The organism is Rhodococcus sp. 05-340-2, from assembly GCF_002258915.1.
Taxonomy (GTDB): Bacteria; Actinomycetota; Actinomycetes; order Mycobacteriales; family Mycobacteriaceae; genus Rhodococcoides.
The window spans coordinates 57672-114879 of sequence record NZ_NOYU01000006.1 but is presented as its reverse complement, the minus strand read 5'-3'; the positions used below and the strand labels follow the sequence as shown (position 1 = coordinate 114879).

Sequence of the window (57208 nt, the reverse complement as noted above, 5' to 3'; positions counted from 1 at the left end):
GGGCAACCGCGTCGAGAATCTGGTGCACGGCAAGACGTACTTCGCGGCGCTGGCGCAGGCACTCGAGCGGACCGAACGCGACGATCTGGTGCTCTTCACCGACTGGCGCGGCGACCCGGAACAGCTGCTCACCGACGACGGCGTGACCGTCGAGGATGCGCTCACGGCCGTGGCCCACCGCGGTGGCCTCGTGAAGGGCATGGTGTGGCGCTCGCACATGGAGACACTCGGCTTCACCGGTCCGAAGAATCGCAAGCTCGCTCTGCGGCTCGAGGAGGCCGGCGGCGAAGTCATTCTCGATCAGCGCGTACTGACCCTCGGAAGCCACCACCAGAAGTTCGTCGTCATCCGCTATCGACGGCCCGAGGTGGCCGACGTCGCGTTCGTCGGTGGCATCGATCTGGCCCGTGCCCGACGCGACGACGCCGATCATTTCGGCGATCCGGTCTCGCGTCCCTTCCCTCCCGAGTACGGCGATATCCCTGCCTGGCACGACGTGCAAGTCCAGCTGGAGGGCCCCGCAGTGCGGGACGTCGAGGATGTCTTTCGCGAGCGCTGGGAGGATCCCGCAGCCCTGTCCCGCCTCCCCTGGCACGCCGTACCCGACATGCTGCGCGGTGTGACCAGGGAACCGTCGGAGCTACCGACTGCGGCTGCGCCCCCGGATCCGCGGGGCACGTGCTCGGTTCAGCTGCTGCGCACCTACCCGCGTCGGCGTCCCGCCTACCCGTTCGCCACCAAGGGAGAGCGCAGCGCGGCACGTGCGTACGCCAAGGCTCTGCACCGAGCAACCGAGTTGATCTACATCGAGGATCAGTACCTGTGGTCGGTCGACGTCGCGCGGGTGTTCGCTGCGGCACTGCGTCGCAAGCCGAACCTGCGGTTGGTGGTGGTGGTTCCCAAGCACCTCGACGACGACAGCAATCTCACCATTCCGTCTGCGCTGCTGGGACACTCGGCCGCACTGGGCGTCATCCGCGCTGCCGGCGGTGATCGAGTACTGGTTCTGGATATCGAAAATGACCGCGGCATACCGGTGTACGTGCACTCGAAGGTGTGCGTCATCGACGACATCTGGGCAGCGGTGGGTTCGGACAACTTCAATCGCCGCTCCTGGACCCATGATTCGGAGTTGACGGCCGCCATCATCGACGAAGAACGGGACACTCGCGAACCTCTGGACCCGGCAGGCCTGGGCGACGGTGCTCGAATTCACGCCCGCAACCTACGTCTGGAACTGATTCGCGAGCACCTCGGCCGCGCCGACGGTGACGACGCCGATCTGGTGGACCCCCAAGGATTCTTCGATGTGGTCTCGGCCAGTGCGACCGCGCTCGACAACTGGCACCGCAACCCGTCCTCGGGCCCGCGCCCTGCCGGCAGACTTCGCCGACACGAGATCTCCGTGCCACCCGTGTGGCAGCAACGACTCGCTGCCTTCGCGTACCGCCTGTTCGTCGATCCCGACGGCCGCCCGATCGGAATGCGCCTGCGTCGTCGTTTCTGACGTGCTCGTCGTTTCGGACCTGACATTTCGGGCATGCACAGTCGGTGCCCTCCTCCTCTCGTGACCTCAGTGCTCTCGTCTTCGCCCCCTCCCCGCTGTTGACGGTGACCCTCGACAAAGCTCCCAACGGCAACACAGAACTGCACGTGCACGCCGGCGGCCAGGGCCACTGGATCGCTCGGATGGCCACGGTGCTCGGCCTGGACGTCACGCTGACGGGAGTGTTCGGCGGCGAGATCGGGGGCATTCTGCGCGACATCGTCGAGCGGGAGGGCATCTCCGTCGTCTCCGTCGACATCGGCCAGGAGAGCGGCTCGTACGTTCACGATCGCCGCAGCGGTGAGCGTGAAATCCTGGCCACGGTAGACCCACCACCGCTGGCCAGGCACGCCCTCGACGACCTGTTCAGCGCGGCCCTCGCCGCCGGTGCCCGCAGCGACGTCTCCATCCTCGGCGGACCGCACGAAGACGACATCGTTCCGCCCGAGGTGTACGAGAGGCTGTGCGCGGACCTGACCGCCCTGGGCAAGACGGTGGTGGCCGACCTGTCCGGACCGACCATGATCGCTGCGCTCGCCGGCGGCCTCACGGTGCTCAAGGTCAGCCACGAGGACCTCATCGCCGACGGCCGGGCCGAGTCCGAGGACCCGGCGCACCTCATCGACTCGATGCGGCAGATGCACGACGACGGCGCGGAGATCGTCGTGATCTCGCGGGCAGGAGATCCGGCCCTGGCGCTGGTGGACGGCGACGTGCTCGAAATAGTCACGCCGGGACTGCGCATGGTCGATCACCACGGAGCGGGCGATTCGATGAGTGCAGGCATCGCCGCAGGGCTGGCTCAGGGACTGTCGGTCCCGGAGGCGTTGCGACTCGGCGGCGGAGCGGGCACTGCCAACGTCACGCGGCGCGGCCTGGGTAGCGGGCGACGCGACCTGGTTCTCGGCCTCACCGAGTCGGTGGAGGTTCGTCCGTACAAGAAGGCAGGCAAGAAATGAGAGCCCTGATCACCAACGACGACGGCGTGCACAGCGAGGGCATCGCCCTGCTCGCGCGGGTGGCCGTGGAGGCCGGTCTGGACGTCGTCGTGGCCGCGCCGCACGAGGAGCGCAGCGGGGCCAGCGCGTCGTTGACCGGCATGGGCGTCGACGATCATCTCGGTATCGGATCCGTCGCCATCGCCGGCCTTCCCGATGTACCGGCCTACGCGGTGCAGGCATCACCCGCTCTCATCGCGTTCGTGGCCACCCGCGGGGCGTTCGGCGACCCTCCGGATCTGGTGCTCTCCGGGATCAACCACGGACCGAACACCGGTGCCGCCGTACTGCATTCGGGCACCGTCGGTGCCGCATTGACGGCGCTGACGCATCGGGTTCCGGCGATGGCACTGTCGTCGATCGCCACGGAGCCTGCCCATTGGGCGACGGCCGAGCACGTGGCCCGGATCGCGGTGACATGGATGATGTCCCACGGCCCGTCCGACGCGGTCGTCAACGTCAACATTCCGGACGTTCCACTCGCGGAGTTGGCGGGGATAGTGCCGGCATCACTGGCCCGCTACGGTGCGGTGCAGGCCGAAATAGGTGATCGCGGAGAGGATTTCGTCACCGTTCGCTTCGACGAGATCCGAGCCGAGGACGACGATTCCGACGCGTCGCTGTTGGCCCGCAGCTGGGCGACGTTGACGGCGATCCGCCCGCCGAGCGAGGTGGAAGGAATCGACCTGTCGGCGATGCGCGGCTGACCTGTGTCGTCCGAGCTCACCGAGATGTGTCGGTGGTGTCGTGCACACTGGGAACTACCACCGGACATGCCACGGACCTAGGGGGTCACCGCGTATGACGTTTCATTCTGTAGTTCCACCGTTTCTGCTCGAGCGGTTGCAGGGTGCGGGTGCTCGCGCCACGCTGCTCGCCGATCGTGAGATGCGTGCCGGACGCGAGGTGGTGCAGGCTCGCACCGCCATCGCTCCGCGCACCGGCGGCACGCTCGAGCGCACGATCTCCGATGCCAAGTCCACTCGCGATCTCCCCGGTCAGCAGGTGCGGGCCGAGGGCGAGGATCCCACCGGAGACGCTGCGACCGACGAGGCGTACGACGGTCTCGGGGCCACGTATGCGTTCTTCGAGAAGGTCTACGGGTACTCCAGTCTCGACGGCAGCGGACTGCCCCTCGACGCGACGGTGCACTACGGCCAGGACTACGACAACGCGTTCTGGGACGGCTCTCGCATGGTGTTCGGCGACGGTGACGGCGAGGTGTTCGCTCGGTTCACCGTCTCGCTCGGCGTCATCGCCCACGAACTCGCGCACGGGTTCACGCAGTACACCACCCCGCTCGAGTACAAGGACCAGGCCGGCGCGCTGAACGAGTCCATCTCCGATGTGTTCGGCGCACTCGTCGAGCAGTACACCGCCGGGCAGAACGCGGAGGACGCGTCGTGGCTGATCGGCGAAGGCCTGTTCCTGCCCGCCGTTCAAGGAAAGGCGCTGCGCTCGCTGCTCGAACCCGGCACCGCCTACGACGACGACGTCCTCGGCAAGGATCCGCAGCCGGCGAGCATGGACGATTTTGTCGTCACCACCGAGGACGAGGGCGGCGTGCACATCAATTCGGGTATCCCCAACCGCGCGTTCGCCGTCGCCGCCACCACGCTCGGCGGTCCGGCCTGGGATCGTGTCGGGCAGGTGTGGTTCGACACGATGACCGTCGGCGGGCTGTCTCCGACCGTCGATTTCGCCGGCTTCTCCGCCGCGACGCTCGCGGCGGCGAACAAGCGATTCGGAGCCGGTTCCGATGTTGCCGAGGCCGTGGCCACGGGTTGGTCTACCGTGGGGGTGAAGACAACAGGGCTCGCGTCCCTACCGAAGCCGAACGACGATCGGGTGTGATCGAGGGCAGATGAGCCTGCGCATCGAGGTACTGCGAACCGGCGGTGTCGCCGGGATGTCCAAGCGCGGCGTCGTCGAGACCGACGAGCCGGAATGGCAGTCGTTGGTCGAGGCCGCGCAGCCGTACATCGCCGATCAGCAGTCCACCGATCCGGCCGAGTCCAACGCCCGTGACACCTTCGTGTGGAGTGTGTCGGTGGGTGAGCACTCGTGCCGAGTGGGCGATTCGAGCCTGACCGGACCTCTACGCGACCTCGCGGAGCGCACACTCCGCGAGGGTCGCGTCAAGTAGCCAGGGCCTCAGACCTGCCACTCCGCACTGCGTTCTTCGGTCGCCTGACCCAGTGCCTCGACGAGGGCGTCGACTCCGAAGTCCTTGCCGTACGAGGGCGTTCCCGGCTGCTGACGCCACGACTGGGCGAGGGTTCCGCCGTCGACCGGGTCGAATCCGAGCTCGTCGATCACCGAGAACACGATCTTCTTGGAATCGTCGTCGTCCCCGGCGACCGGCAGTGCGATTCGACCGCTGGTCCCGGCCGGCACGCCCTTCTCGAGCAGGTGCTTGTACCAAATTCCGTTGAACGCCTTGATCACCGGCTCGCCGAGTTGCTGAGACACCCACACACTTTCGGGCGTCCCACCCTCGATGTCCTCGATCGACCCGTCGCGCTGCTGCGGGTAGTAGTTGTTGGTCTCGATGATCGGGGCTCCCGGTTTGCGGGCGCTGACAATTCCCGGGGCCAGGTCAGGAACGTTCTTCTGCGGAATGCTCAGAAGCACCAGGTCGGCGTCCTGCGCGGCGTCGGCGGCCCACACCGCCGTCGCCCCGGTTTCCTCGGCCAGATCTGCCAAGGTCTCCGGGTCGCGCGAATTCGAGAATCGAACCTCGTGACCGAGTGCTGCCCACCGACGAACGAGGGTGCCGCCGATGAATCCGCTACCGATGATTCCAATTTTCATATCGAGAACCAACGCACCCGAACCGAAACAATTCCCGTCAGGATCCGACGGATACCTTCGACCGGGGACGGCCGAACTTCATGGCCTTGTCCACGACCTTGCCGTACCGCAGAACCGGCAGGTCGCGGAAGTAGTTCATGCGCAGCTTCCATGGGGTCTCGCTCCCCTGCCTCGGGAAGTTGTCGACGGCTCGAAGCACGTATCCCGCTGCGAAGTCCAGGAACGGTTCTTCGTCGACGGACGGATCGCGCTCGAGTTCGACCGTGCTGTACCCCTTCTCGTCCATGTGCGCGAGCAGACGCATCACGTAGTTCGAGACCATGTCGGCCTTGAGTGTCCACGACGCATTGGTGTAGCCGACGACGAAGGCGAAGTTCGGGATCCCGGTGAGCATCATGCCCTTGTAGGCCATGGTGCTGGGCAGGTCGACGTCGTTGCCGTCGATGCGGAACAGCGCACCGCCGAGCGCGGAGAGGTTGAGTCCCGTTGCGGTGACCACGATATCGGCGTCGAGGTGCTGGCCGGACTTCAGCTGCAGGCCGGTTTCGGTGAAGCGTTCGATGTGATCGGTGACGATCGAGACCTCGTCCTTGCGGATCGAACGAAACAGATCGTTGTCGGGCACCAGGCACAGACGCTGATCCCACGGGTTGTAGGACGGGGTGAAGTGGGTGTCGAGGTCGTATCCCTTCGGCAGCCACCCCTCCTGCATCGTGCGGATCCGCTTCTTCATGAACTCCGGGTACTTCTGGCTCAGGGTGTAGATCAACATCGCCATGGACACGTTCTTGAGCCGAGTCACGCTGTACGCCAACTTCTTCGGCAGTCGCTTGCGCAGGGTCTGCGCAATCGGGTCCTGCGACGGAAGCGAGAGGATGTAGCTGGGTGAGCGCTGCAGCAGCGTGACGTGCTCGGCGTCGCGAGCCAGATTGGGGGCCAACGTGATCGCTGTTGCGCCGCTGCCGATCACGACGATCTTCTTGCCGGAGTAATCCAGATCCTCGGGCCAGTGCTGTGGATGAATCACCTGGCCGCCGAAGTTCTCCTGACCGGCGAACTCGGGGGTGAACCCCTTGTCGTAGTTGTAGTAACCGCTGCAGGAGAACACGAACGACGCGGTGATCGTGACCGTCTCGTCTGTATCGCTACGGTGCGCCGTCACCGTCCAGAACTGCTGCTCGCTCGACCATTCGAGGGCAATCACCTTGTGATGGAACCGAATGTGCTTGTCGACGCCCGCTTCTCTCGCGGTCTCGACGATGTAGTTGCGGATGTCGGTGCCGTCGGCGATGGATTTCTCACCCATCCACGGCTTGAAGCTGTATCCGAGGGTGTACATGTCGGAGTCGGAGCGAATCCCGGGATAGCGGAACAGATCCCACGTTCCACCGATCGCGCCGCGGCTCTCGAGAATGGCGTAGGTCTTGCCGGGCAGATCGTGCCCGAGGTGGCGCGCGGCCCCGATCCCGGACAGGCCGGCACCGATGATGAGGACGTCGACCTCGGGAGAGGGCAATACGGCAGTCATGTCAAAGATTCCTTCGATGTCCGATGTCAGCTGGTCTTGTTGCGAGCGCTCTCGGACCTGCCGAGGCGGGCTACTTCTTCGTCCATCTTCGGCAGGATCGTCGGCACGTGCTCGAGCATGCTGCGATCACCGACCCGCGAGGTGATGACGGCTTTGAACCACGACGCCGCGCCCACCCACCGCGGCACGTAGACGCGCCGCTTGCGCTTGGCCAGGCCGTCGACGAATGCGTCGACGCACTGATCGACGGTCATCGTCTTGCCCAGCGGGCCGGGGAGCACCGCGAGCAGATCCTGGAAGGCGGTGAGATCGGATTTGGCGTCCTGCACCATCGGTGTGTCGATCCACGCCATGTGTGCGGAGCCGACGTCGACACCTCGGTAGTTGACCTCGAGCCGGAGCGCATTCGCAAAGTGTTCTGCTGCAGCCTTACTGGCGTTGTACGCGGCCAGGCCGGGGCAGGGGGTGAACGCGGCGAGCGAGGAGACGACGAGGACGTAGCCGTTGCGTTCGATGAGCGACGGCAGAGCGGCGCGGACGGTGTTGAACACGCCCATCACGTTGATGTCCATGACGCGTTGGAACGTGGCGGGATCGACTTGCATGATCGATCCGTAGCTGGCGATTCCGGCATTGGCGAGCACCAGATCGATGCCGCCGTACGCCTCGATTCCGCCGTCGACGGCGCGCTGCATGTCGTCGAGGTTCCGAACGTCTGCCACGAACGCCTCGGCCTTCAGCTGCGTCGCCAGCTCTCGCAGCGGGGCCTCGTCGACGTCGACGAGTACCAACCGGGCACCGCGTCCGGCCAGCGCCCGCGCCGTTGCGGCACCGATTCCTCGTGCTGCTCCGGTGATCAGAACGACCTTGTTGCGTAGCGTCGACGCCGCCATGTGCTCCCCCTCCATCGGAATGCCTGTCTGCGAACACTTTGCATCTGATACCGAGCGGTGTCAAGATCTGTGTGTGTCCACGCATCACAGTGAAGTCGGCCGCACCTACCGAGGTGCCGACCCGCAGCAGCGGCAGCAGGAGCGTCGAGTTCGCCTGCTCGACGCGGCCGTCGAGGTCTTCGGCACCACCGGCTACCGGACGGCAACCGTGGAGAAGGTGTGCAGCGAGGCAGGCCTGACCAAGCGCTACTTCTACGAGTCCTTCACCAACAGCGAGGACCTGCTGATGGCGACCTACGCCCGCGCAACCGACGCCATGCGCCAGAACATCCTGGCCGGTGCCGCCGCCGAGGCCGACTCGACCGAACAGGTTCTCCGAGCCGCTCTCACCGGCTTCTTCACCTTCGTCGCCGAGAATCCGAAATCTGCGCGCATCGCCTTCGTCGAGATTCTCGGGGTCTCGTCCACCGTCGACGCGCTCTACCGCAAGACCACGACCTCGTTCTCCGAGACGGTGCTCCAGGTGGCCGAGGGGGTCGGTTCCAGCCGCGGGCTCGCCGGGCCCAACCGTCGAACATTGGCCATGGGCCTGGTGGGCGCGGTCCTCACCATCGCCCAGCAGTGGCTGCTCTCCCCCGAACGGGAACCGCTGGACTCGGTGATCGCCAGCGCCCACACCATCCTGGCCGCGGTGGTGTTCGGACGCGTCGACGGCTGAGCGTCAGCTCAAGGCCTGCTCTGCAGCGGCTCCACCGGCTCGTCCGCAGTGGCACGCTCTCCTGATTTGACGACGACGACGCCGAGCAGAACCAGTGCGCCACCGGCCAATTGGATCGGTGCCGGTGCCTGCCCGAGCAGCAGCCACGCGAACACCAGTGCGGCAACGACTTCCATCAATCCCATGAACGACGCCAACCGCGACCCGAGGCGTCGGCCTGCCGCGATCCCGAGGACATAGGCCAGCGCGGCGGTCACGACGCCGAGGCCGATGATCGGAACCCACCACGGCACAACGGCATCGACGAAGGTGACGTCGGTGAGCGGGGCAGCGAACGGGACGATGCCGATCAGTCCGGCGACCAGCAGGATGAGCCCACCCGTGAGCAGCCCTGCCCCGGCGAGCACGATCGGCGGGAGTCCGTTGCTCTCGTCCGCGGACAGCACCCAGTAGACGGCCGCACCGACCATCGAGCCCAGCGCCCACAGCACGCCGACGGTGTCGACGTCGGCACCGGAGATCAGGTCGAGCACGAGCACAAGACCCATTGCGGCGAGCAGCGCGCCCACCACGGTCAGGCGGCCCGGACGTTGCTGGTGCCGGAACCACATCCAGCCGATGACGGCCACGGGCGAGGTGAACTCGATCAGCAGCGCCACGCCCACCTCCATCCGGCCGACGGCGTTGAAGAAGGCGAGCTGGCACCCTGCCACCGCGAAGGCTCCGTACGCGAGGAGCAGCTTCCAGTTCTTGGCCAGCAGGCTCCACCGCCCGCGCAACGCGAGGATCGACGGAATCAGCAGGACGGCTGCGGCAAGCAGAATGCGCGCGGTCACCGCGGCCCCGGCGGTCCAGCCTGCGTCGAGCAATCCCGTGGCGAGCGAGCCGGAAAGCCCGAAGGACGCCGCCGAGAGCAGCGCGAAACCGAGCCCCGAGAGTCGACGCGACCGTGCCGCAGCGTTGTGTTCGACCGCACGATTCACCTGCGCGTCATGAGTGTAAGCCGTCATGACATGTGACAGTAGGCAGTGACTTGGTAAGGTGTCAACATGCTTTTTGCTCATGACGCGGAACTGTCGTTGTTGTCCGCCGTGGCATTGGTCAATTCCGCCGAGGACCCGGACACGTTGACCACGCGCGAGCAGTTGGCCGAGTTCATCTCCGAGCAGGGCTATTCCGGCCGCTTCGACGGCGACGAGGAGGAGCTCGAGGCGGTGAGAGCCCTGCGTCCGACCTTGCGATCACTGCTCACCAGCAGCCGAGACGCCGCGGTGGTCGAGGTCAACCGATTGCTGGCCGAGTCCTCCGCCCTGCCGCGACTGGTGCGCCACGGAGACCTCGACTGGCACGTTCACGCGGTCGCCGACGACAGTCCGCTCGCAACCCGCATCGTCGTCGAAACCGCGATGGCCATGATCGACGTCATCCGCGCGGACGAGCTCTCGCGCTTCGACGTCTGCGCCGATCCGGACTGCAACGGGCTGGTCCTCGACCTCTCGCGCAACCGGTCCCGCCGATTCTGCAGCACCACCTGCGGCAACCGAGCAGCCGTCGCCGCGTACCGGGCCCGAAAGGCTCAGTAGCACCACGGGGGCTTAATCGATCGGCTTTCGGGTATCCGCCGTCCGAGCTGATCGAAAGGAATTGCCCCTATGGTCGAGAAAAGGCCTACCAAGACAAGCTGGGCCAGAGCAGTCGAGAACATGCTGGCCGTCATCCTGATCTTCGCCGGGATCGCCGCTGCGGGCGGTCTGATCGCCGCATTGGCGGGCGGTTTCGAGGGATTGGCGATCATCGCCGGAATTGCCGTGATCGTGTTGTTCGCAGGCGGATTCTTTGCCATCCGCGACGGTGCCCGACGACGCGCCCTCGAATCGAACACCGTCGTCTACGCCCCGGACAACACCGACGAATTGTTCGACGTGGACCCGAGTACCGGAGAGCGAACCCCGCACCGCGACTAGCGCGATCGTGCGGGTTCGCCCGGCCAGGTCGGTCAGAACGGATACTTCTGGATGTCCGACTGCATCGTGACCCACTGCAGGTCGCAGAAGGTGTCGAGGTTGACGGTGGTGCCGAAATGCCCGCCCGATCCCGAGGCCTTGACTCCACCGAACGGGGCCACGGCCTCGTCGTCGATCGTCTGATCGTTGATGTGCACTGCGCCGGAACGGATTCGGTCCGACAACTCGTACGCCGCGAACGGATTGGCGGTGACGATCGCAACGGACAGACCGTATTCCGAGGAATTGATGATGTCGATGGCCTCGTCCACGGTGCGGTACGTCGTGATCGGCGCGACCGGACCGAAGATCTCCTCGGTGAACCCGGGTGAGTCCTTCGGCACGTTGGCGAGCACGGTCGGCCGGTAGTGGAGACCGTCGAACGTTCCGCCCGCGGCCAGTTCGGCACCGGCCGTCACCGTGGCCTGCACGATGCTGTCGACTCGCTTCAACTGGTTCTCGTCGATGATGGGCCCCAACGCATTCGACGGGTCGGTCGGATCGCCGACGGTGATGCGTTCGGCGATCTTCGCGAGCTCCGCTGTGTACTGCTCGGCGAGATGCTCGGGAACGAGGTGCCGACCCGACGCCATGCAGATCTGTCCCTGGTGCAGGAACGATCCCCACGCGCCCGCCGATGCAGCGGCCTCGATGTCTGCATCGGGCAGCACGAGGAACGCGTTGTTTCCGCCGAGTTCGAGGTGGACCTTCTTGAGCAGCGGCGCAGCGGCTTCCGCGATTCTGCGGCCGGCGGCCGTGGATCCGGTAAAGGAGATGCACGGGACGTCGGGGTGCGAGACGAGAGCGGCTCCCACATCGGCACCCGAAGGCAGTACATGCAACAGACCGTCCGGCAGTCCCGCTTCGGCGAAGATCTCGGCGAGGATCAGCCCACCCGAAATCGGTGTTCGCGGATCGGGTTTGAGAACGACGGCATTGCCGACGGCCAGAGCAGGCGCGACCGACCGCATCGACAGTACCGCTGGGAAGTTGAACGGGCTGATCACGCCGATGACGCCCATCGGAACGTAACGCCCCATCGAGAAGCGGGACTTCGCGCTCCGCAGTACCTGCCCGTAGGGCTGCGACGCCAGAGCGGCCGCCTCGGTCAGTTCGGCAAGAACCAAGCCGACCTCGGCCCCCGCCTTGCCGTGACCGGACCCCGATTCGGGAACCAGCCACCGCGTCAGACGCTCGGGGTTCTCCGCCAGGAGCGCCGCAGCCTTCGTCATGACCGACGCCCGCTCGGGGTAGGGCTTGGCGGCCCATTCTTTCTGCGCACGTGCGGCTTTCGCGACAGCACGATCGAGGTCGGCGACGTCGGCAGCACCGACGGTGGCCACAACCGACCCGTCGGACGGCGCGGTCACGTCGAGGGTTCCACCACCGCCGTCCACCCATCCGCCGTCGAATATCTTCGCCGTCCACGCCAGTGTGTTCGCCATGTCAGTCCTGCTCTTTCTTTCTCGATGTTCTTTCTTCGTTACCGCTGGGCTGCGATCGCTGCGTCGAGCACCTCGGCCTCGGCCCAGGATCCGTGGAACGCGAACGGAACTCGGACGGGAAGCTTGACGCGTGCGAGAGGTTCGCGGGTGAACGCGTCGGCCTCGTGCACCAGTAGCTCGGACAGTCCGGTCGCCGGATTCCACCACAGGGTCAGCAGATATCCGTCGTTCTCGGCGCTCGCTCCTCGACGCTGGACGAAGACCGGTTCGCTGGGGCTGGTCAACCCGTCGGGCCCTTCGAGCACGATCGTCTGACCGGTGGAGAAGTCATGGCGCGCAAGCCCATCCGTCAGGGTCAACGGCGACAGATCACGGGTGGTGGCGAAGTAGCCGAAGCGATTCTCCTTGCCCAGCCACGCGTCGTTGATCTTCGGGAATTCACCCGCCACTCCGCTGTGCATGTGCTGGGTGGTCGTCCTGGTCGCGGTATCGAGCACGAACCGCCAGGCCATCGCAGGTGGAAACCAGGAGTGCGAGTCGATCGGCTCGTCCGAGTCGTCGACCGGATTGCCCAGACGCGCGATGACGTGCAGATCCACCACGATTCCTGTGGCAGTTTCATGCGCGTTGAAGAAGTGCGTCGGGGCCAGCATCAGGCCGGTGTCGTACCAGGTCACCTCATGGGTGCGACGGTCGAGAACGGCGAACCTGCTGCCGTTCGGTGTAGCCGATTCGTCCCAGAGCACCCCCGGCCGCCCCGCCATGATGCGGTCGAGGCGGAACTGGTTGGGCGAGATGAGGAAGATCGCGAGGTGTTCGCTCACGATGTAATCGTGCACCATTGCCGGACAACCCATGTCGAAAGTGACGGTATCGACGACGGTGCCGCTGGTATCGGCCTCGTACCAGGTCAGATTCGGTCCGATGGCAGAGTAGAAGAGCATGTTGCCCGTCGACGGTTCGATCTTGTAGTGCGCCGTGCACAGGATGTCGAGTGCGCCACCGAAGTCGTACGTGCCCTGTGTATCGAGTGTCTCGGGGTGCATCGAATGCGGAAGTCCGCCTTCGTAGTACACCAGCAGATGGTCGGCGAACAGGCCGACGTTGGTGTTGGCGACACTCTTGGACGGCGGCGCGCCCACGGGCAGATCCCGCCTGGCCTTGCCCGAGCCGTTGACGAAGCCGCTGTACAGCGCTTCCCCGGCCTCGACCTCGATCTTCATCGTGTCGGTGTGCACCCACTTCATCCGGAACGACGCCTTGCCGTCGCGGATGTAGGTGCCCGCGACTCCGCCGTCGCCCTCCCACCAGTGGTAACGGTCGGTGTCGAGTGGCTCGAAGCGGGGATTGTCGGCAATTCGGAACAGCGCGCCGGCGAGGTCGTCGGGGAGTTTCCCGATCACCTCGAGGTCGAATGCCTCGGTCTCCTCGTGCCAGGGCGCGAACGGCCCGTTCAGGAATTTGTTGGACGTGTTCCAGTCGACGTCCGCGTTGTGCCGCGGAGTCGCAGGCGCGGTGCGTCGGACCAGTGTCGTTGGGAGCGGGGTCGGTACTTCACGCATAGCTGATGCCTTTCGTCTCGATGTAGGACAGTTCGGAAGGACTCGGGGAAGATCCGGTCCACGACGCCACTGCGGCTCGAACGTCGTCACCATCGTGCGGATGCCACGCGGCCGCGACGAAGCGGTCGGGCCGGATGAGCACGAATCTTCCGGTATACGTGCGCATCTCGTCGTCCAACCGGCCGTCGACGTCGAGCAGAACGTTGATGCCGTCGACTCTCGGTACCGTGCCATCGGTGGGCACGGCGGCCTCGACCGCATGCAGGCCGCGGGCGACAGCACGCGCGTGCGCCCACTCCACCGTGTCGTGCACGTCGACTCCCACCAGCGCCCAACCGGTTCCGAGGATCTCGTCGAGCGGGCGGATGGTGCGGGTCGCCGAGTCGAAGGCCCGTGGTTGCCCGATCACGCTCCCGGTGTCGTCGCCGGGGAGTACGAGCCCGTCGGAGAATCGGTAGGGCGGACGGTAGGCCATGGTCTCGAACCAGCGTCGCCCGTTCACGGTGGCCAATGCGGCTCGGACCAACTCGTCGCGTCTGGCCGCGATTCGAGGATTGGTCGTCATCACCACGCGGCCCAACCGCTCGGATGCGCGTACCACCGCGGCGGCGTGGGGGCCACGCTCGGATTGGTATGTGGCCAGCACACTTTCGTGCAGGCAACCCTCGAGCACGCCGGCCAACTTCCACGCCAGGTTCGCGGCGTCGCGAATGCCGGAGTTCAGACCTTGACCGGCGAACGGCGGCATCATGTGTGCGGCGTCGCCGAGCAGGAAGCAGCGCCCGAGCTGCCATCGATCGGCCACGAGGCCGTGGAAGCGATAGTTGACGGCTCGTTCGACCTGGGCTGGTGTGATCGGCCGGTAGCGCGAGACGAGCTTGTCGATGAGCTCGAACGGTGGCGCGTCGGTGGCCGTGCCCTCGCCCTCGAACAGGCGGAATTCGTATCGACAGCGGCCACCGAGACCGGGCACCACCACGTGCGGCCTGCTCGGATCGGCGTGGTGCATACCGTAGCGCTCGGTGTGCGGGTCGCCGAGCGTGTCGACCACCAACCACAGTTCCGGGTGGCTGCGCCCGATCATGCCGATACCGAGCAGGTTTCGGACGGTCGATCGTCCGCCGTCGCTACCGAGGAGATAACGAGCCCGCACCGTGCGTCCACCCGCTTCGATGGCCACGGCGTCCGCGTCCTGCACGATCGACGTGACCTCGGTGTCGAACCGTACGGTGACATTGCGCGCCGTATGCAGCGCCCCGGCCAGTACACGCTCGAGATCCGGTTGCGCGAACGGGTTCTTGAAGGGGTAGCCCAGTCGGTAGGCACTCTCCGCGCCGCCGTGGAACAGCGGTTCGTCGTCGAGGCCGTAGTAGCGGGTTCCGGTGCCGGGCACGACGATCGGCAGGATCTTGTCGATGACGCCTGCCTGCTGGTAGGTGCGCAGTGCCTCGTCGTCGATGCTGATCGCTTTGGGTTCGTCGCTCGTCGTCGAGCGCCGCTCGAGAACGACGACGCGAAGCCCTCGTGCAGCGAGCAGCAGGCCCGCGGTCATCCCGACCGGACCGGCACCGCAGATCGCTACGTCGTAGAGGGTGTCGAATCTCTTGTCCACACCACCAAGGTAGCGCGCATCACGTTAAATAGGAATGCTGTCCCATAAAATAGGACACTCTACGAGCTGACGACGGCCAATCGTGCGGACAGAGCATCGGCCGCCGCCCGCACCGCGGTGACGAGCACGTCGGTCCGGTCCTCGGGAACGCGACGCCTGATCGCCACGATGCTCAATGCGGCTGCCACCGAACCGGACTCGTCGAAGATCGGTGCGGCGATTCCCATCGCGTCCGGGTCCACCTCGGCGACGGTCTGGCCGTAGCCGGTGGTCCGGATCCGCTCGAGACGATCGACGAGGCGATCGACGTCGGTCAACGTTCGATCGGTGAAGCGTTGCAGCTCGTGCCGACCCAGGATCGAGCGGATCTCTTTCTCCGGCAGCCAGGCCAGGAGCGTCAATGCCGATGCGCCGGCGTTGATGGGCAGCCGACTCCCCCGCTCGTAGCTCAGGCGCACCAGCTGCTTGGCCCCCTCGCACCGCTCGATGCACACAGCCGTGTCGTCGACGAGCCTGGTGAGCAACACGGTTTCACCCACCTCGTCGGCGAGTTCGCGCATCACCGGCTGGGCGATGGTGGTCAATCCGTAACCGCGCCGGGCCAATCGAGCAAGTTCGAGTACTGCGACACCCAACCGAAAGCCGCCGTTGGGAGCTTCCTCGAGAAACGATGCGCCGACCAACGTCTGCAGATATCGGTACGCCGTGGAGCGGGCACTGCCGAGGGCTTCGGCGACGTCGTTCGCGCTGATCTGCAGACGGTCCTCGGTGAACATTCCCAGGATTATCAGTGCGCGGTCGGCCGTGCTGTTTCGTTCTCTGTATCCACTCGTCTCGGAAGCCATGTCTCCATCCTAGTTCTGATTGTCAGGACTGCAGTGTCATCAAATGAATTTTTGCCCTTGACAGCTGTGATCCAGGCCATGAACACTGTCCTGCATAAGACAACAGTAGTCCTGTATTACGGGACACGGCCTCCGGACGAGGAACTCATGAAACCCACCCAACCCAAGCTGGATCGCGGCACGCTCATCGCCTGCTGCCTCGCGATCGGCGTCGCCCAGATGGGCGTCTCGCTCGCAGCGCCCATTCTCGGTGTGATCCAACGCGACCTCGGAGCGAGCGCTGCGGCGCTGGCCTGGATCCCGGCCGCGTTCATCCTTCCCACCGCCATACTCGAGCTCAACTTCGGCGTACTGGGCGACATGTTCGGCCGCAAGAGGCTGCTCGTCTGGGGTGGCGTGCTCGTCTTCGTCGGAGACGTCGTCGCCGGAACGTCGGGAACTCTGACGCAACTGATCGCCGGGCAGGCCATCGCCGGACTCGGTGCTGCAGCAATCTTTCCCACGTCACTGGCGATGCTGGTCTCGGCAACCCCCGAACGTCAGGAGCGAGCCCGCGCCCTGTCTCTCTGGGCCGTCAGCCTGGCGTTCGGTGCCATGATCGCCCCGCTGATCAGCGGCTTCGCGGCCGAACACTTCAGCTGGGGCTGGTCGTTCGCCATTCCCGCCGTGCTGGGTCTCGTCACCGCCGCGGTCAGTGCCGCGGTGATCGTCGACTCGCGTCATCCCGCCGGACGCGGACTCGACTGGCCCGGCCAGATCACCATCGCCGTCGCTTTGCTCGCCCTGCTGTACGCGGTGATCCAGGGCTCCGTGGACGGCTACTCGAGCCCCGTCATCGTGGGCACTTTCGTTCTCGCAGTGGCGGCATTCGTCGCGTTCGTGATCAGCGAGCAGCGAGCCCGCACCCCGATGTTGAACCTTGCGCTGTTCCGGACGCCTGCCTTTGCCGCGGCCGCCCTGATCGGATTGCTCGCGATGTTCGGCTTCATCGGAACCGCCTACGCGCTCAGTGTGAAACTCGAAGCGATCCTGCACGTCAGCCCGCTGCAGGCCGCTCTGCCGTTCGCCCTCATCCAAGCCGTACCGCTGCTCCTCACTCCGTTGCTTCCGCGCCTGTTGATGCGCGTCGCGGCGCGCACGCTGCTGGTCACCGGGCTGGCGGCACTGGCCATCGGTCAGATATGGATGGCTCAGCTGCCCGGTGACTCCACCTCGCTGCTCGCGATGACCGGCCCGATCCTGCTGCTCGGCACCGGCTTCATCACCATGTTCACCGCACTGACGGCCGTCGCCGTCGGAGCCGTCGCCATCGACTACGCCGGAATGGCAAGCGCAGTAACCAGTCTCGTTCGCGAGACCGGCCAGAGCCTCGGCCCCGCGATCGTCAGCGCCGTGGCCTTCGGAGTTGCCGGAGCCACCCTCACCTCCAGCCTGTCCGACGGTTCCCTCCCTCCCGAGGCGGTGGGCGTGGCCTCCGGCGTCGCCGAGCAGGGCGGGCCGTTGGCGGTGGCCAACGCCGATCTCGGCCCGATCTCGGATCTGGTTGCACCGCTTGCCCGGACGGCTCTCGAAACCGGCCTGGACATCGGCATCTACGTCTGTGCCGGAGCCACCGTCCTGGCCGCGGTCATCGCCCTCGCCATCCCCGGCGGAGCCCCGAAGGGCCTCGATGCGGCCCCAATCGACGCAGCAGCATCACCTGCTGCCGGACGACTGCTGCCGGCGGGTGAGTGAGATGTCCACGCCCACTCTGAATCACGTCTTCACCCTCGACGTCGAGCTGGCTCCTCCGGTGGTCATCGGCTCCACCCCGCACGGAATGCGTCGGGTCATCCCGATCACCGGCGGCCGATTCCACGGACCGGCCGGATCCGGAACGATCCTGCCCGGCGGTGCGGACTGGAACCTGGTGCGCACCGACGGCGTCACCCATCTGTGGGCCCGCTACACGATCGTCACCGACGACAACGTGCCCATCATGGTCACCAACGAGGGCTGGGGCACCCAGGACGATGCCACCATGGAGCGCATCTTCGCCGGCGGCGGTGCTGACATCGACCGCTGGTACTGCTCCACCAACCCTCGATTCGAAGTGGCCGACCCAGAGTGGAACTGGTTGAACCACAGCGTGTTCCTCGGCCGACTCTTGCCACCGAACCGCGGCGACCAGGTTCGGATCACCGTCTACACCGACGCCCCCGTCCCCACCCCATCGACGCCCCGAAAGGCGGATCACTGACATGACCACTCCCACCCGAAACAGACTGCAGGAAGGTGGTGCCGTGGGAACGCTGCGGCAGACCGCTGTCTCGCACATCGGTTTCACCGTTCCCGACGTCGCCGCCACCGCCGACTTCTACGGCCGCACCGTCGGTCTGACGGTGCAGGAAGAACTCGTGGGCGGAGGCCTGCGCCTCGGCTGGGGCCTCGGACACCATGTTCTCGACCTGACCGAAGGTCCGAAAGGACTGTCTCACTACGGCTTCGAGGTACGCGACGTCGACGGCCTCGACTGTATCGCCAAGAGACTCGCCGACGCAGGCCACCACGTCGCCGAGCTGGATCCCGCCGTGCTCGACCATGCCGTCGGAGTACCGTCGGGCATCTCGGTGACCGACCCCGACGGCACGACGGTGCATTTCCACGGGCCGGTCGCACGGCAGGGCGAGAATGCCGCCGATCCGGGACGACGCCCGATCAAGTTCCAGCACACCACTCTCGGCACCGACAACGTGGCGCAGATGGTCTCGTTCTTCGTCGACACCGTCGGGTTCCGCATCTCCGATCAGCTCGAGGACGGCAAGTTCGCGTGGCTACGCAGCGACCGCGATCACCACACTTTGGCCGTCGTCGAGAACGGCAACCCCGGCGATCTCGACCACTACTCCTACGACCTCGCCGAGTGGGAGGACTTCAAGTCCTGGTGCGATCGCCTCACCGAGATCGGCGTCGACGTCGTCTGGGGCCCGGGACGTCACGGCCCCGGCAACAACCTGTTCGTCTTCTTCGACGATCCGGCGGGTAACCACATCGAGCTCTCGGCCGAGATGGAGAAGTTCCACGACGACCGAGCCACGTACGTGACGCGGCAGTGGCGTCCGGTACCGGCGTCGGTGAATCTGTGGGGCGGACAACTGGCCAGCTGGCGCAAGACGAGTGAGAGCGAGATCTGACAGATGGCCTACATCAGCTACGAACACAACGGAATTCGTGGAGTCGGCGAGGTCGACGGCGATGCGCTGATTCCGCTGCAGGGCATCGCTGCGATCGGGCGTTCCAGTTCGCTCGAGGCACTCGCCGGCGCCGATCGACTGACCGAGGAGCGCCTGCCGATCGCCGACGTGCGCGTCCTGCCCGCAGTCACCGACCCGGCCCGAGTGATCTGTGTCGGTCTGAACTACCGCGACCACATCGCCGAAACCGGACGCGAGTTCCCTACGTACCCGGTGATGTTTCCCAAGTACGCCTCCAGCCTGATCGGGGCCTACGACGACATCGCAGTCCCGCCGGAGAGCTCCGAGGTGGACTACGAGGGCGAGATGGCGGTGATCATCGGGCGCACCGGCCGACGCATCACCGAGGAGAACGCGCTCGATCACGTTCTGGGTTACACCGTCGCCAACGACATCACGATGCGCGACTTCCAGTACAAGACGCACCAGTGGATGCAGGGAAAGGCATGGGACGCAAGCACTCCCCTCGGCCCCCGCATCGTCTGCCCCGGCGAGGTGGACCTCGCGAGCTGCGGCATCCGCACCGTCGTCAACGGCGAGAAGGTACAGGAATCGGATCTGTCCCAATTGCTGTTCACGGTGCCGAATCTGATCGCGACCATCTCCACGTTCACGACCCTCGAGCCGGGTGACGTCATCCTCACCGGCACCCCCGGTGGCGTCGGATATCGCCGTAAGCCGCAACTGCTGTTGAAGCCGGGGGATCAGGTGTCCGTCGAAATCGACTCGATCGGCATCGTCGAGAACCTACTGGTGGCCGAGACGATCTAGAACTTCCCACGGCCGAATCGGACCGACGGCAGGGAACCGGTCAGCGCGAGTCGTCCCGCAGTGCCGCCATCATGCTCGAGCTCGGCGCATATCGGCTGATCCACGTCGCCTGGACTGCGTGGTAGAGATCTGGCTTGCCACTCCACACCGTCGCGGCCGGACGATTGCTGCTGTCGAGTTCGTGATGCCAGGACCCGTCCACGCGGTCGACGAAGTACTCGGCGGCGACATCCCACCAGGTGCGGTAGTCCTGCTCGTAGCGGTCTTCTCGGGTGTGGCGGGCCAGGGTCGCGGCCGCGCCGATCGCCTCGCACAGCACCCAGTGCAGGCGCTCGGTCACCACGGGGTGGCCGGACCAGTCGGTGGTGTACACGAACCCCGGTGTCGGCCCGGGCTGCCAACCATCCTGAGCCGCGCGGTGATACAGAGACTTCGCCGACTCGACGTAGTCGTGGCCCTGAGCGCTGGCGGCAACCATGCTGGCCTGCAACAGAAGTCGTGCCCACTCGAATCCGTGGCCGACCGTCGCCCCGTAAGGCTTGAACTGGTTGGCGGTGTCGTCCGAATTGAACTCGAGCAGCGGGATCCACTGGGCGGTGAAGTGTTCCGGGATTCGGTGGTCGTTCTCCTGCGCCCAGCCGATCACGTTGTCGCAGATGCGGACTGCACGTTCACGCCAGATCGTGGGCGCACCCGCATCGACGGCAGCCAACAGCGCTTCGACCATGTGCATGTTGGCGTTGATGCCGCGGTAGTCGTCGAGTACGGACCAGTCCGCAGTCCAGGTGTCCGCACACATTCCGTACTGCTCGTCCCAGAATCGTGCAGCCACGATGTCGAGGGCTTCGTCGAGAAGACCCCGACCGTCAGGGTGCCCCGCGGCGGCGGCAGCCGAGGCGGCCAGCACCACGAACGCATGCGTGTACGCGTTCTTGCCAGCATCGGGCGAGGTCGCGTCGGAGCTGGACTCGAACCAACCGCCGTTCTCGCTGTCTCGCAACGACGTCAGAAGTCCGTCGAACACCCGATCGGCCTTTCTGCGGGACGCCGGCCGACCCAGCATCGAGGCGAGAAAGTGCACATGCGCCATCCGAGCGGTGATGTACGTATGCGCCGGGTGATCGAGGTCCGGGTTGCCTTGATCGTCCAGCCACACCGCGCCACCTGCGGGGTGGTCGAGTGAGGTTCCGAAGTCGAGAAGGCGAGACGATTCGGTGTCGAGCCACAACTGATGAGAGGGAAGGGTCCACCAACTGCGACGATGTCCGGAGCTCATGTGTTCATTGTGCGCTGTACTCGACGCACTGGGTCGGAGTCAGCGAGAGACGCTGTAGCGCAAGTAGACCCAACCCGCGGCCTGGAACACACGTTGTTCCTCCAGGGCCAGGTCGAGGTGCCGTCCGACGGGAAAGTAGGGCTTCCCGCCACCCAGAATCGTCGGGACGAAGATGACCTCGTACTGATCGATCTCGTCGACGAGCGACTCGGCCAGGGCAGCCCCTCCGACGGCCAACGTGCCCTCGGTTTCTCGCTTGAGACGCTGCACCTCCGCGACGGCATCGACACTGCGCACCAACCGGCAGCCGTCGGCCACCGAGTCGAGAGTGTCGGAGAAGACGATCCGCGGCGTGTCCACGTACAGCCGAGCGAACTCCGCCTCGACGTCGTCACCGTCGGCGCGCGCCGGGTCTGTCCAGTAGTCCTCCATCGCGTCGTAGAGTCGACGCCCGAACAGGAAAGCGGCGGTCGCCTCCGTCTGACGGTTGGAGAAGCTGTGCGTCTCGTCGTCCGGCATGGAGAAGTCGAGACTGCCGGTGGGATCTTCGATGAATCCGTCGAGAGAAACGTGCATGTTGTAGGTCAGAATGGCCATGTCACTCCTGGGGTCGGGTGGATTCGACAGTATGGACTTCGACGCCCTCCGGAATTCACCGGTGAGCGAGTCAGTCCAGGATCGCAGTTGCCTCCACCTCGACGAGGACGTCGGGCTCGAAGAGGCAGTCGACGCCGATCAGCGATGCGGGTGGCATCGGAGTCGGCAATCCGATCTCCTCGGCGACGCGGGTGACGCCGTCCATGAACTCGCCGATCCGCTCCGGGGCCCACTGCGTGACGTAGAACGTCAGGCGCAGTACGTCGTCGAATGTCGCTCCGGCACCGGTCAATCCGATCGCTGTATTGCGCAGTGCCTGCGCGACCTGCCCGGCGAGGTCGTTTTCGGCGACCGTCGACCCATCCTCGTTCCGCGCGATCTGACCGCTGACGTGGATATGCCGGGATCCCTGCCCCACCGCTACGTGGTGATACGGGGTGGGTTGCACCATGCCGGACGGAGTGAATCGAGTGACGCTCATGGAGTTCCTTTCGTCGTGACCGAAGCCAGGTATAGGATTGATACCTGGTACACAAAGGACACTTCAAGGGAACCTGGTTTCATGACCGATACCGCCGACGGCAACGCAGAGCTGACCATCAGTGCCCCTCACCGCGAACTGTTGGATCAGGTGCTGGACAAGTGGTCGCTCCAGGTGCTCAACGAATTGTGCGAGCGCCCCTGCCGATTCAACGATCTCCGCCGTGCAATTCCGGCGGTGACGCAGAAGTCCCTCACCGCAACTCTCAGGAAGCTCGAACGCAACGGCATCATCGAACGCATCGTTCTGAGCACTCGCCCGGTGGCGGTGGAATATCGAATCACACCGCTGGGCAAGACCCTTCGGGATCCCGTCGACGTACTTCTTGCGTGGGCAACTCGGCACATGGACGAAATCGACACCGCACGAGATCGATTCGACGCTCTCTGATCCACTCACCGCAGCAGTGTGCTGCCCGAATGTCCTGAGATCTCGGAGAAGAGGTACATCCATGACGAGCAATTCACAGCATTCCACCGCACGCGCTGACGCCGTGCTGTCCGGCCTGGCGACGGTGATGCAACCGAAGAGTGCAATCACCGTCGGGTCTGCACGTACGGCGATCGCGTTGGCGTCCGCTCTCGAACGGTCCACAACCGCAGCGGTGCCGCGACTCCGGACCTTCGCCACCGATCCGAGCGACTCCAGCGTCGACGACTTCGTTCAGGAGCATCGGCCGAAATTCGACTTCGTCGAGTCGGTCACCGACTCCCTGTTCGACTTGTCCCCTCGGAATCTACGAGACATCGGCCCGTTCGACCTGGCCTGGATCGACGGTGAATCCCTTGTGGAGGACGCGCGGTTCCTCCGTACTCTGTGGCCACACGTTGCGGTGGGTGGAGTTCTCGCCGTCGAGAACTCATACCTTCCGGCCGGGGACAACCCGCTGTGGAACGCGATCGTGCGCTTCGGCGCCGACGACGTCGAGACCCTGACGCTTCCAGGAATCGGCCTCATGAGGAAGCGGTCGGAGCCCCCTCGCGAGGTCGATTTCACCGACGAGATGATGTCCGCCACCGGGGTTCCGGTGCGGTTCGAGTCCATCGGCGTGCACGACGATGCGCCGCTGCTGGACCACGCGACCGGCGTACTTCATGTCCTGGCGGATCCGGATCTTCGGGCGGTCCTCTTCGCGATCGGCAGTGGAGTCTCGACAGTGGCCGAGCTGCAGTCCCACACGTCACTGGCCGACCGTGCACTACACAAGGCAGTCGCGCGCCTGTTCGCCCTGTCGGTGGTGACCCGGGTGGACGATCGCCTCGTCGTGGACGAGAACACGTTCGAGAGTTTTCGCGATCTCCCGCGAACAACGCCCCCGCCGACGCGGATGGCCCGATACAGCCGTGATCGTGCCGAATTTCTGAATGCGATTGCACAGCAACTGAGTTCGACGACATGGGCGTCGGAGCACCAGGTCAACGAATTGTGCAGGTTCTTCGACGACGACTACGCGACACTACGACGCGAGCTCGTCGATACCGGATTTCTCGAACGAGACGGTGCGGGCTCGATGTACCGGGCCAGAAGTGCGACGTAGAACGACCTCCAGCCCGCGGCGGGGTCGGGCTTCGTCAGGTCCAGTACAGAAGCTGCGCGTCGGGTAGGACGGATTCGAGCTCTTCCACGAACCACGTCCGCATTTCCGACATCGTATCCTTCGGGTAGACGTACTTCACGCCGCCGAACTTGTTTCTCTTTGCTGTGCGGGCACTTTCGTCCATCTCGAGCTTCGTCCCCGGATACCAGCTCAACAGCACGTCCTTGCTCGACGGCGTGAACCGATGAGTGATGATCTCGGCGGTCAGGTCCAGATCCGGAACGCCGCGCAACGCGTCGGCGACGGTCGAGAGAAGCCGACCGTACTGCTCGCGCCACCCCGGAATGGGCATGATCGGCGCGATGGTCAATCCCACTCGATATCCGGCCAGCGCAAGCTGCCGTAGCGCCTCGATTCGAGCAGGCATCCGCGCAGTTCCCCCTTCGAAACGGCGCGCGATGTCATCCGCATTGACCGACAGTCGAACTCGGGTGCGTCGCCGATGATCCAACGTCACCAACTCGGTGACGTCGTCGAACTTGGTCGTGAAGCGTAACGACACGCCATCGCCGTACTCGCCCGCACCGACTCTGCGCACGGCCTCGGCGAGGGATCCCGTCACATGTTCGATTCCCAAAGGATCGGTGTAACAGGACAACTCGAAGGTCGTTCCTTCGTGGCCTCTCTCCTCGGTGCCGGAGGTGATGGTGCCGCTGCCGGCATGCGTACCGATCCCCGCCAGAACGTCGTCGAGGTTGGCGAACACCCGGGTGATCGGCGGCCCGGACAACGACCCCGCCAGATAGCAGTACTGACAGTGCGCCGGGCAGCCCTTCGCCAGGTCGATGCGCCAGTCGGCGCTCGGCGGAATCGGTTGAGGTTTGAGCACACTCGGCGGCGCAACCACTACGGCCATGGTCGTCTTGGCACGGGCGTAGGTCTCTCGCTCGGTCTCCCCGCGCAGGCCCGCCAGACGGTCGCCCGGCAGCACGTCGATCTCGGTCACGCCGGCCCCCTCACACCGGCGAACGATCTCCGCGGTGTGCGGCAGCTCCGACGCAGACCGCGTGATCAGGACGCGCGACGGCGTCCACAGCCGAGTAGGGGCAGAGAAAGCGTTGTCCATTACCGGAGTCCAACGCCCGTCCGTCGTGGATCCTTCCCGTCAGGTGCTACGAGACCCAGTTGTTCGACGGGATCTCAGCGGGTCTACCCAACAGATATCCCTGCCCTTGAACAGAACTCGGCAAGGCGTCGAGCTGGGCGAGGGTCTCGATCCCTTCGACCACGCACCCCAGATGCAGATCTCGGGCGAGATTGATGATCGCCCGAACGATGCTGCTGCTCGTCTCATCGCTGGTCATTGTGGCGGTGAACGATCGATCGATCTTCACTGCGCTCACCGGCAGCGTGGCCAGGTACCGCAAGCTCGCGAATCCGGTGCCGAAGTCGTCGATGGCGATGCCGACACCCAGCTCACGCAGTTCACCGAGCTGACGCAGCATCGAGGACCCCGACTCGAGCAGCACCGACTCGGTGAGCTCGAGAACGAGGTCCTCCGGAGCCATTCCGTGCCGTCCCAGAGCCGCGCCCACCACCGCGGCCATATCCATGTGTTGAGCCTGTCGGGCACTGAGGTTGACGGCCATCGTGACCGGGATGCCGACCCCCGAACCGCGCGGGTGCGCCGCACGCCACCGCACCAGAGTGCCCAGCGCGTCGTCCAGCACCCGCTCCCCGAGCTCGGAGATGAGACCGGTGTCCTCCGCTACGGGAATGAATCGGTCCGGTGTGATCCCTGCGCCGTCGTCGTCACGTAGGCGCGCGAGTGCCTCGAAGCTCGTGAGCGCTCTGCTGCCGAGGTCGTAGACCGGCTGATAGGCAACGGTCAGCGTCGCGGCGCCGCGGTGTTCGGGATCGAGGGCACCCCGCAGGGTCTGCTCGATGTAGGCACGCTCTAGGGCGTTCGCGCGCAGCGCGTCGTCGAACAGTTCGATCCGGTCCTTACCGAGCTGCTTGGCTCGGTACATGGCGGAGTCCGCGTCCCGCAGCACTTCCTGCGCGCTGGCACCCTTGCGAACCAGCACCATGCCCACGCTGGCCGACACCACGTACTGGCTGCCCTGGTACACGATCGGAGCTGCGAGAACCGCCCGGATGCGCTCGGCGACGCGCTCCGCCAAGCCTGCACCCGCAAGCTTGCCGGAACCACGTTCGGCGGGCAGCGCGTCGACGACGAGAACGAACTCGTCGCCGCCGACTCGGGCGATCGAGTCGTTGGCACGCAGCACCGACCGCAGACGTCGAGCAACCTCGACGAGAACCGCATCGCCTGCAGCATGACCGCCGGTGTCGTTGACGCGTTTGAATCCGTCCAGATCGCAGAACAACACGGCTGCAGCAGCGCCGGTGCTCTCACCGCGCTCGATCGCCGAGCCGATCCGGTCCAGCAGCAGCATCCGGTTGGGCAGCCCGGTCAACGGATCCTGCAGAGCTGCCCGCTCGAGTGCCAGCTCTGCCTCGACGACGTCGGTCACCTCCCGCACCACCGAGAGCACCTCGGCAACATCCCCCGACGGTCCCCGACGAAACGGGGTGGTGCGTCGCGACAGCCACCGCAGTGAACCGTCGGCTGCTCGCGCCCGGTAGCGGATCGTGACGCTCTCCCCCTCGGGCAGCGACGCCGCTTGCCGGTCTGCGGCTCGGACGACGCCGATGTCCTCTGCCACCGCACCGTCCAGACGATCCTCGGGGGCCTCGAGGTCGTCGAGGTCGTCGGAGCGACCGAACCGGAGGTTGGGTGAAGGTCCGTCGGGTGGCCCCTCCTCGGGTGGACCGTCCAACAGCGACCGCAGGCTTCGAGAAGCCCACGTCACCTGGCCGGTGCCCACATCGGTGACGGTGGTGATGTCCGGCGACGCGGTCAACACCGCATCGCGGAACGCGCGCGCCTGCTCGAGCTCGGTCCTCGCCTCACGCTCGGCCGTGACGTCCTCGGACAGGACCATGGCTCCGACGATCGTGCCCGAACTGTCACGCAGCGGTCTGGCCTTGACCTGGAAGATCGCTCCCGTTCGGGAGCTGACGGTGTCGAACGACGTCTCGTCCCCCGCCACCGCAGCTCGGTAATGCGGCTCGAGCTGTGCGTAGACCTCCGGTGTCACAGTGTCTCGCAACAGCTGACCCTCCATCCGTCGCGGGTCGTATCCCTCCGCCACCAGTTCGGCACCCTCGACGAGCACAAATCGCAGATCGCAGTCCACGACGAGCACGGTGGTGTGCGGTAGGTTCGCCGCCAATTGCCGGTACCGGGCCTCGCTGGCATCGTCGAACATCGAGGGCGAGCCGAGCAACGCTCCGTAGAAGCGGCGCATCCCCAGATAGATCACACCGGCGAGCGCTGTCGACGCCGTCACCACCACGTCGGCGGTGCCGCCCATCGACTCCCGCATCGCGTCGACCGTTCCCGCGCCGGAGTCGAGATGCGATGCGTGGCCCCCGACCGCCGCGGCCAGGTGCACCGCATGAAGCAGGTGGTGCGCAGAGCAGGTCAGAAAGATCGCCGCCGTTGCCACCGCCAAGCGGTTGTTCCGCAGCTGCCCGGTCCGCATCAGTCCCCGGACGATGAACAGCACGATCCCCAGATACGCCGCAGCGGTGATCCCGTTGAGGATCACCACCCACACCCAGCCGCTCACAGCGGGGCCTCACCGGATCGACACCGACAACACGCGCTGCGGTTCCACTCGACACACGAGACGGGCATGACGCGACCCCCCAGGGTTGTAGCCCAGTGCGTCGCACGATCGACCGGGATCGCAGTGAATACTCGCCCCATCGAAAACCCGAGTCGACCAGCGTGTCCGCGCACTGATGGTCCGCGAAGGCTATCCCAATCCGATTCCTTCCGTTGCCATTGGCGCAGTGGGACAACAGGGTGTCGCCCCGGTGATCTCACCGTCCCACGCGCCCTGCTGCCCGGCGTCGGGTCAGTCGGCGCTCGGCGGAATCGGTTGAGGTTTCAGCACACTCGGCGGCGCAACCACCACGGCCATCGTCGTCTTGGCGCGGGCCTAGGTCTCACCCGAGTTCTGGATCCTTCCCGTTGTTTACGGGCCGACCCGGGATCGACAGCGACGGCTCGTTCGAGAAAGAAGCACGAGCAGAAAATCACCGAGCCGATCAACGAAAGCAGGCCCCGTCGACGCGTCGACGGGGCCTGCTCGGTACGGGGGTCGCTCAGGAAGCGGAACCGGACGAAAGAAGCTGCAGGATCGGGATGTCGGAGATCGTGCTGCCAGTGCTGCTGCCGGTCGAGAGCAGGCTGGAAATGAAGGAAGAGATGTCCATGAAATTTCTCCGTACGCCGAGGGGGGGATACCACGACGCGGGGATTGAGCCCCGCGACCGAGAGTATGTATATCGGATTCAAACGACCCATGTGAAGGTTTTTGCCGAACCGAACCTTTCGCGACCCCGCTGCGGGCATCTGTCGAGGGTCGACGCGCCACAATTCGGGCAATCGACCGACTCGGTGCGCGGCGCGTCGGGTAAGAAGCTCTCATGCCTTTCGCCGACGAACTCATCGGCCCGGATGCAGCCCGCACACTGATGCGGACCATCCGGACCGCAGCACCGAGCGCAGATCTGTCCGTACTCGAAGGGTCGATCGATCGGTTGGGTCCGCTCGCGCTTCGAGCCCGCGCCGATCTGTTGCGCGATGCCCTTCTCATTGGATTGCCCGGCGACTACCCGGAGTTCGCTCGCACCATCCGCCGGGCTGCCGAGGACCCGGACTTCCAAGGATGGTCGATCTGGCCGGTCACGAGTGCCGTGGCCATGAAGGCCGTGGACGAGCAGACATCCGCCGCGTTCGACGACGGGATGTCGCTTCTGGCCGAACTCACCGATCGACTCAGCTCGGAGTTCGCCATCCGCACGTTCCTGCGAGCCGATGCGGATCGGGCTCTCGCGACAGCGCTCGAATGGACGCAGTCATCGGACGCGCACGTGCGTCGTCTGGCATCGGAAGGCACCCGCCCGTACCTTCCGTGGTCGGTCCGTGTCCCCGACATTCTCGCGCGCCCGGGCGTCACGGTGCCGATCCTGGACGAGCTCTACCGGGACGACAGTGATTACGTTCGGCGTTCGGTGGCCAACCACCTGAACGACTTCAGCCGAGACGTACCGGATTTGGTCGTCCGGTCCGCGGCGCGGTGGCTCGACGGCCCGGATGCGAACACCGACCAGCTTGTGCGACATGCGCTTCGGACCGTGATCAAGAACGGAAACATCGACGCACTCGCGTTGCTCGGGTTCGCTCCGGCCGACCTGGAGGTGGACGGCCCCACCCTCGACGTCGCGGAGCTGCGGATCGGCGACAGCGTCCACTTCGAGGCCTCGATCCGCAACGTCGGCACCGAACCGGCCAAGGTCGCGATCGACTACATCGTCCACCACACCAAGGCGAATGGCCGGATGACAGGGAAGACGTTCAAGCTGACGACAAGAACGATCGCTCCCGGTGAGAGCATCGACGTCGTGCGGCAGCATTCCTTTCGGACGTTGACCACACGCAAGTACTACCCGGGCCCACATTCGATCGAGCTCCAGATCAACGGTGCGAGTTACGGTTCGGCGGAGTTCGTGCTCGTCGGCTAGCCGCGGCTTTGTACTGCCCGAATGCGGCACAACGGGCACATCCGTACGGTCGAAGAGGTGCGCGAGAAGTGGCGGTGGCTGGCAGTGGTGCTCGGCATCGCCGTGCTCGTCGCCACCCCCTCGGTGATCGCACGCCTGCCCGTCGGCGCGTCGGACATCGGCGCGGCCGAACTGCTTGCCCGAGTCCAGTCCTCCACCGCGACGCCGTACTCGGGCTACGCCCAGGCGGTCGGCGGTGTCACTCTGCCGGTGACCGACGGACTCGGCGGCCTTCCGGATCTGTTGGGCGACACCACGACCCTGCGCGCTTGGTATCGCGGCCCGGACAGCTGGCGCGTCGACACCGTGCGCCTCGCCGGTGAGCGTGGTCTCTACCGGAGCCCGGCTCGGCTGTGGAGTTGGGACTACGAACAGAATACGGCCGTCGTGACACCGGTCCCCGAGCCGAGCCTGCGCCTTCCTCGCCAAGCCGACCTGTTGCCCCCGGAGCTCGGGCAGCGGTTGCTCAGCGAAGCGAGCGCCGATGAGGTCACCCGGCTTCCGGCTCGCAGGATCGCCGGCCGGGACGCCCCCGGCCTGCGGCTGATCCCCAGCGAGCCGCAAAGCACCGTCACCGAGGTCGACGTGTGGGTGGACCCAAACAGCGGGTTGCCGCTGCAGGTCGACGTGCTGGGCGACGGGGCCACTCGCCCTATCGTCAGCACCGCATTCCTCGACTTCTCCTCCGCGACCCCCGACGCCGACACCATCCGTTTCGTCCCACCGCCGGGAACCGATGTGCAGCAACAGGACGGGCTCGACATCGCCTCGTTCGCCGACGGGATCGACTCCGCCCGGCTTCCGTCGACTCTGTCCGGACTCGACCTGAGAGACCGTGGCGGCCAGGGTGCGGTGGGAATCTACGGCCGCGGAGTGACGGAGTTGATCGCCGCTCCCCTGCCACGCCGCGCCGCGCGCGGGCTCGTAGACCAGCTGCGGGCAGCCCCGGGCGCAGTCCTCACCGGCGGCAGCGTCGCGCTGTCGATCGGTCCGCTCAACGTCCTGATCACCGAGCCCACCGCCGATCGGCGTCGCTACCTGCTCTCCGGCACCGTCACCGCGGAGACCCTGGCGACCGCCGCCCTGCAGCTCGAAGGAGCAGCCACATGATCCGCACGACCGGCCTGACCAAGAGCTACGGATCGGTGCGGGCAGTCGACGGCGTCGACCTCGACGTGCGCGCCGGCGACATCTACGGCTTCGTCGGTGCCAACGGCTCCGGCAAGACGACGACCGTGCGCATGCTGCTCGGGCTGGTCCTGGCCACCTCCGGGCAGATGCAGGTGCTCGACGAGGAGATGCCGCGGCGACGCAGGAGCGTGCTGCCGCGGGTGGGAGCGTTGATCGAGAACCCCGCCGCCTACCCCAATCTCTCCGGACGCCGGAACCTCACGCTGCTCGACGCGGCCGGGCCGGGTGGTTCCCGGCGTACCAGGACCGCCCGCGTCGGCGAGGCCCTCGAGCAGGTGGGCCTCGCCGGGGTGGGACGCAGACCGGTCAAGCAGTACTCGCTCGGCATGCGGCAGCGCCTCGGCTTGGCCGCGGCGCTCATGCGCACGCCCGAGCTGCTGATTCTCGACGAGCCGACCAACGGTCTCGACCCACAGGGAATCCTGGAGATTCGAGAGTTGCTCCTGGGCCTGCATGCAAAGGGCACCACGGTGTTCCTCTCCAGCCACCTGCTGGCCGAGGTGGAGCAGCTGTGCGACCGAGTGGGAGTGCTGGATCGGGGTCGCCTCGTTCTGCAGGATCAGCTCTCGGCGTTCCAGCAGCCCACCGGCCGAGTGCTCGTGACCACCCCGGACCCGGCCGAGGCCGTCACCGTGCTCTCCGGAGTCCGGAACGCCACCGTGCTCCACCGTGAAGGGCAGCAGCTCGTGATCGAACACCCCGACTCGGCCCTGCTCAATCGACTGCTCGTCGAAGGAGGGGTGCGGGTGAGCGAGCTGACGACGCAACAGATGAGTCTGGAGCAGTCCGTGCTGGCCGTCACCGGCGACAGTGCCGACCGCGTTCCGGCGCGCTCCATGACGGCCGGGGTGACCGCATGATCGGCGTCGAGCTGCGCGCGATGCTGAGCCGTCCCCGCACGTGGGTCGTCATTCTCCTGCTCAATCTGCTGCCGACCATCGTCGCGGGACTGCTGGCCCTGACCGATGTCGGTCCGCGGCCCGGCGAAGGCCCCGCCTTCCTGTCTGCGGTGATCAACAACGGTCAGCTCTTTCCGCTCGCCGCTCTCGCCATCGTGCTTCCGCTGTTCCTGCCTGTCGCGGTATCGGTCATCGCAGGCGATTCCGTCGCCGGGGAGGCCCAGGCCGGCACCCTGCGCTACCTGTTGGCCCGCCCGGTGGGACGGACGAAGCTGCTGGTGGCGAAGCTGATCTCGGTGGCTGCCTTCGTGCTGCTGGCGGTGGTCATCGTGGCCGCCGTTGCGTACTTCGTCGGGACGACGCTGTTCGACACCACGTCGTTGGCCGGCGTCGCCAGTGTGTCCGGCACGGTGCTGACCGATCAACAGGTCGCCGCGCGCACCGTCATCGCCGTGCTCTACGTGACGCTGTCGATGCTCGGAGTCGCAGCCATGGGGTTGTTCCTCTCGACCCTGACCGACTCACCGCTCGCCGCGACGCTGGGCGCATTGGCGTTCCTCATCGCCAGCTCGCTGCTGCTGACGCTGGACGCCGCCGACGCCATCGCGCCGTACCTGCCGACGCGGTACTGGTTGGCTTTCGTCGACCTCTTCCGCGACCCGGTACCGACGCGGGACCTGGTCCGCGGCGTCGGGTTGCAAGGCGTCTACGTCGTCGTGCTTCTGGGTGCCGCGTGGGCGAACTTCACGACGAAGGACATCACGAGCTGAGACGGCTGCAATCAGCTGCGCCAAGCCGGGTGGTGGAGTTGCCGTCCAACTGGGCGGAGACCATCGCGGCGACAAGTGGGTCACGGGGCAGATTTCCGTGGTCGACGGTGGAGTCCGCACACACGCTCTGGACGGGGATGTCTATCGCCCCGTCGAGTTGGGCCGAGTTCGGCGGGGTCACCACCTGATCCAGTTCGGTCCAGATCGACACCCACTGCGGACCCTCCGGCGTCTCGTCGCCGGAGTTCAAGGCGGTGAGCACGGAGCTGTCCGGGGCGAGCTGTTGGCAGGCGGCCGCGCACTGGTCGGGCACGAACTGGGCTGCCACAGCAGCCACCTGGGTGCCGTGGTGCGGGGAGCCGAGGGTCACGATGCGTCGGGCCTGCTCGGCGCCGCCCAGGTCGGTGGCCCAGATTCGGGCTACCACCCCGCCTGCGGAATAGCCGACGACGTCGACCGAGGTCGCTCCCGTCCGAGTCAGGGCCGCGTCGACGGCGTCGCGCAGGGTCTGCGCCTGGACGGTCAGATCGCCGACGCCGCCGTCGGGCAGAACCACGACCGTCGCGTCGCGGCCGTCATCCCGTAGTTCGGCCGCGAGCACCTCCAGCGCGTCCGTGGAACCGCCGAACCCGGGGACCAGTAACACCGGGCCGGGCACGGACTGGTCGACGCTCGCAACGGGGTCACTCGTGGAGCGCGATGCGACGAAGGCCGCCACGACCGCGACGACCCCGACCAGGACGAGAGCGAGTACGAAAAACGCGAGACGACGGCGAGCGGGGGCGAGGGAGGCGAACACTCCATCCAGTGTGCCCGTCGCGTCGGCCGAATCGACGGGCTACTGGGCCCGGGTACGAAAAAGCCCCTCACGGATTGCTATCGGTGAGGGGCTTCTAAGTCTGAGCCGCCTAAGAGAATCGAACTCTTGACCTTTTCATTACGAGTGAAATGCTCTACCGACTGAGCTAAGGCGGCGTGCCTTTCGGCGTTGGTGAGTCTAACGGAGCATCACGCCGAAACGAAAATCGCCTCCCCCGGCGATCAGCCTGCGAGCCCGAGTCCCTCTGCCGGCCCGCTCAGGATCGACTTGACGTGCCTGGTCAGGTCGTCGGCCAGCACTTCGGTCTCGCCGGCCTCGACGGCGTCGAGCACCTGGCGCACCACATCGCGTGGGTCGTTCTTCGGCACGTTCAGCTCGGCGATCATGTCGGTGTCGGTGTATCCCAGATGCACCCCGACGACGAGGGTTCCCTGCGGTGCGAGCTCGAGCCGCAGCGAGTTGGTGACCGACCAGATTGCCGCCTTGGACGCCCCGTACGCGCCTGCGCCGCCGAGCCAGGACAGCACCGAGTGGATGTCCACGAGCACGCCGCCTCCGTTGGCCTTCAGGATCGGCGCGAATTCTTGAGCGATTCGCAGCGCACCGAACACGTTGGTCTCGAACACCGCGCGGATGTCGTCGATCGAGGTCGTCAGCAGAGGTGTCGTCCCGGGAGCGCCTGCGTTGTTGAAGACGATCGATACGTCGGACGCGATATCACCAAGCGCTGCAATGGAATCGGCGTCGGTGACATCGAGGGCAACCGGCACCACCCGAGGATCGGAGTCCTCGCGCGGGCTCCTCGCCGTCGCGTAGACCTTCGCGGCCCCACGTTCGAGCAACGCGTCGACCGTCGCTTTGCCCAGACCGCGCTGACCGCCGGTCACCAACACTGTTGCTCCTTGAATCGACACCATGGCCGTCACCTTTCGAGACAGAGGTCAAATGCTTTTGATTCTGTCATTTCTAGTTGACCAGTGCGACATAGTCAAATATGGTTCACATATGTCACTGTCCCCGACGGAGCGCTTCCGCCTCGCGCCGGCACCCGACGGCTTGCAGGTGGTGCAGAATCTGCTCAACACGCGAGCCATCGACGCGTACGACCTGCCCGACCTCATCGCAGACGGCAAGTCAGCGTCCTCCACCTGGGGGACGGCGCTTTCGAACGAGGACGCAGCCGCGCTACGGATGTTGCGAGCCGATGTGGAAGCGGCCATTGCAGGCACCATGGCTGCACGGCCGGCTGTTCCAGTCGAGCTCGTTCCGGGCACCGACGGCACCGTCCGACTCTCGCCCACCGGCACCGGTGCCGACTACATCGCGTCGCAGATCTGGTCCGAAGTGCTTCTCGCGCAACAGGCGGACACGTGGCGTCGACTCAAGCGATGCAAGAACGAGGCCTGCGGATCCGCCTTCTACGACCGTTCCCGCAACAACAGTGGCGTCTGGCACGACGTGAAGACCTGCGGCAACGTTGCCAATCTTCGGGCTTCGCGGGCGCGGAAGAAAGCGCAGGACTAACGCAGCACGTCGCCCAGCGTCCCGACCAACGCATAGATGGCGAACTTCGGTTTTGCGTTGACCGCCAACGACTCTCGGCATTCGAGGATCGCCTCGATACTCTTCAGCAACGCCTCGGGCGAGACGGCTCTTGCCATGCGCTCGGCCTGCTCGGCCATGTCGGGGTGAGTGGCGGTCGCGGTCGATCCGTACGAGCGCGCGAGCGCATCTCGATACAGTCCGACCAGATCCATCAGCGCGCGATCGAGTGAATCACGACCGGTCCTGGTGGCACGCGACTTCTGCCGCTTCTCGAGATCCTTGAGCACCCCGGCCGAGCCGCGCAGCGCACCCGCCGCACCCTTGCCGGTACCGCCCGCACCCAGAGCCGTCCGCAATTCCTCGGTCTCGGCCTCGTCGCGGGAGGCACTCATCTCCTTGGCTTCGTCCTCGGCGGCCTTCACCAACTCCTCGGCCGCGAGGTACGCCTGGTTGGGCCGAGCTGCAGCCGACGCCAGAGCCAGTGCACGTTTGCGACGCGCTCGCGCATCCTCGTCGGTGGCGAGACGACGTGCTCTGCCCACGTGGCCGCCGCTGATCGACGCGGCCCACTCCGCAGTCTCGGCGTCGAGCTTGTCACGCGTCTGCAGCACCTGCGCGATCGCCGGCACCGTGGGCGTGACCAGCGAGACGTGCCTGCACCGCGAACGCAGCGTCACCGAGATGTCCTGCGGATCGACCGACGGCGCACACAGCAGGAACACCGTCTTGGCAGGGGGCTCCTCGACGACCTTCAGCAACACGTTTCCGGCACCTTCGGTGAGCCGGTCGGCGTCCTCGACCACCACCACCTGCCACAACCCCGTGCTGGGTCGACGCGAGGCGATGGAGACGATGTCGCGCATCTCCTTGGTGCTGATGCTCAATCCCTCGGGCACGACGCGTCGCACATCTCCGTGGGTACCGGCCATGGTCGTCGAGCACGCCTGACAGTGCCCGCACCCCGGAACGCCCTCGGTGGTGCACTGCAATGCCGCGGCGAAGCACAGGGCGGCGATGGAACGTCCGGATCCGGGCGGGCCGGTGAACAGCCAGGAATGCGTCATCGCCGACGAGTCGACGCCGGTGCGAGCAGCCACCGCCGCGGCCGTCAGATCGGCCTCGACATCTTCCTGACCGACCAATCGATCGAACACACCCGCCATGCACGCAACCCTAACGGTTGGGACCGACTACCCCGGCGCGGGCAGGTACGGCTCGCGCGTCCGAGAATCGCCGAACTCGAAGTTATGGACGCATTCGGCCGAAATCCCGTCCATAACTTCGAGCTCGCGGGGCTATTCGCTCTCGGTCTTCTTCGCCGGTGCCTTCTTCGCAGCAGCCTTCGTCGTCGTCTTGGTGGCCGTCTTCTTGGCGGCGGCCTTCTTCGCCGGAGCCTTCTTCGCTGCGGCCTTCTTGGCCGGAGCCTTCTTGGCAGCCGCCTTCTTGGCCGGTGCCTTCTTCTTCACCGGTCCGCGAGCACGCCTGTCCGCCAACAACTCCGACGCACGATCGTCGGTGATGGACTCGACATCGTCGTCCTTGCGCAGGCTGGCGTTGGTCTCGCCGTCGGTGACGTACGGCCCGAAGCGACCGTCCTTGATCACCATCGGCTTCTCACTGATCGGGTCGACGCCCATCTCACGCAACGGCGGCTTGGCTTCACCCTGACGACCCCGACGCTTGGGCTCGGCGTAGATCTTCAGCGCCTCTTCCAGCGTGACGGTGAACATCTGATCCTCGTCGGCGAGCGAGCGAGAGTCGGTGCCCTTCTTCAGGTACGGGCCGTAGCGACCGTTCTGCGCGAGGATCTCTTCCTTGGACTCCGGATCGACTCCGACGACGCGGGGCAGCGAGAGCAGCTTGAGCGCATCCTCGAGCGTGATGGTCGCCAGATCCATGGACTTGAGCAGAGAACCGGTACGCGGCTTGGGGCCGGTCGCCTTCTTGGCAGCCGCCTTCTTGGCCGGAGCTTTCTTGGCCGCCGCCTTCTTCACCGCGGTCTTGACGCCTCCGCCACCGTCACCGTCGTTGCCGGACGGGATCGGCACGATGTCGGGCTGAGGCGGCGTCGGCTCGGGTTCCGGCTCGGGCAGGATCTCGGTCACGTAGGGCCCGAAACGGCCTTCCTTGGCGACGATGTCGTGACCGGTCAGCGGATCCACACCGAGCTTGCGCCCCTCTTGCGGTGTGGCGAACAGCTTTTCGGCGAAGTCGATCGTCAACTCGTCCGGCGGAAGATCGTCGGGCAGGTTGGCGCGCTGGCTGATCGGATCGCCGTCGGGATCGTCGTCGTTCTTCACCATGCGCTCGAGATACGGACCGTAACGGCCTACGCGCACATGGATTTCGCGACCCTCGGAGTCGTCGAACAGCCGAATGGAGTTGATGGTGCGGGCATCGATCTCTTCGAGATTCTGGCCGACCATCTTCTTCAGGCCACCCGAGCGAGCCACCGAACCCTCGGCACCGGTCTCGCCGCCGAAGTAGAAGCTCTGCAGCCAATTGCCGCGTCGCTCACGGCCTCCCGCGATGGCGTCGAGGTCGTCTTCCATGCCTGCGGTGAAGTCGAAGTCCACCAAACGCCCGAAGTGCGCCTCCAGCAACGCAACCACCGAGAACGCCACCCACGACGGCACCAGCGCACTGCCGCGCTTGTAGACGTAACCGCGGTCGAGAATGGTCTTGATGATCGACGAGTACGTCGACGGTCGACCGATGCCCAATTCCTCGAGCGTCTTGATGAGCGATGCCTCGGTGAATCGTGCGGGCGGGTTGGTGGTGTGACCGTCGGGATCGAGCTGGGTTGCAGTGACGGCCTGGCCCTGAACCAGTGCGGGCAAACGGGATTCGGCGTCGTCGGACTGTCCGCCGGCCTGATCGTCGACGCTCTCCACGTAGGCCTTGAGGAAGCCGGCGAACGTGATGGTGCGACCCGAGGCGGAGAACGTGCACTCCTCGCCGGTTCCGGCGGTTCCGGTGATGCGCAGTGTCAGCGTGGTTCCGCGAACGTCGGCCATCTGCGACGCGACCGTGCGCTGCCAGATCAGCTCGTAGAGGCGGAACTCGTCGGTCTGCAGGGCCGAGTGCAACTGACCGGGCGTCTGGAAGACGTCACCGGACGGGCGGATGGCCTCGTGGGCCTCCTGCGCGTTCTTGACCTTGCGGGTGTACTGACGCGGCGTCGGGTGGACGTACTCCGGTCCGTAGAGCTCGGTCGCCTGGGTGCGCGCCGCCGAGATCGCCGACGCGGACAGCGTCGTCGAGTCGGTACGCATGTAGGTGATGTAGCCGTTCTCGTACAGTCGCTGCGCAACACGCATGGTGCGCTCGGAGCTGAAGCGCAACTTGCGGGCGGCTTCCTGCTGCAGCGTCGACGTCATGAACGGTGGGTACGGCTTGCGGGTGTAGGGCTTGTCCTCGGCGGACGCGACCGTCAGGTCTACGCCTTCGAGAGCCTCGGCGAGGCGTCGGGCACGCGGTTCGTCGAGGACGGTCACCGCATCGGACTTGAGCTTGCCGTCGGCCCCGAAGTCGCGACCGGCGGCGACGCGATTGCCGTCGACATTGACCAGACGGGCACCGAAACTGCGTGGCGTGGCGTCGGCTCCGGCGTCGAGCGTGGCGGAGATGTCCCAGTACTCGGCACTGCGGAAGGCCATCCGCTCGCGCTCGCGCTGGACGACGATGCGGGTGGCGACGGACTGCACTCGGCCTGCCGAGAGCTTCGGCATGACCTTCTTCCACAGCACCGGGCTGACCTCGTAGCCGTAGAGACGGTCGAGGATACGACGGGTCTCCTGGGCATCGACGAGGTCTTGGTCCAGGTCGCGGGTATCGGCCGCAGCGGCGAGGATGGCCGGCTTGGTGATCTCGTGGAAGACCATGCGTCGAACAGGGATCTTGGGGTTCAGGGTCTCGAGGAGATGCCAGGCGATGGCCTCACCCTCGCGGTCGGGGTCAGTGGCGAGATAGAGCTCGTCGGCGTCCTTGAGCAGGCTTTTCAGCTCTGCGACCTTGCCCTTCTTCTCGGGCGAGACGACGTACAGGGCCTCGAAGTCGTGGTCGACGTCCACGCCGAGACGCGCCCAGGGCTCGCCCTTGTACTTGGCGGGAACGTCCGCGGCACCGCGGGGAAGGTCGCGAATGTGGCCGACGGAGGCCTCGACGACGTAGTTGCTCCCGAGGTACGGGGCGATCTTCTTTGCCTTGGTCGGAGACTCGACGATGACCAGACGACGTGGCTCGGCGGAGCTGTCCCCCGTGCCGTTGTTACGTGCTGCCACCTTGCTGCCGAACCTTCCCTAGTGCGTTTTCACAGGCAGATTTGCCTGTCCCACTACTAACAGACTGACATACGTCGGCCAAATACTCGCAGATCAATCACAGATCGGCCTACTCGGCGTGGGGCCAATTGGTACGTGCGTCCACGTTCTGTGGAGCCTCGCCGACGTTCTCGGTGAGCCGCAGCAGCCGGCGTCGACCGGTGATTCGGAGGCCCGGATTGGACCCACGAGTGCCGATGAGCGTCGGCGCGATGCCCGCGCGCATCAGCGACTGAGCGAGGACTGCGTGAGTCTCCGGCGCATGCGGATCGAGACCCAGCACGTACCGCTCCCCCTCCGCCTCGGGCCGACCCGACGCGAGCACCCAGGCGCGCAGTTCGCGGGAACCGGGCACCCAACCGGGCGGGACGGCCTTGACAGCGCCCTTGGTCCACAGAGACGCCAACGCGGACAGTTCGGGCACCGACGCAGTACGCACCAGTGGCCTGTCCTCTTCCGATCGACCGAGCTCCGGCGTCAGACCGCATTGCTCGATGAGTTCGGCGATGGCATCCGCGCGCCATCGATCGTCGACGACGACGGAAATTCGGGCCGCGCCCGCGGAGGTGACGACATGGCCGGTGGCAGCCAGCAGCCCACTGAGATCGGTCACCGCGGGCGGCAACGACTCGGCGGAGAAGAAGGACAGCTGGTTCACAGCATGGACATTAGGACATCGACGCCCGCGCTCACGGCTTTCGGCGCTCCCCGGTGGTTCGCGGAAACGAAACATCCCCCTTTTCCATCGGCCTTGTACGACCGTTGGAAAAGGGGGATGACGGTTCTCGACTCCGAAAAGAAGAGAATCAGACTGCGCGAACGCCCGTTGCCTGAGGACCCTTGGTGCCCTGGCCGACCTCGAACTCGACGCGCTGGTTCTCCTCGAGGGTGCGGAAGCCGCTGCCCTGAATCTCGGAGTAATGGACGAAGACGTCAGCCGAGCCGTCTTCTGGTGCGATGAATCCAAAGCCCTTTTCGGCGTTGAACCACTTCACAGTTCCCTGAGCCATGCTTTTCCTTCTCTTTCTAACACCGGATTCGATGGAGCGCACTTTCGGTCCATCGGGCCGGTTCCGACCGCTGCACTTTCCTGAATCCCCCTCAGGATTCCCCCTGACGGACGAGCTCTTCCAGTACCGCGCCCGCAACGATAGATCCTGCGAGCGTAGAACGAACACAGAAGCTGCGACCGGGTCAAGTGAACCATGAGATCCGCGTTCGCAACAGTCGAAAGTCGACCGTTTTCGAACATTTTGTCCGTGTTGTCGAAACGGACAACCTCCGACAGGTGAATAGCCGCTTCCACCAGGGCACGAAGGAGCCCAGCAGGGTCCGCGCTAGCATGAGGATCCCAGGTCGCGAAGAGCCCGACGGCACTTGTAGATCGAACGAATGCATGGAGACCGGCAGTGAGCGAGAACCATCCGCACGGCGGTGCGGATGTCGGGAGCTACGGGCAGCGGTTGCTGGATCGAGTGTTGGCGGGATCGCCCGCGAGCGAGAGCCCGTTGACCCACGTCGCCGAACTGCCGGCACGGGCCTCGCAGTTCGCCTCCTGGCCGTCGTGGGTGGGCCCGGAAGTGGTGCAGGTGATCACCTCTCGTGGGATCGCACAACCGTGGACGCATCAGGCACGTGCGGCAACACTCGCCGCCGGGGGCAATCATGTTGTGCTTTCGACCAGCACCGCGTCGGGCAAATCGCTGGCGTATCAACTCCCCATTCTCACGACACTGTCCGCCGATGCCCGGGCAACCGCGCTGTACCTGGCTCCCACCAAGGCCCTCGGTGCCGATCAGCTGCGCACCACGATCTCGATCACCGACGAGTTGCGTTCGGCATCAGACGAACTCGCCGAGGTGTTCCCCAGCGCGTACGACGGCGATACGCCGATCGAGATTCGCCAGTGGGCCCGTGCCAACGCGCGATGGATCTTCACCAATCCCGACATGCTGCATCTCGGCATCCTCGGCTCGCACGAGCGGTGGTCGCGCTTCCTCCGCAACCTCCGCTACGTGGTGGTCGACGAATGCCACTACTACCGTGGCGTTTTCGGATCCAATGTCGCGTTGGTACTACGCCGGTTGCGACGCCTGTGCGCACGGTACGGAGCATCGCCGGTATTCGTTCTCGCCAGTGCGACGACCTCCGAACCGGGGCGGGCCGCAAGTCGCCTCATCGGAGCGCCGTGCGCGGAAGTCACCGAAGACGGATCCCCACACGGAGCCCGCACCGTCGCCCTGTGGGAACCGCCGCTGCTCAAAGAGATCACCGGCGAAAACGGAGCTCCGGTAAGGAAATCCGCCGGCGCAGAAGCGTCGCGCATCATGGCCGACCTACTGGTGGAGGGCGCGCGCACTCTGGCATTCGTGCGGTCCAGACGCGGAGCCGAGGTGACCGCGCTGGGTACCCAGAGAATTCTCGCCGACGTCGATCCGCAATTGGTACGACGCGTCGCCGCCTATCGCGCAGGGTATTTGGCCGAGGATCGGCGCAAACTCGAATCCGATCTGTCCGACGGCACCCTGTTGGGCGTCGCCACGACCAATGCGCTCGAATTGGGCGTCGACATCGCCGGTTTGGACGCGGTGATCGTCGCCGGCTTCCCCGGTACCGTCGCATCGTTCTGGCAGCAGGGCGGCCGGGCCGGACGACGCGGGGAGGGCTCCCTGCTGGTGCTCGTGGCGCGCGACGACCCGCTCGACACCTATCTGGTGCATCACCCGGCGGCACTGTTGGACAAGCCCGTCGAGGCCACCGTCACCGACCCCACGAACCCGTACATCCTGGCTCCGCAGTTACTGTGCGCGGCAGTCGAACTGCCGATCACCCTCGTCGAGGCCGAGGAACTGAACGCGGAATCGGTGCTGGAGGAGCTCGAGCTGAAAGGATACGTGCGCAAGCGTCCGCACGGGTGGTTCATCACGCCCGAGGGCCAGCAGCTCTCGCCGCACGGTGCGGTGAACATTCGCGGCGGCACCGGGGTGCAGGTGGCCATCGTCGACGGCGAGTCCGGCCGCATGCTGGGCACCGTCGACGGCGGCCGCGCTCCCGCCACCGCCCACCCGGGGGCCGTCCACATCCACCAGGGTGAGTCGTTCGTGGTCGACGAACTCGATCTCGATGCCGGTCTCGCACTGGTCCACGCGGAGCAGCCCGAGTGGAGCACCTCCGCGCGCGAGATCACCGACATCTCGATCACCGCGGTACACGAATCCGTCGACTACGGCGAGGTACGCGTAGCGCTGGTGCAGGTGAACGTCACTCATCAGGTTGTCGGATATCTCCGACGCCTCCTCTCGGGCGAGGTTCTCGATTCCATCGAACTCGACATGCCCGCACAGACTCTCGACACCCGAGCCGTCATGTACACAATCACCCCGGAGTTGCTCGAGCACAGCGGAGTTCCGTACGAACGATTCCCCGGATCGCTGCACGCCGCAGAACACGCCGCCATCGGACTGCTGCCCCTGGTGGCGACGTGCGATCGCTGGGACGTCGGCGGAGTGTCGACGGCACTGCACCCCGATACGGGCCTACCCACCGTCTTCGTCTACGACGGATACGACGGCGGAGCAGGCTTCGCAGACCGCGGTCACGTGGCCATCGCCGATTGGCTCGCGGCTACGAAAGACGCCATCGTCTCCTGCGAATGCCAAACAGGTTGCCCGTCCTGCGTGCAATCACCCAAATGCGGAAACGGCAACGATCCCTTGGACAAGGACGGTGCTGTTCGAGTGTTGACCGCTGTCTTGGCGGCCATCACTCGCGAACCATGAGCCAGGGTTCACCGCACAACCGCGCGTTCACGTTTGACGATGACCACAGCAGCGACAGCTGTCGCGATGACGACGAGCAGAAGCGCAGGCAGGCTCAGATCGTGTAGTACGCCCTCGCCGAAGTCTCCGTCGAGGAACACCGAGAAGTCCCACAGTCCGTGGAAGAACATCGCGACGACGATCAGCCCGAACCCACGCCGGAACAGGTAGAGAACGAAGCCACTGAACGTCGCCAGCACAACCTGGAAGATGCCGGACGGTCCCTGTCCCATGAAGATGTTCGGAATGTGGAACAGACCGAACGCGACCGCTGTCCACACCGCACACCAGGCCTCCGGCCGGTCGCCGCTTCGCATGCTGCGCAGGAAGATTCCCCGAAACAGCACCTCCTCGGCGAATCCGACGAGCACCGCCGTCAGAGCCACGGCCACGATCAGGTCTGCGCCGATCACCGCCCAGTCGACAGCGATCAGCCGCGGGACGATGGCAAGACCGAACAGAATCGGCGGCACCCAGAGAACGATCGACATGGGTAGCCGCACCGAGTCCCGCCATATCGAGTCCCATCGCGCCCAGTAGAGAAACGCCACGAGAAGAATGGATCCCACCAACAGTGGAATGACCGCGGTTCGGTACACATTGTCGGTAGTGGCGAACCAATCGCCGTAATCGATCCCCGAAGCGAACTGCATGCCCGCAACAACGACGATGTAGGCGATCACGACGGCGATTCCGACGAGTGGAGTCGGCGCGATGCGGTGACCACGGGCCCCCTGCGTCGACTTCGCATGCACAGCGTTCATGGCGCTCTCACACCTTTCGAGAAAGTGTCGGGTCAGGCGGCCACGAAGACGCGGACGTCTCTTCTGTCCACGATGACGCCGGCCTGGCCGCTGCCACTAGTTACTTTGGTCCTCATTTCGGGTTTCGTGTTTTCGGGTGTCGTCGGTGGACCCTGCTCGTCGCTGCCGACACCTCGGGTGGTGTGGTGGGAAGAGGATCAGCCCACAGAATCGAGAACGTGACATGCCCATCACCCGGCAGATGCCCAAAGCTACCGACCTGCGCGAGGTCCTCTCGTTCAAGAAACCGGATCTGAATCTGCGTCGACGACGCCTGAACGCTGCACTCACCATCGACGATCTCCGCACCATCGCCCGTCGACGCACCCCGCGCGCGGCATTCGACTACACCGACGGTGCCGCCGACGCCGAGATCTCGCTCTCGCAGGCTCGTCAGGCCTTCCGTGACGTCGAATTCCACCCTTCGATCCTGCGGGACGTCTCCCACGTCGACACCTCGACTTCGGTCTTCGGCGGGCCGTCCGCGCTCCCGTTCGGCATCGCCCCGACGGGATTCACTCGACTGATGCAGACCGAGGGCGAATACGCCGGTTCTGCCGCAGCCGGAGCTGCCGGAATCCCGTTCTGCCTCTCGACCCTGGGCACCACGTCGATCGAGGACGTCAAGGCCACCAACCCGAATGGGCGAAACTGGTTCCAGCTCTATGTCATGCGCAACCGCGACATCTCGTTCGGGCTGGTCGAACGCGCCGCGAAGGCAGGCTTCGACACCCTCCTGTTCACGGTCGACACACCGGTCGCCGGAGCTCGCCTGCGCGACAAGCGCAACGGGTTCTCCATCCCGCCGCAGTTGACCGCGTCGACGATCGCCAACGCCATTCCGCGGCCGTGGTGGTGGTGGGACTTCCTCACCACGGCCAAGCTCGAGTTCGCATCGCTGTCTTCGACCGGCGGCACGGTCGGAGAACTGCTCAACTCGGCGATGGATCCGTCGATCTCATTCGAGGATCTCGACGTCATCCGGGAAATCTGGCCCGGCAAGCTGGTTGTCAAAGGTGTTCAATCGGTAGCCGATTCGGTCCGTCTCGCCGAACTGGGAGTCGACGGGATCATCCTGTCGAACCACGGAGGCCGACAACTCGATCGCGCTCCCGTCCCCTTCCATCTGCTGCCTCAGGTCGTCCGCGAAGTCGGCTCCGACTTCGAAGTAGCCGTCGACACCGGCATCATGCACGGTGCCGATATCGTCGCCTCCATCGCGATGGGAGCATCGTTCACCCTCGTCGGCCGGGCGTACCTGTACGGCCTGATGGCAGGAGGGCGCCAGGGCGTCGATCGCATGATCGAGATCCTGCGTGAGGAAATCGTGCGCACCATGCAACTGCTGCAGGTCAATTCGATTGCGGAACTGACCCCGGAGCACGTCACTCAACTCACTCGGTTCGCCCCGCTGCAGTCCGGCGCCCGCACAGTCACGCCACACTGACCGCTGCAGCCGGACTGTCGACGCCGGGTTTCGACACAAACGCGCGCGCATTCGCTGAACGCTCGCGAAATCGCTGGCCAGACGAGGCGATTCCGCTCGCACCTGGCAAACGCGCGCGCGTTTGCGGATTGGGGCGGACGGGCGGGCCGGGGTGGGCAAGCGGGGCGACCCTCACCCCGGCCCCGCCCGCGCCGAGGCGATGGCGTCGGACATTCCGAAGCGACCCAGGAACACCGGCTGCCCCACCGTCACGATCACGTCCCACTCCTCGATCGTGCACTCCCGCAAATCGGTCGACATCCTGCTCGCTACTGATCGCGCCGTCTCGCACGCATCGGCCACCCCACGATCGAGGGCCCCGGCACCGGCCAACGCAGCGAGATCGGCCGCCGACTGCGCCTGATGACGAGCACTCACCGCCGAGCCGACATGAATCACCAGCACGACGACCGCGATCAATGCCGACATCGCCAGCGCCGCCAACACCGTGGCGCCACCCTCGTCGTCGCGCAGGCCCGTTCTCATTCCGCTGCAACCGGTTCCGCAGCAGCAACCGCCTCCGCAGACAACGTCAATCCCGGCAGCGGGCTCGCCACCTCCACCCGCGCGACGAAGAACTCCCCATCCTCGGTCACCGTGACCAGAGCCCCCTCCGGCGCAACCCTCTCCCCCACAGACACAGCCCGGTCCGCATCCCCTCTGGCCGCCAACCGAGCTGCCTCCCTGGCCGCATCGACGCAGCCGATGTGCATCGTCACCGACACGATCGCCCCGATACACACCACGATCACCGCAACGATGGACGCGATGGCGAACGCCGCCTCCACCGTCACAGCCCCGTCGTCACCGCCCAGGCTCAGACGGCAGTGTTCAACGCTCGATCGATGATCCCCGTCAAGGCCGACACAATGCTGTCGCCGGTCACCACCGTGTACAGCACCGCCCCGAACGCCGCGGCCGCGATGGTGCCGATCGCGTACTCCGCGGTCGACATGCCCTCGTCCTCCACGCCGAACAGAACGATTCGGGTCTTCAACTCCTGCAGTGCGTTCTCGATCATCTCGATTCCCCTCCCTGTTCTCCGATGCGGCATCTCCGCACCGGACACTCGAGTGCGCGGCGGTCACAGCAGACCACCGCCCATTACATTGCCCGCCAGTCCGATCACCACGGGGATGATGCCGAGACAGATGAAGGCGGGCAGAAAGCACAGCCCCAACGGCCCGCTGATCAGCACACCCGCACGCTCGGCCGCGGCAGCCGACGCATCCTCGGCCCGCGTTCGTTGTGTCGCAGCAAGTTCCGTCATCGCCGACGCCATGGACGACCCGGCCCGGGCTGATCGGCGGGCCATCCTGGCCAGAGCCTCGGTCTCCGGATCCTGCGCGACGGCGTCCCACGCGGTCGCGGCGTCGGCACCGAGTTCCAGCAGATCGGCCGCCTTGCGGAGCGCAACACCGAACGAGGTCGGAGCGGACTGTGCCGCCGCCGCAGCGGCAGTCGATATCGGCAAACCCGACCGCAGACATGCGGCGAGCAGATCGAAGGTCGTGGCCACCGCGAGCGAGTCGGGTGGCGGCGCATCGACGGCGTCGGCGACCGCCCGGCCCTCGGGTGCGAGCCTGTGCAACCCGCCCGCGACCGAGGGCAGCGTGATCAACGCCGTTGCGACACAGAGCACCGCCACCCACATCACGTCGTCACCTTGCCGGTGATCGCATCGGTCCACAGCAGTCCCGCGCAGCCCAGCGCCGTGCCGATGAGCAGCAGCATTCCGCCGAGCCCACCGCCGAGCAGAATGTGCAGCGGATCGGCTCCCATCAGCTGGCCGAGCGCGACTCCGAGAATCGGCAGACCGGCCAGCACCAGCGCGGTGGCACGGGCACCGGCGAGGGATGCGTCGGTTCGTTCGCGAAACCGTCTGCGCCCCAGCATGTCCTCGCGAACAGCATCCAGCAGCTCGGCAAGTGCGAGCCCGTGCTCGTCGGCCACCCGCCACGCGGCGGCCAGTCGGCCGAGCTCGGCGTCCAACACCGAATCGGACGCAGCGATGCCGTCGGCAGCCCTGCCGCCCAATCGGGAGCGCGATGCCGCACCCCGCAGTGCCGTCGACGCGATGCCGCCGCACTCGTCCGCCGCAACCGCGCTGGCCGTGGCCGGATGGGATCCGACGCGGAGCTCTCCGATCACCACCTCGACTCCGGTTGCGAGCCAGTTCAATTCCTCGGCGCGCCGGTCGCGTTCGAGTCGCCGACGGTAGCGCCGCCATCCGGTACTGCCCGCCACCGCCGCTGCGCTCACTGCCCAGATTCCGCCGAACCACCACACCGCCCCTGCCGCAAGCAGAGCGCAGCACGCCGGCACCATCCATCGGGGCGCGGACGACGCCGTCCGTCCTTCACGAGGCAACCGACGGAAACTGCTCGGCCACAGAGCGACTGCCACAGCGAGGGCCATGAGGGCGGCCGTCATCCGGCGTCACCGCAGCGGCGGTCGAGCAGTTCGACGAGCCGACCTTCGCCCGGCGTCGGTTCGCCATCCACCGACCAGGCCGCGGCGATGTGCACTCGCCCGGTGGGATCGACGTCGACCACTCCGATCTCACGGAGACGCCGAGTACCGTCGGCGCTGCGATGGACGTGCAAGACCACTTGGACCGCAGCGGCGAGTTGGCTGTGCAGCGCGTCTCGCCCCATTCCGCCCAGTGCCGCAAGGGCTTCGAGTCGGGCGGGTACCTCGGCCGGGGAGTTCGCGTGGATGGTTCCGGCTCCACCGTCGTGACCGGTATTGAGAGCCGTCATCAGGTCGATGACCTCGGCCCCGCGCACCTCACCGACGACGAGTCGGTCGGGTCGCATTCGCAGGGCTTGACGCACCAGTTGGCGCACCGATACTTCCCCCACCCCTTCGACATTGGGCGCGCGAGCCACCAGACGGACCACGTGTGGATGGGCCGGTGCCAACTCTGCCGCGTCCTCGACGCACACGATGCGTTCGGCCGGATCCACCTCACCCAGCAGTGCGGCCAAGAGTGTAGTTTTTCCGGCGCCGGTACCTCCGACGACCAAGAACGCCAAGCGGCCGAACACGATTCGACGCAGCAGCTCGTACCCGTCTTCGGTCACGGCTCCCGATGCACGGAGCGCGGCGAGTCCCTGCGTCGCGGGTCGCAGAACTCGAAGCGAGACACACGTTCCCCCACTCGCCACCGGCGCCAGCACAGCGTGCAGGCGGACGCCGAACGCCCCTTGCCCGACGCCCGGCAGTCGCCCGTCGACCCAGGGCTGCGCGTCGTCGAGTCGACGGCCGGCAGAGAGGGCGAGCCGTTGCGCCAGCCGCCGAACGGCAGCCTCGTCGACGAAGCGAACTCCGGTGCGCTCGAGTCCGCGACCACGATCGATCCATACCTGATCCGGTGCGGTGACCAGTACATCGGTCACTCCGGGCTCGGACAGCAGCGGCTCCAACGGACCCGCGCCGGTCAGTTCGGTCTGCAGAACACGAAGGGCCGCAAGCATATCGGTGTCGCCGATCACTCCCCCGGCTTCCGCTCGAATGGCCGCGGCGACGGTGGCGGGAACAGGAGCGTCGGCCGATGCCGCCAGGCGATCGCGGACGCGGTCGAGCAGATCCACGGTGACGACTGCGCTCACGCCGCCCACCGCTGACCACCGGGCTTGTGCGCGAACGTATCGAGCACTGCGTTGGCTGCTGCGGCCAGCGGCGAACGTCGGCCCAGCACCAGACCTCCTCGTTCGAGGCGCTCGGCCAACGCGGGCTCGGCGCGCATCGACGTCAACAGCGGAAGTTCGAGGGCGGCGGCGATATCGTCGGCCCTCAGCCCACCCGGCGCAGGCCCACGAACGACCAGGCCGACATTGGCATTTCGATCCACCACATGCGCTGCCACCACCTCGGCCGACGTCACGGCTCGCAGTTCGGCCGGAAGTACCAGCGCGACGAGGTCCGCCGCGGCGTACAGAGCGTCGGAGACGTCGCTGGGATGACGCGGAGCGTCGCACACCACCAGATCTCCCGCTGCGCGTCCTGCGTCGAGTACAGCCGCCACTGCGACGGCGGAGAGTCCGACACTCCGCTCGTCGGATCTGCCCAGTGCCAACACCGACAACCCGTCCCGCGACGGCAGCGCGCCGTGCAGCGCGTCGCCGGAGACTCGGCCACCTTCGACGACCAAACCGGACCACCGCAGACCCGGAGCATTCTCCCAGCCGAGTAGCAGGTCGAGGCCGCTGCCGTAGCGGTCACCCTCGACGAGGAGTGCACGTCGGCCCGAGCGGCCGCTGCAGAGTCCGAGTGCGGCGGCGAACGTGGATGCACCCGCGCCACCGCGGGCGCCGACCACCGCGATCACTCCACCGTCTCCAGACGCTACCGACGCGGGTTCGCCGAGTATGCGCACGAGTGCGTCCTCGTCCCACGGCAGCGAGACCACGTGCTCGGCACCGAGCGATGTGGCGATTCGCCAATCGTCGAGTGTCGGCGGCGCGTCCGTGACCAGAATGACGCCCGAGCGGCGCGGAAATCCGGTCGCCAGTGCCGCCTCGGCGGACACGAAATCGACCAAAAGAATTCCGGCGCGGTCCCACATCGAACGTGTGGAACCGATACCGACCAGTAAGTTCTGCTCTTCCACAACACAATCCGCGGCTGCGGCGATTCGATAGACGTCCTCGCGGAGACCGCGAAGTTCGATCGACATCGTCACTACCGGGTGCGTGATTCGCCGTCGCACGTCCGTTTCCATGCGGCAAGCCTGCGTGAGAATCTGCTCGAGATGCGCGCGACTTGGGGAAATGTGGATAGATCCGGGCCTGTGGATGAATACCGGTACTTCTGTACCAGTTTTCGACCTACCCCAGAAAAGAGGACGACCCTCGCCAGGGGGGGAGGAGGCGAGGGTCGTCTGGTTCAGCCCCGGGGGGTCGGGCTGAACACCGCCCGGGATGAACCGGGCTCGTAGAAAATACTACACCCGTGGACGTCCTTGTTTGCAAGTTCAACAGTCCGTTTTTCTCGACCGCATCGGACCGAGTCCACCAGTGGCACCGCGCAACATCCACCGGTCACCACCGGCCACTATGGTGACAAACGTGACCCAGAGCGCGAGCAACGACGACGTCCCGGCCGGCCGACGCGCAGCGCGCGTCGCGGCATTCTTCGACCTCGACAAGACGATCATTGCCAAGTCCAGCACGTTGGCATTCAGCAAGCCGTTCTTCGACCAAGGACTCATCAACCGGCGCGCCGTTCTCAAGAGCAGCTACGCGCAGTTCTTGTTCCTGCTCTCCGGAGCCGATCACGACCAGATGGAGCGCATGCGCGCCCATATCGCGAGCATGACCGCAGGCTGGGACGTCGAACAGGTGCGAGCGGTCGTCGCCGAGACTCTGCACGACATCGTCGACCCCCTCGTGTTCGCCGAAGCCGCCGATCTCATCGCCGACCACAAGCTCCGCGGACACGACGTCGTGATCGTGTCGGCCTCCGGCGACGAGATCGTGCACCCCATCGCACAACTACTGGGTGCCGATCACAGCATGGCCACCACGATGGTGACCGTGGAGGGCAAGTACATCGGCGAGGTCGACTTCTACTGCTACGGAGAGGGCAAGGTCGACGCCATGAACGCCCTGGCCGCGCAACACGATTACGACTTGACGTCGAGCTACGCGTACTCGGACTCGATCACCGACGTGCCGATGCTGCGCGCCGTCGGGCATCCCACGGCCGTCAACCCCGATCGCGCACTGCGCAAGGAAGCCGCCTCCCGCGGCTGGCCGATTCTCACCTTCTCCAACCCGGTCTCGCTGCGATCACGGATCCAGACCCCGTCCGGCAAGACCGTAGCAGCAAGTGCCGCAGCAGGTTTCAGCGCTCTTGCCGCAGGCGCGATCACCTACGGACTGCTCCGAAGAAAAAGATGACGCCCAAACCCTTGATGTGAGGAGCGTCACGGGGTACAAATGACGTACGGAAGAACGGAAGGCCAAGAACGAATCGGAAGAGAAGATTCGCTCTCCCGACCGGGATTCCCAGCACGGACACCAGGCACCCACGCGGAGCAGCCACCTAATGGCAGAAGCGCTGTGGGCCTGCGAGATTCGTCGATGATCAGCAAGAACCCTGCACCGGTTGCAGGGATGACCTCATCACCGTCGAACCCTCGCCGAGGCCACGTGGTTTTCCATCACAGCCCACCTGAGCACGCTTGGTAACCAGGCGCTCCGTGCTAACGGGCGGCGACGTCGACGCAAGTCGACATCGCCGCCCTTTTATGTGCTCGCTACTGCAGGCTCCGCTCGCGGCCCTTTTATGTGCGCACAAGCCTCACTGCGCAGCTTCGGCAATCGAAGTCGCTTCTGCCGCACCGGCTTCGAATGCTCCGCAGCACAGGATCACCCAACTCCCGACGCCGGTCGCGGTGCCCTCGGCGAATCCCGTCGCGCCGTCTCGGTAGGCATTTGCCCGACGCATCCAGCTCACTTCCGGCACTCCGAGGTTGTGGGGGTCGAATCCGGACGACGCTGCGACCAGTCTCGATGCAGCCCGCGCAACGATGCCGTCGGCCGAGCCGAAAGCTTTGAGCGTCAACAGTTCACCGTGTACCACCGCCGCGATCACCGGGGCAGGTGCGGACGTTCCACCTGTCACCAGTTGAGCGAGCAGGTCGAGTCGATCGCCGACGCCGGCGTCGCTGCGGGGACGTCCGAGTACGGAGGCGTCGTCGACGAGGTCTGCTGCGGCCAACAGGTGCAGTCGTGCGAGGGTCTGCAGCGGTGCGCGCTTCCATGTCGAGACCGTGTTCTGCAGTGCATCACCGTCGAGGGCAGCCGCCACTCGCAGCGCACCAGCCAGAATGGGGTCGCCGTCTTCGCCCTCGCGGGGGAAGTCCATCGAACCACCCTCGAGAGTCGACGACGAGCGGGCCGCACGCACCGCGGCCTCGGCGGCGGTGGCCGGCCAGCCACGACGGTTGGCCTTGTGCCGATGCACCGCGCCCAGAGCGTCGCGCGCACGTTCGGCAGAGTCGAGAACTCCGGGCAGTTCCAGTAGCGGGGCGAGGGGGTCCGTCACGACAGACGACGGTACCCCCTCCCCTCACCGCCTACTTCGCTCCGGCCGCCAACAGCTCGGCGCGCGCCTGACGACGCTTGGCCTGTTCGGCCGGGTCGGGCACCGGGACGGCTGCGAGCAACCGCTTGGTGTACTCGTTGGTCGGACGGCGCAGAATCTGATCCGTCGTACCGAACTCGGCCAACTTGCCCTTGTTCAGCACCGCGATGCGCTTGGCCAGCACCTCCACCACAGCGAGGTCGTGACTGATGAACAAGCACGCGAAACCGTACTCACGCTGCAATTCCTTGAACAGCTCGAGCACCTTGGCCTGCACCGACACGTCGAGTGCAGACGTCGGTTCGTCGGCCACCAGCAACGTCGGCTCCAGGGCCAAAGCCCGAGCGATACCGACACGCTGACGCTGCCCACCGGACAGCTGGTGGGGGTAACGGTTACGCATGGTCCGCGACAGGTGCACCTGATCGAGTAGTTCCTCGACCTTCTTGTTCCGCTCGGAAGCACCGAGTTCGGTGTGCAGCAGCATCGGCTCGGCGATGGACTGACCGATCGGCCAGCGCGGGTTCAGTGACGAACCCGGATCCTGGAACACGATGCCGACCTTGCTTCGCACCGACCGCAGATCGCGATTCGTCGCCTTGGTGATGTCGACACCCGCGATCGACAGCGTGCCACCGGTGAGCTTGTTCAGCCCCACCACGGCCTTGCCGATCGTGGACTTGCCCGAGCCGGATTCACCGACGAGACCGACGACCTCACCCATCTCGATGTCGAGGCTGACCCCGTCGACGGCCCGGAACACGGTGCGGCCCGGGTAGTCGATGACGCCGTCGACGATGCTCAGTGCCCGGGTGTCCTCGACGGCGCTCGGCTGAGCGATGGTTCCCGCCGCCACGGACTCCATGCTGCTGCCCAGGTGCGGAACCGAGGCGAGCAACTGCTGCGTGTACGGATGCGACGCATCCTTGAAAATCTTCTGCGCAGCATCAGTTTCGACGATCACGCCGTCCTTCATCACCGCGATGCGATCGGCCATGTCTGCCACCACACCCATGTCGTGGGTGATCAGCACGATCGACGCGTCGATGCGGTTGCGCAGGTCGCGCATCAGGTCGAGGATCTCGGCCTGCACCGTCACGTCCAGAGCCGTGGTCGGCTCGTCCGCGATCAGCAGCGCCGGATCCGAGGACAGCGCCTGGGCGATCATGGCGCGCTGACGCTGACCACCGGAGAGCTGATGCGGGTAGTAGTTCACCCGGGTCTCCGGATCCGGCATCTCGACGAGCTTCAGCAGCTCGACGGCCCGCGCCTTCGCTTCCTTCTTCGACAGCGAGGTGTGTGCCCGGATGGCCTCGGTGATCTGCCAGCCGATCGAGTACACCGGATTGAGCGCCGTCATGGGCTCCTGGAAGATCACCGCAACGTTCTTGCCGCGGATGGGTGCGAGCTGCTTCTCGGGCAGTCCGACCAGTTCCTTCTCGCCCAGCTTGATGCTGCCCGACACCCGTGAATTGTCGGCCAGCAGACCGGGAATGGCCATGGCGGTGGTCGACTTACCCGATCCGGACTCACCGACGATGGCGAGTACCTCGCCGGCGGCGACCGTGAACGAGACGGAATCGGCGGCCTTGCGCCATACCTTCTCGACCTCGAATTCGACCGTCAGATCGGTGACGGTCAGAACCGTGTCCTTCTGAATACTCATGTCAGTTCCGTTTCGGATCGAGTGCGTCACGGAGTGCGTCGCCGAGCATGATGAACGCGAGCACCGTGACGGAGAGGAACGCGGCCGGGAACAGCACCAGATACGGTGCCGTCAGGAACACGTTCTGACCGAGGTTGATCTGCAGGCCCCACGAGATCTCGGGAGCTTGCAGTCCGATTCCGAGGAACGTCAGCGTCGCCTCGGCCGCGATGAACGTACCCACCGAGATGGTGGCGTAGATGATCACCGGCGCAAGGGCATTGGGCAGAATGTGCCGCACCAGAATTCGGTACGTGGACGCACCCAGCGCCTGAGCGGCCTGGACGTACTCGCTGTTCTTGATCGCGATGACACTCGATCGGACCAGTCGCATCGCCGTCATCCAGCCGAACACGATCAGCGCGAGCGAGACGGTGAAGATCGTGCGCTGTGCGGTCACCGTCAACAGAATGAGGGCACCGAGCAGCAACGGAATTCCGAAGAACACATCGGTGAAGCGAGCCAGGATGCTGTCGATGAAACCGCCGAAATAGCCTGCGAGAGCACCGATCAGCACACCGATGATGAGCACACCGATGACCGACAGCACACCGATCGACAGCGAGATCCGCGCACCGTAGATGACGTTGGCGTAGTAGTCGCACCCCTGGATGTCGGTGCCGAACCAGTGCTCGGCACTCGGGGTCTGGCGCGAGTTCGACAGCGAGCACACCCGGGGATCGATCCCGCGGGCAAACAGTTGCGGGAACACCGCCATCACCAGGAGCACGGCGAGCAGGAACGACCCGATGATGAAGAAGGGGCTCTTGCGCAAGAACTTCCACGCGTTGCCCCACAGGCTGGCCTGGCCGACCAGATCGACGGCCTCGCCGGTGATGACGTTGCCCGGCTGACCCTCGTCCGCCGCATGCTGAGCTGCGTTCGTGTCGTCCTTATTCATAGCGAATCCTTGGATCGAGAACCGCGTAGAGAACATCCACCACGAGGTTGAAGAAGATGTAGAAGAACACGAAGAGCGTCACGATGCCGACGACGACGGCACCTTCCTGACGCGCCAGTGCGTCGTAGATCGCGCGTCCGAGACCCGGCAGGTTGAACACCGTTTCGGTTACGATCGCACCGCCCAGCAGACCGCCGACGTCGGCACCGATGAAGGTGACGACGGGAATCAGTGAATTTCGCAGAGCATGGCGAACGATGATGCGCCGGTTGCTGATTCCCTTCGACTTCGCGGTGCGGATGTAATCCGCTGCCATCGACTCCGCCACGGACGTACGAGTCAATCGGGCGACGTAGGCCATCGACAGCGACGCGAGCACCAGGCCCGGGAGCAGGTAGCTCGACCATCCGTTGTTGATACCGGAGATCGGGAAGACACCCAGTTTCACGCCCAGCGTGAACTGCGCGATGAAACCGAGGACGAAGACCGGAACCGACACCAACAACGTCGTCGAAATGAGCACGAGGTTGTCGAAGAACGACCCCTTCTTCAGGGCCGAGAGCACACCCGCTGCGATACCCATGACGGTCTCGAAGACCACGGCGACGATCGTCAGCTTGATGGTGACGGGCAGGGCCCGCTCGATGGTGTCGAGCACGGGGCGGCCGGAGAAGTCGGTGCCGAAGTTGCCCTGGAAGAATCCACCGATGTACTTGAGGTACTGGACGACCAGGTTGTCGTCGAGGTTGAAGTCGTCGCGCAACTGCGCGACGACGGCAGGGGCGAGCGGGCGATCTCCGGCGAGGGCGCGGATGGGATCACCGGGCAATGCGTAGACCATGGCGAAGATGAGAAAAGAGGAGCCGATCAGGACGGGAATCGTCAGCAGTAATCGGCGGGATATGTAGCGACCCACTGTGGTTTCTCCTTGGATGCGGCGATCCTGCGAATCGGGTCTCGCTGACGCAGGTCTTCGGTGGGCGTCGAGCCCACCGCCGAAACGAACCGATGGGTGGCAACGGAGTCACATCCGTTGCCACCCACCGGTGTCCGTTATTAGCTGACTACGACGTCCTCGAGGACGATGTCGCCGGTGTTGTCGATCTTCACGTCGGAGACGCGATCGGACCACACTGCCTGGTTCAGGCCGTAGAACAGCGGCGTTGCGGGCATCTGCTGGAACAGGATGTCCTCGGCCTTCTGGTAGTCGGCCGTTGCAGCGTCGATGTCCTCGGCGTTGTTGCCCTCTGCGAGAGCGGCGTCGAAGGCCGGGTCGCTGAAGAACGTGGCGTTGCTACCGGCCGGCGGCAGTGCCGCGGACGAGTACAGCGGGGACAGGAAGTTGTAGATCGACGGGTAGTCCATGATCCAGCTCGAGCGGAACGGGCCGGTCATACCCTTGGCGTCCTGCAGCGGCAGGTACTGAGCGAACTGCAGATCGCCGCGCAGTGCGTAGTCGACACCCAGGTTCTCGCGAATCTGGTTGCCCACCGCCGTCATCCACGAGTCGTGTCCGGCACCGGCGTTGAACCACAGGTCCACCGGCTGGCTGCGATCGAAGCCGGCCTCGTCGAGCAGACGGTTGGCCTCGTCGGCGTTGAGCTCGCAGGTGGCACCACACGCATCCTCGCGGTAGCCCTCGACCACGGGAGAGGCGAAGGAATCGGCGGGGGTACGGGTGTCGGTGAAGATCGCCGTTGCGATGGCCTGGCGATCGATGGCCATCGAGAACGCCTTGCGTACGTTCGGGTCCTGGAACCGCGGGTCGTACGTCGGGAAGCCGAGCGAGGTGATGTCGGGACGGGCGCGATCGGCGTAACGATCACCGAACTGGTCACGCGCAGTGGCCCAGGCGTCCTCGGGCAGATCGAGCATGATGTCGAGTCCACCGCCCTGGATATCGTTGTAGCCGGTGTTCAGCTCGGTGTAGACCTTGAAGTTGACGCCCGCGGACTTGGCGGCGTTGTCGCCTGCGTAGTCGTCGTACTTGGTGACGGTGAAGCCCTGTCCCGGAACGAAGTCCGAGTCGGCCTTGAACGGGCCGTTACCGATCGGGCGGGCACCGAATGCCGTCGGGTCGGCGTAGAACGCCTCCGGCAGCGGATCGAACGCGGTGTAGCCGAGCGTCAGCGGGAAGATTGCGAACGGTCCGTTGAGCTTGACGGTGAAGGTCGTGTCGTCGACGACGCTCAATCCGCTCAGTTCGGTCGCAGTGGGCTCGGCGGTGTCGCTGC

The 57208-nt window shown here is 65.7% G+C and carries 54 protein-coding genes, 1 tRNA gene and 1 pseudogene (2 of these 56 only partly in view); 22 read left to right on the top strand and 34 right to left on the bottom strand.

Going from position 1 to position 57208, the window contains the following annotated elements; translation table 11 throughout:
• The 5 genes from CH271_RS01965 to CH271_RS01945 all read left to right on the top strand — a co-directional run.
• Positions 1-1507, top strand: partial view of a phospholipase D family protein gene (locus tag CH271_RS01965; protein WP_094632404.1) — the 3' portion only. The gene continues 167 nt to the left of window position 1, outside the view; only the last 1507 of its 1674 coding nucleotides appear in the window; the start codon falls outside the window, past its left edge; its stop codon occupies positions 1505-1507.
• Between the two features lie 44 nt (positions 1508-1551).
• On the top strand, positions 1552-2505 hold the full coding sequence (locus tag CH271_RS01960) for a 1-phosphofructokinase family hexose kinase (protein WP_037188034.1): 954 nt from the start codon (positions 1552-1554) through the stop codon (positions 2503-2505).
• Positions 2502-3251 carry a 5'/3'-nucleotidase SurE gene (surE, locus tag CH271_RS01955; protein ID WP_094632402.1) on the top strand — a complete coding sequence of 250 codons (750 nt, stop codon included), beginning with the start codon at positions 2502-2504 and terminating at the stop codon, positions 3249-3251. Before CH271_RS01960 ends, surE begins: the two co-directional genes overlap by 4 nt.
• A 94-nt stretch (positions 3252-3345) precedes the next feature.
• Positions 3346-4398, top strand: a complete 1053-nt coding sequence (locus tag CH271_RS01950; protein WP_094632400.1) for a M4 family metallopeptidase — start codon at positions 3346-3348, stop codon at positions 4396-4398.
• Positions 4399-4408: 10 nt separating this feature from the next.
• Positions 4409-4690 (top strand): protealysin inhibitor emfourin, encoded by a 282-nt coding sequence (locus CH271_RS01945; protein ID WP_052047354.1) that lies wholly within the window; start codon positions 4409-4411, stop codon positions 4688-4690.
• An 8-nt stretch (positions 4691-4698) separates the two neighbouring features.
• On the opposite strand, the gene CH271_RS01940 is transcribed toward CH271_RS01945, so the two are convergent.
• Genes CH271_RS01940 through CH271_RS01930 form a run of 3 tightly spaced genes read right to left on the bottom strand, consistent with a single transcriptional unit; the run spans position 4699 to position 7779 of the window.
• On the bottom strand, positions 4699-5358 hold the full coding sequence (locus tag CH271_RS01940; RefSeq protein ID WP_094632398.1) for an NADPH-dependent F420 reductase: 660 nt from the start codon (positions 5356-5358) through the stop codon (positions 4699-4701).
• Between the two features lie 37 nt (positions 5359-5395).
• Positions 5396-6886 carry a flavin-containing monooxygenase gene (locus CH271_RS01935; RefSeq protein WP_094632396.1) on the bottom strand — a complete coding sequence of 497 codons (1491 nt, stop codon included), beginning with the start codon at positions 6884-6886 and terminating at the stop codon, positions 5396-5398.
• Between the two features lie 26 nt (positions 6887-6912).
• Positions 6913-7779 carry an SDR family oxidoreductase gene (locus CH271_RS01930; protein WP_094632394.1) on the bottom strand — a complete coding sequence of 289 codons (867 nt, stop codon included), beginning with the start codon at positions 7777-7779 and terminating at the stop codon, positions 6913-6915.
• Positions 7780-7852: 73 nt separating this feature from the next.
• Here CH271_RS01930 and CH271_RS01925 point away from each other — a divergent pair, with 73 nt between their 5' ends.
• A complete protein-coding gene (locus CH271_RS01925) occupies positions 7853-8497 on the top strand; it encodes a TetR/AcrR family transcriptional regulator (RefSeq protein WP_094632392.1) in 645 nt (214 codons plus the stop codon).
• Positions 8498-8505: 8 nt separating this feature from the next.
• Here the strand turns inward: CH271_RS01925 and CH271_RS01920 are convergent, their stop codons facing one another.
• Positions 8506-9507 carry an EamA family transporter gene (locus CH271_RS01920; RefSeq protein ID WP_037188019.1) on the bottom strand — a complete coding sequence of 334 codons (1002 nt, stop codon included), beginning with the start codon at positions 9505-9507 and terminating at the stop codon, positions 8506-8508.
• A gap of 39 nt (positions 9508-9546) precedes the next feature.
• On the opposite strand from CH271_RS01920, the gene CH271_RS01915 reads away from it, so the two are divergent.
• The gene (locus tag CH271_RS01915; RefSeq protein ID WP_094632390.1) at positions 9547-10080 is read left to right on the top strand and encodes a CGNR zinc finger domain-containing protein; all 534 of its coding nucleotides are present in this window, start codon (positions 9547-9549) and stop codon (positions 10078-10080) included.
• A gap of 69 nt (positions 10081-10149) precedes the next feature.
• Positions 10150-10461 carry a hypothetical protein gene (locus CH271_RS01910; RefSeq protein WP_094632388.1) on the top strand — a complete coding sequence of 104 codons (312 nt, stop codon included), beginning with the start codon at positions 10150-10152 and terminating at the stop codon, positions 10459-10461.
• Positions 10462-10493: 32 nt separating this feature from the next.
• On the opposite strand, the gene CH271_RS01905 is transcribed toward CH271_RS01910, so the two are convergent.
• The 4 genes from CH271_RS01905 to CH271_RS01890 are packed head-to-tail and all read right to left on the bottom strand — an operon-like array spanning position 10494 to position 15964.
• Complete coding sequence (locus CH271_RS01905) at positions 10494-11945, bottom strand: aldehyde dehydrogenase family protein (protein ID WP_094632386.1); 1452 nt, start codon at positions 11943-11945, stop codon at positions 10494-10496.
• 38 nt (positions 11946-11983) lie between these two features.
• Positions 11984-13507, bottom strand: coding sequence for a carotenoid oxygenase family protein (locus tag CH271_RS01900; RefSeq protein WP_094632384.1), 1524 nt, complete (start codon positions 13505-13507; stop codon positions 11984-11986).
• Complete coding sequence (locus CH271_RS01895; protein WP_256986135.1) at positions 13500-15119, bottom strand: FAD-dependent monooxygenase; 1620 nt, start codon at positions 15117-15119, stop codon at positions 13500-13502. Before CH271_RS01895 ends, CH271_RS01900 begins: the two co-directional genes overlap by 8 nt.
• 59 nt (positions 15120-15178) lie before the next feature.
• A complete protein-coding gene (locus CH271_RS01890; RefSeq protein ID WP_094632382.1) occupies positions 15179-15964 on the bottom strand; it encodes an IclR family transcriptional regulator in 786 nt (261 codons plus the stop codon).
• A gap of 147 nt (positions 15965-16111) precedes the next feature.
• On the opposite strand from CH271_RS01890, the gene CH271_RS01885 reads away from it, so the two are divergent.
• The 4 genes from CH271_RS01885 to CH271_RS01870 are packed head-to-tail and all read left to right on the top strand — an operon-like array spanning position 16112 to position 19968.
• Positions 16112-17698: an MFS transporter gene (locus CH271_RS01885; RefSeq protein ID WP_094632380.1), complete on the top strand. Its 1587-nt coding sequence runs from the start codon at positions 16112-16114 to the stop codon at positions 17696-17698.
• 1 nt (position 17699) lies between these two features.
• Positions 17700-18203: a DUF3237 domain-containing protein gene (locus CH271_RS01880; protein ID WP_179274851.1), complete on the top strand. Its 504-nt coding sequence runs from the start codon at positions 17700-17702 to the stop codon at positions 18201-18203.
• Between the two features lies 1 nt (position 18204).
• Positions 18205-19137: a VOC family protein gene (locus CH271_RS01875; RefSeq protein WP_094632376.1), complete on the top strand. Its 933-nt coding sequence runs from the start codon at positions 18205-18207 to the stop codon at positions 19135-19137.
• 3 nt (positions 19138-19140) lie between these two features.
• Positions 19141-19968: a fumarylacetoacetate hydrolase family protein gene (locus CH271_RS01870; RefSeq protein WP_094632374.1), complete on the top strand. Its 828-nt coding sequence runs from the start codon at positions 19141-19143 to the stop codon at positions 19966-19968.
• A gap of 40 nt (positions 19969-20008) precedes the next feature.
• Here CH271_RS01870 and CH271_RS01865 read toward each other — a convergent pair whose 3' ends face one another.
• The 3 genes from CH271_RS01865 to CH271_RS01855 all read right to left on the bottom strand — a co-directional run bounded on the left by CH271_RS01865 (position 20009) and on the right by CH271_RS01855 (position 22322).
• Positions 20009-21244, bottom strand: a complete 1236-nt coding sequence (locus CH271_RS01865; RefSeq protein WP_094632372.1) for an AGE family epimerase/isomerase — start codon at positions 21242-21244, stop codon at positions 20009-20011.
• A 39-nt stretch (positions 21245-21283) separates the two neighbouring features.
• Positions 21284-21841 carry a dihydrofolate reductase family protein gene (locus CH271_RS01860; RefSeq protein WP_094632370.1) on the bottom strand — a complete coding sequence of 186 codons (558 nt, stop codon included), beginning with the start codon at positions 21839-21841 and terminating at the stop codon, positions 21284-21286.
• Between the two features lie 70 nt (positions 21842-21911).
• The gene (locus CH271_RS01855) at positions 21912-22322 is read right to left on the bottom strand and encodes a RidA family protein (protein WP_094632368.1); all 411 of its coding nucleotides are present in this window, start codon (positions 22320-22322) and stop codon (positions 21912-21914) included.
• An 81-nt stretch (positions 22323-22403) separates the two neighbouring features.
• Between CH271_RS01855 and CH271_RS01850 the strand changes: the two genes are divergently transcribed.
• Together CH271_RS01850 and CH271_RS01845 are read left to right on the top strand one after the other, a co-directional pair.
• Positions 22404-22772 carry a winged helix-turn-helix transcriptional regulator gene (locus CH271_RS01850; RefSeq protein WP_094632366.1) on the top strand — a complete coding sequence of 123 codons (369 nt, stop codon included), beginning with the start codon at positions 22404-22406 and terminating at the stop codon, positions 22770-22772.
• A gap of 61 nt (positions 22773-22833) precedes the next feature.
• Entirely contained in the window at positions 22834-23919 is a 1086-nt protein-coding gene (locus CH271_RS01845) for a DUF2087 domain-containing protein (protein ID WP_094632364.1), read from the top strand.
• A gap of 34 nt (positions 23920-23953) precedes the next feature.
• On the opposite strand, the gene CH271_RS01840 is transcribed toward CH271_RS01845, so the two are convergent.
• Both CH271_RS01840 and CH271_RS01835 read right to left on the bottom strand, forming a co-directional pair.
• Positions 23954-25045, bottom strand: a complete 1092-nt coding sequence (locus CH271_RS01840) for a spore photoproduct lyase family protein (protein ID WP_094632362.1) — start codon at positions 25043-25045, stop codon at positions 23954-23956.
• Positions 25046-25091: 46 nt separating this feature from the next.
• Complete coding sequence (locus CH271_RS01835) at positions 25092-27617, bottom strand: putative bifunctional diguanylate cyclase/phosphodiesterase (RefSeq protein WP_094632360.1); 2526 nt, start codon at positions 27615-27617, stop codon at positions 25092-25094.
• Positions 27618-28482: 865 nt separating this feature from the next.
• Here CH271_RS01835 and CH271_RS01830 point away from each other — a divergent pair.
• From CH271_RS01830 to CH271_RS01815, 4 genes are read left to right on the top strand one after another with little or no spacing between them, the layout of a single operon-like run.
• The gene (locus CH271_RS01830) at positions 28483-29580 is read left to right on the top strand and encodes a DNA alkylation repair protein (protein WP_094632358.1); all 1098 of its coding nucleotides are present in this window, start codon (positions 28483-28485) and stop codon (positions 29578-29580) included.
• Positions 29581-29601: 21 nt separating this feature from the next.
• Positions 29602-30729 carry a LolA family protein gene (locus CH271_RS01825; RefSeq protein ID WP_094632356.1) on the top strand — a complete coding sequence of 376 codons (1128 nt, stop codon included), beginning with the start codon at positions 29602-29604 and terminating at the stop codon, positions 30727-30729.
• The gene (locus tag CH271_RS01820; protein WP_094632354.1) at positions 30726-31670 is read left to right on the top strand and encodes an ABC transporter ATP-binding protein; all 945 of its coding nucleotides are present in this window, start codon (positions 30726-30728) and stop codon (positions 31668-31670) included. Before CH271_RS01825 ends, CH271_RS01820 begins: the two co-directional genes overlap by 4 nt.
• A complete protein-coding gene (locus tag CH271_RS01815) occupies positions 31667-32479 on the top strand; it encodes an ABC transporter permease (protein ID WP_094632352.1) in 813 nt (270 codons plus the stop codon). The genes CH271_RS01820 and CH271_RS01815 overlap by 4 nt, the downstream gene beginning before the upstream one ends.
• On the opposite strand, the gene CH271_RS01810 is transcribed toward CH271_RS01815, so the two are convergent.
• The 3 genes from CH271_RS01810 to CH271_RS01800 all read right to left on the bottom strand — a co-directional run bounded on the left by CH271_RS01810 (position 32469) and on the right by CH271_RS01800 (position 34216).
• Positions 32469-33278: a lipase family alpha/beta hydrolase gene (locus tag CH271_RS01810; RefSeq protein WP_094632350.1), complete on the bottom strand. Its 810-nt coding sequence runs from the start codon at positions 33276-33278 to the stop codon at positions 32469-32471. The genes CH271_RS01815 and CH271_RS01810 overlap by 11 nt on opposite strands.
• 103 nt (positions 33279-33381) lie before the next feature.
• A tRNA-Thr gene (locus CH271_RS01805) sits at positions 33382-33454 on the bottom strand.
• A gap of 66 nt (positions 33455-33520) precedes the next feature.
• Complete coding sequence (locus CH271_RS01800; protein ID WP_094632348.1) at positions 33521-34216, bottom strand: SDR family oxidoreductase; 696 nt, start codon at positions 34214-34216, stop codon at positions 33521-33523.
• Between the two features lie 88 nt (positions 34217-34304).
• Here CH271_RS01800 and CH271_RS01795 point away from each other — a divergent pair, with 88 nt between their 5' ends.
• Positions 34305-34823 (top strand): CGNR zinc finger domain-containing protein, encoded by a 519-nt coding sequence (locus CH271_RS01795; RefSeq protein ID WP_094632346.1) that lies wholly within the window; start codon positions 34305-34307, stop codon positions 34821-34823.
• Here CH271_RS01795 and CH271_RS01790 read toward each other — a convergent pair.
• From CH271_RS01790 to CH271_RS01775, 5 genes and pseudogenes are all read right to left on the bottom strand, one after another.
• On the bottom strand, positions 34820-35956 hold the full coding sequence (locus tag CH271_RS01790) for a DNA polymerase III subunit delta' (RefSeq protein ID WP_371828421.1): 1137 nt from the start codon (positions 35954-35956) through the stop codon (positions 34820-34822). The genes CH271_RS01795 and CH271_RS01790 overlap by 4 nt on opposite strands.
• Positions 35953-35991: pseudogene (locus tag CH271_RS29535) on the bottom strand (hypothetical protein). The gene CH271_RS01790 and the pseudogene CH271_RS29535 overlap by 4 nt, the downstream one beginning before the upstream one ends.
• A 148-nt stretch (positions 35992-36139) precedes the next feature.
• Positions 36140-39127 (bottom strand): type I DNA topoisomerase, encoded by a 2988-nt coding sequence (topA, locus tag CH271_RS01785; protein ID WP_094632344.1) that lies wholly within the window; start codon positions 39125-39127, stop codon positions 36140-36142.
• A 109-nt stretch (positions 39128-39236) separates the two neighbouring features.
• Positions 39237-39824, bottom strand: a complete 588-nt coding sequence (locus CH271_RS01780) for a hypothetical protein (RefSeq protein WP_094632342.1) — start codon at positions 39822-39824, stop codon at positions 39237-39239.
• Positions 39825-39972: 148 nt separating this feature from the next.
• Positions 39973-40176 carry a cold-shock protein gene (locus CH271_RS01775; RefSeq protein WP_005248460.1) on the bottom strand — a complete coding sequence of 68 codons (204 nt, stop codon included), beginning with the start codon at positions 40174-40176 and terminating at the stop codon, positions 39973-39975.
• A 399-nt stretch (positions 40177-40575) separates the two neighbouring features.
• Between CH271_RS01775 and CH271_RS01770 the strand changes: the two genes are divergently transcribed.
• On the top strand, positions 40576-42945 hold the full coding sequence (locus CH271_RS01770; RefSeq protein ID WP_094632340.1) for a DEAD/DEAH box helicase: 2370 nt from the start codon (positions 40576-40578) through the stop codon (positions 42943-42945).
• 8 nt (positions 42946-42953) lie between these two features.
• On the opposite strand, the gene CH271_RS01765 is transcribed toward CH271_RS01770, so the two are convergent.
• Positions 42954-43748: a CPBP family intramembrane glutamic endopeptidase gene (locus tag CH271_RS01765; RefSeq protein WP_094632338.1), complete on the bottom strand. Its 795-nt coding sequence runs from the start codon at positions 43746-43748 to the stop codon at positions 42954-42956.
• Positions 43749-43971: 223 nt separating this feature from the next.
• Between CH271_RS01765 and CH271_RS01760 the strand changes: the two genes are divergently transcribed.
• Positions 43972-45234 (top strand): alpha-hydroxy acid oxidase, encoded by a 1263-nt coding sequence (locus CH271_RS01760; RefSeq protein WP_094632336.1) that lies wholly within the window; start codon positions 43972-43974, stop codon positions 45232-45234.
• A gap of 171 nt (positions 45235-45405) precedes the next feature.
• Here the strand turns inward: CH271_RS01760 and CH271_RS01755 are convergent, their stop codons facing one another.
• The 7 genes from CH271_RS01755 to ssd form a co-directional block, all read right to left on the bottom strand.
• Complete coding sequence (locus CH271_RS01755) at positions 45406-45759, bottom strand: Rv3654c family TadE-like protein (RefSeq protein ID WP_094632334.1); 354 nt, start codon at positions 45757-45759, stop codon at positions 45406-45408.
• Positions 45756-46067, bottom strand: a complete 312-nt coding sequence (locus tag CH271_RS01750) for a TadE family type IV pilus minor pilin (RefSeq protein WP_094632332.1) — start codon at positions 46065-46067, stop codon at positions 45756-45758. Before CH271_RS01750 ends, CH271_RS01755 begins: the two co-directional genes overlap by 4 nt.
• Before the next feature lie 23 nt (positions 46068-46090).
• Entirely contained in the window at positions 46091-46294 is a 204-nt protein-coding gene (locus CH271_RS01745; protein WP_037187877.1) for a DUF4244 domain-containing protein, read from the bottom strand.
• Between the two features lie 63 nt (positions 46295-46357).
• Positions 46358-46930: a type II secretion system F family protein gene (locus CH271_RS01740; protein ID WP_256986134.1), complete on the bottom strand. Its 573-nt coding sequence runs from the start codon at positions 46928-46930 to the stop codon at positions 46358-46360.
• Positions 46927-47706, bottom strand: a complete 780-nt coding sequence (locus tag CH271_RS01735) for a type II secretion system F family protein (RefSeq protein WP_094632328.1) — start codon at positions 47704-47706, stop codon at positions 46927-46929. The genes CH271_RS01740 and CH271_RS01735 overlap by 4 nt, the downstream gene beginning before the upstream one ends.
• Positions 47703-48887, bottom strand: coding sequence for a TadA family conjugal transfer-associated ATPase (locus tag CH271_RS01730; protein WP_094632729.1), 1185 nt, complete (start codon positions 48885-48887; stop codon positions 47703-47705). Before CH271_RS01730 ends, CH271_RS01735 begins: the two co-directional genes overlap by 4 nt.
• Positions 48884-49999: a septum site-determining protein Ssd gene (ssd, locus tag CH271_RS01725; protein ID WP_094632326.1), complete on the bottom strand. Its 1116-nt coding sequence runs from the start codon at positions 49997-49999 to the stop codon at positions 48884-48886. Before ssd ends, CH271_RS01730 begins: the two co-directional genes overlap by 4 nt.
• A gap of 334 nt (positions 50000-50333) precedes the next feature.
• Here ssd and CH271_RS01720 point away from each other — a divergent pair, with 334 nt between their 5' ends.
• Positions 50334-51179: an HAD-IB family hydrolase gene (locus CH271_RS01720; protein ID WP_252342019.1), complete on the top strand. Its 846-nt coding sequence runs from the start codon at positions 50334-50336 to the stop codon at positions 51177-51179.
• 403 nt (positions 51180-51582) lie between these two features.
• Here the strand turns inward: CH271_RS01720 and CH271_RS01715 are convergent, their stop codons facing one another.
• The 5 genes from CH271_RS01715 to CH271_RS01695 all read right to left on the bottom strand — a co-directional run.
• Positions 51583-52329: an oxidoreductase gene (locus CH271_RS01715; protein WP_094632324.1), complete on the bottom strand. Its 747-nt coding sequence runs from the start codon at positions 52327-52329 to the stop codon at positions 51583-51585.
• Between the two features lie 31 nt (positions 52330-52360).
• Positions 52361-54034, bottom strand: coding sequence for an ABC transporter ATP-binding protein (locus CH271_RS01710; RefSeq protein WP_094632322.1), 1674 nt, complete (start codon positions 54032-54034; stop codon positions 52361-52363).
• Position 54035: 1 nt separating this feature from the next.
• Positions 54036-54974: an ABC transporter permease gene (locus CH271_RS01705; RefSeq protein ID WP_094632320.1), complete on the bottom strand. Its 939-nt coding sequence runs from the start codon at positions 54972-54974 to the stop codon at positions 54036-54038.
• Positions 54967-55890: an ABC transporter permease gene (locus CH271_RS01700; RefSeq protein ID WP_037187869.1), complete on the bottom strand. Its 924-nt coding sequence runs from the start codon at positions 55888-55890 to the stop codon at positions 54967-54969. The genes CH271_RS01705 and CH271_RS01700 overlap by 8 nt, the downstream gene beginning before the upstream one ends.
• 140 nt (positions 55891-56030) lie before the next feature.
• Positions 56031-57208: the 3' portion of a peptide ABC transporter substrate-binding protein gene (locus tag CH271_RS01695; protein ID WP_037188904.1), read on the bottom strand. Its footprint extends 445 nt past the window's final position; 1178 of the gene's 1623 nt are visible here — the last part of the coding sequence; the start codon falls outside the window, past its right edge; the stop codon is at positions 56031-56033.

Excerpts from the sequence above, each read along its gene's own strand:
- CH271_RS01815 (WP_094632352.1), top strand. The coding sequence starts at position 31,667 with ATGATCGGCGTCGAGCTGCGCGCGATGCTGAGCCGTCCCCGCACGTGG.
- CH271_RS01745 (WP_037187877.1), bottom strand. The coding sequence starts at position 46,294 with ATGATCGAGAACGCACTGCAGGAGTTGAAGACCCGAATCGTTCTGTTC.
- CH271_RS01890 (WP_094632382.1), bottom strand. The coding sequence starts at position 15,964 with ATGGCTTCCGAGACGAGTGGATACAGAGAACGAAACAGCACGGCCGAC.
- CH271_RS01940 (WP_094632398.1), bottom strand. The coding sequence starts at position 5,358 with ATGAAAATTGGAATCATCGGTAGCGGATTCATCGGCGGCACCCTCGTT.
- CH271_RS01915 (WP_094632390.1), top strand. The coding sequence starts at position 9,547 with ATGCTTTTTGCTCATGACGCGGAACTGTCGTTGTTGTCCGCCGTGGCA.
- CH271_RS01865 (WP_094632372.1), bottom strand. The coding sequence starts at position 21,244 with ATGAGCTCCGGACATCGTCGCAGTTGGTGGACCCTTCCCTCTCATCAG.
- CH271_RS01930 (WP_094632394.1), bottom strand. The coding sequence starts at position 7,779 with ATGGCGGCGTCGACGCTACGCAACAAGGTCGTTCTGATCACCGGAGCA.
- CH271_RS01720 (WP_252342019.1), top strand. The coding sequence starts at position 50,334 with ATGGTGACAAACGTGACCCAGAGCGCGAGCAACGACGACGTCCCGGCC.
- surE (WP_094632402.1), top strand. The coding sequence starts at position 2,502 with ATGAGAGCCCTGATCACCAACGACGACGGCGTGCACAGCGAGGGCATC.
- CH271_RS01800 (WP_094632348.1), bottom strand. The coding sequence starts at position 34,216 with ATGGTGTCGATTCAAGGAGCAACAGTGTTGGTGACCGGCGGTCAGCGC.
- CH271_RS01850 (WP_094632366.1), top strand. The coding sequence starts at position 22,404 with ATGACCGATACCGCCGACGGCAACGCAGAGCTGACCATCAGTGCCCCT.
- CH271_RS01945 (WP_052047354.1), top strand. The coding sequence starts at position 4,409 with ATGAGCCTGCGCATCGAGGTACTGCGAACCGGCGGTGTCGCCGGGATG.
- CH271_RS01820 (WP_094632354.1), top strand. The coding sequence starts at position 30,726 with ATGATCCGCACGACCGGCCTGACCAAGAGCTACGGATCGGTGCGGGCA.
- CH271_RS01885 (WP_094632380.1), top strand. The coding sequence starts at position 16,112 with ATGAAACCCACCCAACCCAAGCTGGATCGCGGCACGCTCATCGCCTGC.
- CH271_RS01855 (WP_094632368.1), bottom strand. The coding sequence starts at position 22,322 with ATGAGCGTCACTCGATTCACTCCGTCCGGCATGGTGCAACCCACCCCG.
- CH271_RS01905 (WP_094632386.1), bottom strand. The coding sequence starts at position 11,945 with ATGGCGAACACACTGGCGTGGACGGCGAAGATATTCGACGGCGGATGG.
- CH271_RS01900 (WP_094632384.1), bottom strand. The coding sequence starts at position 13,507 with ATGCGTGAAGTACCGACCCCGCTCCCAACGACACTGGTCCGACGCACC.
- CH271_RS01825 (WP_094632356.1), top strand. The coding sequence starts at position 29,602 with ATGCGGCACAACGGGCACATCCGTACGGTCGAAGAGGTGCGCGAGAAG.
- CH271_RS01830 (WP_094632358.1), top strand. The coding sequence starts at position 28,483 with ATGCCTTTCGCCGACGAACTCATCGGCCCGGATGCAGCCCGCACACTG.
- CH271_RS01875 (WP_094632376.1), top strand. The coding sequence starts at position 18,205 with ATGACCACTCCCACCCGAAACAGACTGCAGGAAGGTGGTGCCGTGGGA.
- CH271_RS01710 (WP_094632322.1), bottom strand. The coding sequence starts at position 54,034 with ATGAGTATTCAGAAGGACACGGTTCTGACCGTCACCGATCTGACGGTC.
- CH271_RS01765 (WP_094632338.1), bottom strand. The coding sequence starts at position 43,748 with ATGAACGCTGTGCATGCGAAGTCGACGCAGGGGGCCCGTGGTCACCGC.
- CH271_RS01935 (WP_094632396.1), bottom strand. The coding sequence starts at position 6,886 with ATGACTGCCGTATTGCCCTCTCCCGAGGTCGACGTCCTCATCATCGGT.
- CH271_RS01950 (WP_094632400.1), top strand. The coding sequence starts at position 3,346 with ATGACGTTTCATTCTGTAGTTCCACCGTTTCTGCTCGAGCGGTTGCAG.
- CH271_RS01910 (WP_094632388.1), top strand. The coding sequence starts at position 10,150 with ATGGTCGAGAAAAGGCCTACCAAGACAAGCTGGGCCAGAGCAGTCGAG.
- CH271_RS01705 (WP_094632320.1), bottom strand. The coding sequence starts at position 54,974 with ATGAATAAGGACGACACGAACGCAGCTCAGCATGCGGCGGACGAGGGT.
- CH271_RS01840 (WP_094632362.1), bottom strand. The coding sequence starts at position 25,045 with ATGGACAACGCTTTCTCTGCCCCTACTCGGCTGTGGACGCCGTCGCGC.
- CH271_RS01880 (WP_179274851.1), top strand. The coding sequence starts at position 17,700 with ATGTCCACGCCCACTCTGAATCACGTCTTCACCCTCGACGTCGAGCTG.
- CH271_RS01870 (WP_094632374.1), top strand. The coding sequence starts at position 19,141 with ATGGCCTACATCAGCTACGAACACAACGGAATTCGTGGAGTCGGCGAG.
- CH271_RS01760 (WP_094632336.1), top strand. The coding sequence starts at position 43,972 with ATGCCCATCACCCGGCAGATGCCCAAAGCTACCGACCTGCGCGAGGTC.
- CH271_RS01795 (WP_094632346.1), top strand. The coding sequence starts at position 34,305 with ATGTCACTGTCCCCGACGGAGCGCTTCCGCCTCGCGCCGGCACCCGAC.
- ssd (WP_094632326.1), bottom strand. The coding sequence starts at position 49,999 with ATGGAAACGGACGTGCGACGGCGAATCACGCACCCGGTAGTGACGATG.
- CH271_RS01920 (WP_037188019.1), bottom strand. The coding sequence starts at position 9,507 with ATGACGGCTTACACTCATGACGCGCAGGTGAATCGTGCGGTCGAACAC.
- CH271_RS01755 (WP_094632334.1), bottom strand. The coding sequence starts at position 45,759 with ATGAGAACGGGCCTGCGCGACGACGAGGGTGGCGCCACGGTGTTGGCG.
- CH271_RS01735 (WP_094632328.1), bottom strand. The coding sequence starts at position 47,706 with ATGACGGCCGCCCTCATGGCCCTCGCTGTGGCAGTCGCTCTGTGGCCG.
- CH271_RS01845 (WP_094632364.1), top strand. The coding sequence starts at position 22,834 with ATGACGAGCAATTCACAGCATTCCACCGCACGCGCTGACGCCGTGCTG.
- CH271_RS01860 (WP_094632370.1), bottom strand. The coding sequence starts at position 21,841 with ATGGCCATTCTGACCTACAACATGCACGTTTCTCTCGACGGATTCATC.
- CH271_RS01775 (WP_005248460.1), bottom strand. The coding sequence starts at position 40,176 with ATGGCTCAGGGAACTGTGAAGTGGTTCAACGCCGAAAAGGGCTTTGGA.